Raw genomic sequence first — 52358 nt, forward strand, 5'->3', positions numbered from 1 at the left:
GAAAGATACCGACGTGACCGAGATCAAGATGCGCGTCGCTCACGCCGGTGAGGGTCAGCACCTCCTGCATCAAACACAGGATCTCGATATCGCTCTCGATACCGGCATGGCCATACAACTCCGCGCCCACCTGCAATGGATTGCGCGAGCGGGCGAATCCGTCGGGCCGCGTGTGCAACACCGTGCCGAGGTAACTCAGGCGCACCGGCGCGTTGCGTTTGAGGTGATGCGCATCTATGCGCGCCACTTGCGGCGTCATGTCGGCGCGCACACCCATGAGACGGCCGGTGAGCTGATCGGTGAGCTTGAAGGTTTGCAGATCGAGGTCGCGGCTCATGCCGCTGAGCAGCGACTCCAGATATTCCACCAGCGGAGGGATGACCAGTTCGTAGCCCCAGCCATGAAACAGATCGAGAAGATCGCGTCGCAGCCACTCCAGACGCTCGGCCTGCGGTGGTAAGACGTCTTCGATACCCTCGGGCAGCAGCCAGTGATCTTTATCGGCCATGGGATTTTTTATCGTTGCGCAGGTTCAATCCTTAACTGCCTACAATTAATTCTTGAGTACATACAGCAACGCCACACCGAGCGCCATACTGATGAGTCCACCGACGCGCAGGGTGAGATTGTCCATCTGGCCGATCAGCGCGACGGCTCTGCGAAAATCCGCCGGACTCAGAAAGGGCAACACGCCTTCCACGACCAGGACGAGCGCGACGGCGGTGAGTAGCTCATCCCACATTGACGGCGGCCGGCTTACTGCTTGGCGGGCGCTTCGAGGCCTTTGAAATAACCGAAGAACTCCGACTCGGGCTCCAACACCAGCACATCGCCCTTGTTGTTGAAAGTGGACTTGTAGGCATTCAAACTGCGGTACAGCGCATAAAAATCCGGATCGGCGCTATACGCTCCGGCATAAATCTCCGAGGCCTTGGCGTCGCCTTCACCTCGCAGGCGCTCCGCCTCGCGGAAGGCCTCCGCCTGAACCACTACGCGCTGCCGGTCGGCATCGGCGCGGATCTTTTCCGCCGCCTCCGCGCCGCGCGCCCGGAAGTCCTTGGCGACTCGCGCGCGCTCCGCCTCCATGCGCTGATACACCGAGGCGCTCACCTCTTTCGGGAGGTCCACGCGACGCAAACGCACGTCCACCACCTCGATGCCCAACTCCTTGGCCTCGTTGTTGGCGTTCACCGTCATGGTGTCCATGATCTTGGCGCGATCTCCGGAGATCACCTCTTGGATGGTGCGCTTGCCGAACTCACCGCGCAGTCCGCTTTTCACGGTCTGAAACAGGCGCAAGCCGGCGCGCGTCGGGTCGCCGCCGGTCGCGCGATAGTATCGGGCGACATCGGTGATCCGCCACTTGATGAAGGAGTCCACAATGACGTTTTTCTTTTCAATAGTCAGGTAACGTTCAGGCTCCGCATCCAGGGTCTGAATGCGGGCGTCAAACTTGCGGACATTGTTCAATATAGGGACCTTGAAATGCAGGCCGGGCTCGAAGTCGGTCCGCACGATCTCGCCCAGACGAAACAGGATGACCCGCTCCCGCTGATCCACGGTAAAGACCGAAAATGATGCGATGAACACCACCACCGCGAGTCCGGCAATCCATCCCGTGCGTAACTGGACCATCAGCGCACCTCCTGCTCGCGGGTCCGCGCCCGCATATCGCCGCTGGACGGCGAGAGGGGCGGCGCCACAGTGGTGGATTTATCAGTGCCCTCCGGGGCCGCCGGCCTCTCGGGCAGCATGAACGATTCGCCGCGTTGTTGCATCATCTTGTCGAGCGGCAGATACAAGAGATTGTTGCCCCCCTTGATATCCACCATCACCTTGCTGCTGTTGGACAACACCGACTCCATCGCTTCCAGGTAAAGACGCTTGCGGGTGATCTCGGGAGCCAGCTTGTACTGCCCCAACACCTGCGTAAAGCGGCTCGCCTCGCCCTCCGCCTGGGCGATCACCTTGGACTTGTAGGCCTCGGCCTCTTGAAGCTGACGGGCCGCGCCGCCGCGGGCGGTCGGGATCACGCCGTTGGCATAGGTCTGCGCCTCGTTAATCAGGCGTTGTTCGTCCTCGCGCGAACGGATCACATCCAGGAAGGCGTTCTGCACCTCTTCCGGGGCCTGCGCGCCCTGCACGTTGGCGCGCGTGAGTTCAAGGCCGGTGCGATAACGATCGAGCACCTCCTGAATCAATGCCTCGCTGCGCTCCTCGATATCGCGGCGCCCTTCACCCAGCACATAGTCCATCTTGCTCTTGCCGACGATCTCGCGCACCACGCTCTCGGTCACCTGCCCCAGGGTGACATCGGGGTCACGCACGCTGAACACATAGTCGCGCGCCTCCTTGACGCGGTATTGAACCGCGAGCTTGATGTCTATGATGTTTTCATCCTGGGTCAGCATCAGCGACTCGCGCAGCACATCGGTAGGCTGTTGACCGGCGCCGGCGGTGCGAAATCCGATCTCGACATTGCGGATCTGATCAATGTTGACGACCTCCACCGTTTCGATCGGATAAGGGATGTGCCAGTGCGGCCCCGGTAATGTAGTTGCTTGGTATTGACCAAAGCGCAACACAATACCGCGCTCCGGCGGATCAATGATGTATATCCCCGAGCCTAACCAGATGACGACGGCGAGCAGCGCCAGCCAGCCGAGCCCCGATGCGCCGGGCTTACCGCCGGTGTCCCCGCGTTTCCCGCCAAACAGGGCGCCGAACCGCTCACGTAATTTGCGGGCGACCTCGTCCAGATCGGGAGGACCTTCGCCACTGGGCTTGCGGGCGCTCCACGGATCTTTGCCGCCACCGGCGCCTCCCGGTTCATTCCAAGCCATCGGTTACTCCAAGCAGGGTGAAGGGGTACATTCTATGGGTCTCTGGGCACGGCCGCAACAAAATATCCACAGACAGTTAAAACTTAGAGCCTATCCATACTGTAGTTCCACTGAGTCCGTTGCGGTGAAAAGGCTTCACCGCAGAGCGCGCGGAGGACAAACAAACCCTTGCTTGAGGGCATTCCTCTGTGTCCTCTGCGGTAAATTATTTATGGATAGTTCTTAGTAGATCAAATGAGCGCTACCGGGGAGAAATCGTCGAGTCCCGCTTCACTACGCAGGCTTTCCAGACTCGCGGAGGGGATCTCGACGTCCATGACCCAATCTCCGTCCTGCTCCAGATGCTCAGCGCGCACTGCGCCCATCTTGAACAATCGGGCTCTCAGCCGTCCCGCGCTGGGAGGCAGACGCAGACGCTGCCGCAGCGGGCCTTGAGGCGGCGTCTCGCTATCCTGGCGCTTCGCGGCAGCCTCCGCCAGGGCCTGCTGCAAGAGTTCCAGACCTGCGCCCGTGACCGCGGAGAGCCACACCCGCTTGATGCGGCCCTGCTCATCGCGCTCCAGCCGTGGCAGCCGCTCCCGGCATCCTGCCTCCCGCGACACTGGCAGAACCCTTCGCTGGCGCTCTTCCCTGTGCGGCGCGGTGTCGGGCAACAGATCAATCTTGTTATAAATCTCCAACTGCGGCACGTCTTCCGCGCCGATTTCTTTGAGTACGCTGTTCACCTGCTCGGCGCAGATCTGGTGGTCGTCGGCGTGGGCGTCTATCACGTGCAGCAGCAGATCGGCGTCGCGCGTCTCTTGCAAGGTGGAGTGAAACGCGGCGACCAGATCATGCGGCAGGTTGCGGATGAAGCCGACGGTGTCGGTGACGATAAGCGGTTGGCCGTTGTCCAGCCCCAGACGGCGCACGGTGGGATCGAGCGTAGCGAACAACAGGTTGGCCGCATAGACGCCGGCGCCGGTGAGGCGATTAAACAATGTGGACTTGCCGGTGTTGGTGTACCCGACCAGCGATGCGGTAAACAGGCCGGCCTTGCGCCGCGCGCGCCTGCCTGTTTCGCGCTGGCTGCGCACCTTCACGAGGCGCTTGTTGAGCTGTTTGATGCGCGCGCCGATCAGACGGCGGTCGGTTTCGAGCTGGGTCTCACCGGGCCCGCGCAGACCTATACCGCCCTTTTGCCGCTCCAAGTGGGTCCAGCCCCGTACCAGGCGGGTGGCGAGATGCCGCAACTGCGCCAGCTCGACCTGCAGTTTACCCTCGTAGCTACTGGCGCGCTGCGCGAAGATGTCCAGAATCAGGCCGGTGCGATCCACGACCCGGCATTGCAACAACTTCTCGAGATTACGTTCCTGGGCGGGCGACAAGGTGTGATTGAACAGCACGACCTCGGCCTGTTCGCGTTCTACGCAAGCACGGATTTCTTCGGCCTTGCCGCTGCCTGCAAAATATTTGGGATCGGGGCTGCTGCGTGTACCGGTGATGGTGGCGACCGGGCGGCCGGCGGCGGCCAGAGCGAGTTCGCGCAATTCCGCCAGTTCTTCACTACCGTTGCAAACGGGATGCCGGGAGCGACTGCCGTTCAGGTTCAGGTGAACCAGGACTACACGTTCCCCGCGCTTGGGGCGCTCAAACAATCATCTACCCCCGCGCCGGATTACAGGAAGGCAGCTAAGCGAGTGAATTGGCATCCCCGGTTAAGCGTTCCCCGGCGCAGACTCAACGTCTTCTTCCATGCCCGGCAGCTTGATGTTGCGGGCGGGGACCACGGTGGAAATGGCGTGCTTATAGACCATTTGACTGACCGTGTTTTTCAGCAATACCACGAATTGGTCAAAGGATTCGATCTGGCCCTGGAGCTTGATGCCGTTTACCAAATAGATGGAGACGGGGATACCCTCCCGGCGCAGTGTATTAAGAAATGGATCCTGGAGCGATTTCCCTTTGGTCATATCAGTTCTCCTTTTTTTCTCGTTATTAGGGGTGCTCGTGTCCACGGACACGGCCTCGCCAACAGTCTTCGCGGTTGTTTTACTCATTTCCTATGGCCTCCGCACAGTAATTACTCAGCTTTTCGAATACCCTTTCATCCAAGCTGTCAAACCACACCGCGTCGGGTTCAGCACGCAGCCACGTCAACTGGCGTTTGGCGAGTTGGCGTGTCGTTATAATAGCTCTTTTGGTCATTTCCTCGCAATTCATTTTACCCCCCAGATAATCCCACACCTGGAGGTATCCTACTGCCCTCAAGGCGGGTGCCTCGGGCGTCAAATCGCCCCGCTGGCGCAGGGCCTCAACCTCTTCAATCAGCCCCCGTTGCAGCATGTCATGAAACCGTCGGGAGATAGATTCATGTAGCATCCGGCGATCGCCAGGCGCCACCGCCAGCTTGATGACTCGATGTGTCAAAGGTTCGGCAGTGGTTCGGGCGTAAAGTTCCGTGCGGGTGCTGCCGGTCAACTCATAGACCTCCAGAGCTCGCTGGATGCGCTGGGGGTCGTGAGGGTGAATCCGCGCAGCCGCCTCAGGGTCAATCTCGGCCAGCCTCGCGTGGAGCACACCCCAGCCTTTAGCCTCGGCCTCGGCCGCCAGCCTTTGCCGCACCTCGGCATCGGCGGAGGGTAACTTAGACAGGCCACGTTGCAGGGCCCGAAAATACAGCATCGTCCCGCCGACCAGCAGCGGGATGCGCCCCTTAAGGGTAATCGCCTCCATCTCGGCGAGCGCGTCCTCACGAAACAGCGCCGCGGAGTAGGGATCGGCAGGGTCGCGGATGTCTATAAGACGGTGCGGCGCCCTGCTCAGCAACTCAGCGCCGGGCTTGGCGGTGCCGATGTCCATGCCGCGATACACCATCGTTGAGTCCACGCTGATGATGTCGCAGGGCAGGTGCTCGGCAAGCGCGATCGCAAGATCGGTCTTGCCGCTCGCAGTGGGGCCCATCAAGAAAATGGCGGGAGGCATAGGGGTGAGGGGTGAGGGTGAGTGAGGGGTGAGGGTTTTTACGCCTCACGCCTCACAGTTTTCTACCGTCCTCTCATAAACAATTTATCCAGCTCATCCAAACTCAGTTGTATCCATGTCGGACGGCCGTGATTGCACTGCCCGCTGCGCGGCGTCGTCTCCATATCGCGCAACAAGGCGTTCATTTCACCAAGCCCAAGGCGGCGGTGGGCGCGGACCGAGGTATGACAGGCTAGCGTGCCGAGCAGGCCGTTGATATGCTCGCGGATACGGGTACTCGTGCCGTGGGTGATGAGGTCGGAGAGCACATCGCGCAGTAGGCTAGCCACATCCGCATCTTGCAACAACGTGGGCGCCCGGCGCACAACCAGGGTCTCCGGGCCGGCCCGGCCGATCTCGAAGCCCAGTTCCTCGAACAAATCCGCATTTTCCTCGGCGATATCTGCCTCGCGCGTGCTGACATTCACAGCGACAGGCAGTAATAGCGGTTGAGAAATAATCCCCTCCCCCTCCAGCGCCGCCTTCATGCGCTCGTAGGTAATCCGCTCGTGCGCGGCGTGCATGTCCACCAATACGAGGCCGTGGGCGTTCTCCGCCAGGATATAAATCCCTTGCAACTGGGCCAGGGCATAGCCGAGAGGCGGCGGCGCCGTGGCGGGCGCCGGCTCATCCCGCAGCTCGACCCCATGCAGAGCCTGATAGGCGACGATCTGTTCGCGTACCTGTGCGGCAGAGGGTACATGGGGGGCGGCCAGCGGCATCGGCCGCTGCGACGGGGTGAATATTTCCGACACCGCGCCCCGTGGTTCCGGGGTGTTGGGTAAACTTTGGGTAATCGGATGTTGTGCTGGACTTACCTCTGCCAAACTCTTGTGCAGAGAGCGGAACAGGAAATCATGCACCAGCCTCCCCTCGCGAAAACGTACCTCATGCTTGGTCGGATGCACGTTGACATCCACCTGCGCAGGGGGCAACTCCAGATAAAGGACGTAGGCCGGGTGACGGCCGTGATACAGCACGTCCTGGTAGGCCTGCCGGATCGCATGGCTGACCAGCTTGTCGCGCACCATGCGGCCATTGACGTAAAAGAATTGCAGATCGGCCTGACCCCTGGAGAAGGTCGGCAGCCCGACCCAACCCCACAGCCGCAATCCCACCGCGGCGGACTCCACCGGCAGCGCCTGCTCCATAAAGGCCGTGCCGTACAGCGCCGCGACCCGCTGGGCATGCTCGCCGGGTTCGAGCGGACGCAAGCTGTGCACCACGCGCTGGTTGTGGCGGAGGGTGAAGCCCACCTCAAAACGGCTCAAGGCAATGCGCTTGACCAGATCTTCGATATGGCCGAATTCGGTCTGCTCGGTGCGCAGGAAATTGCGGCGCGCGGGCACGTTGAAAAACAGATCGCGCACCTCGACCGTCGTCCCGACGGGGTGAGCAGTAGGTTCGGGCAGACTCGACGCATCCCCCTCGCCCGCCACCCGCCAGCCGTGGCTGTCGGCCGCGGTACGTGAACTAAGCTCAAGACGCGACACCGAGCCGATGCTGGGCAAGGCCTCGCCGCGAAAGCCCAGGCTCAGCACCTGCTCGAGATCTTCCAGACTGCGGATCTTGCTGGTGGCGTGACGGCGCAACGCCAGCGGCAGGTCGTCCTTGTGGATACCCCTCCCGTCGTCCCGCACCCGCACCCGGCGCACCCCGCCCTGCTCGACGTCTATCTCGATAGTCCGCGCACCCGCATCCAGGCTGTTTTCCAGCAATTCCTTGACTACCGCGGCGGGCCGCTCAACTACCTCACCCGCAGCGATTTGGTTGACTAATTGCGGTGGGAGTAATTGGATACGCATCGGGAAAAGACATTTCTCACGCCAAGCCGCTAAGACGCTATGGTAAAACAAAAAATCGTTTTGCGCCTTAGCGTGCGAATGAAGCGGAGAAGATCACCCCGGATGGCGCAGAAAAATATTCCTCTGCGTCCTCTGCGGTAAAAGACTTATGGAGCCTCTGATTAAGTCAGAGGTTCCAGCGGTGCAGGGACGCACCGCCATTTTTTCAAACACGGAAGTGTTTGAAAAATGGAGAAAAGCAAAAACCATGTTTTTTGCTTTTCGTGCTCTGAGAAGTCCAGGATGGACTTATTCAGAGCTTCCTTATAGATCGGCTGTAACAGCGGATGGAACACGTAGCACCTTACCAGCAGGTAAAGGCCGGCTCGGCAGGCCGGAATTCGCATTACGCAACTGGATCGCACTCACCTGGTGCTGCTTGGCGATGCTGGACCAAGTCTCGCCGTTCCGCACGATGTGCTCGCGGGCAGAGTCCTCTTTCTGGGCGACGCGCGTTCCCGGCGCCGAATGCTTGACAACATAGCCGCGCACGCCATTCAGGATGGCCTCGGCCAAAGCCTGCTGATAGCGGCCATTGCGCAGCTTTTTCTCCTCCTTGGGATTGGAGATATAGGCGGTCTCGACTAATATGGAAGGGATATCGGGCGACTTCAGCACCACGAATCCGGCCTGCTCCACGCCGCGTCGATGCACCCGCCCGACCTGGCGCAAGCCGTCCAGAATGTGCTGAGCGACCTTCATGCTGGCCTCGCTGGTCGCAGTCTGCGAGAGATCCAGCAGCACCGAGGCCAGCAGATCGTCCTTGTCATCGAGACTCACCCCGCCGACCAGATCCGCCGCATTCTCGCGCTCGGCGAGCCAACGCGCCGCCTCATTCGTCGCGCCGCGTTCGGACAGCGTATACACCGATGAGCCGTGCGCATCGGAATCCTCGGCGGCATCGGCATGGATGGAGATAAACAGATCGGCCTTGTGCTCACGCGCCTTGGCGATGCGCTTGCGCAGGCTGACATAGTAGTCGCCGCCGCGGGTCATCACCGGCCGCATGCCCGGCTCCTTGCGGATCAGGGTCTCCAGTCGTCGCGCGATGGACAGCACGATGTTTTTTTCCATCGTCCCGTCGGGGCCCGTGGCGCCGGGGTCGTCACCGCCGTGCCCGGCGTCTATGGCGATCACGAAATCACGTGCCGGAGACGGCTTTGAAGCGGCGGCGCGCTTATGGGCCGGCGCGGAGGGTGGGGGAAGCACGGCCGCCGGCTTGCTCACTTCCGCCACGGTCTCTTGGTTTTCGCCGGGGAAGAAATCAATCACCAGACGGTGGCCATAACGCTCATTGGGACCCAGCACAAAGTCCTTGACCCGGACATGATTTTTGAGGGCGATGACGATGCGCACCGTATCGTCCAGCGTCATACTGCGGATATCGGTGAACAGGCTTTTCTTGGCGTCAACGGCGGGCAATAAACTCAGCAGCGCGGCATTGCGCACGTCCACCTCGATGCGATCGGGGAAGGTATTAAGCTGGTGCTGGACGGGGGCGCTGACATCAAATACCAAGCGGGTGTTATCGGGCGCCGGCCAGACCCGCACCTTGTTGATCTCGACAGGCCCTTCGACAGGGCTCGGGGCAGGCGCGGCAAGACACAGACTCGACCAGGCCAGCAGAATCAACGTACAGAAGTATCTCAACAAGGCGACCTCCTGAGATAAGGCTGGCTTATTGTGCCGGTATTCTTTTATTTTTTGCAAGAAATTTCTTTATCTATCATTAAAATAGCATACTAACCTCAGTTTAAATTGACACAATTTATATAACTCAATGATTGATCATGGTATTCATCGCATCAAGCCGGATGCGGCGTTGTTCTCTCCGATGCTCGATGATTATCCACAGGTCAGGGGATGGCAGTAGGGAACCGCCCCGCTCCGGCCATTCGATCAGGCACAAGGCATCGGGACGCAAATAATCGCGCGCGCCAATGTTCTCCAACTCATGGGGATCGGTGAGGCGGTACAAATCGAAGTGATAAATACGCCGCCCGGAAAGATCATAAGGTTCGATCAAGGTGTAGGTAGGACTTTTAACCTTGCCTTGGTATCCCAAAGCCCGCAGCCAGCCGCGCACCAGCGTGGTCTTGCCCGCGCCGAGTTCACCCTGTAGATAGACAATACCGCTGGGATATTGCGCCGCGAGGCGCGCGCCGAGCGCCTCCATCTCTTCCGCACTGTTGATAGTCAGTTCCATCAGTCAAAATTCAACAAGGGCCGCAGCCAGGACAGCAAATCGCTTGCGATCAAACCGCGCTCGCCCTGCTCCGCCGCCTGGTCGCCCGCCGCGGCATGCAGACAGACGCCACGCCGGGCGGCGTCCTCACGACCCAGCCCCTGTGCTATAAGACCGGCGATAACACCCGTCAACACATCGCCCATGCCGGCGCTTGCCATGCCTGGGTTCCCGGCGCTGCATACTTCCACACGCTGCTCTGCGACGATCATCGTACCGGCGCCTTTGAGCACCACTACCCCGCCGTAGCGTTTTTGTAATTCAGTCGCCGCGGTGAAGCGGTCGCTTTGAATTTCCGCCGTGTTGGTTTTTAACAGCCGCGCCGCCTCGCCCGGATGGGGCGTGAGTATCCAGTTGTCGCGCCGTAACGGTTCCAATGCCAATAAATTCAGGGCGTCGGCATCCACCACCAACGGTAGTCCCGTATCGAGCACCCGCGCCAACAGTTGTGAGGCCCATTCGGATTGGCCCAGCCCAGGCCCGATGGCGATCACATCGGCGCGCTCTAATAGAGGCGCGAGCTGCTCCGGCCGTTCAACGCCATAACACAACAGTTCAGGTCGCTGTGCGCTGATGACCGCCGCATGATCAGCGCGGGTAGCGAGATACACCAAGCCCGCGCCCACCCGCAGTGCGGCTTCACCGCACAGGCGTAGCGCCCCGGCCATGCCGTGATCGCCGCCGATCACCAGCAGCCGGCCGTAATCGCCCTTATGCGAGTTGCGTTGCCGCGCTGCCAGGCGAGGCAGATCTTTTAACTCGACACGGGTGGCCGCGGCAGTCACACGATTGAAGACCTCGCCCGGCACACCGAGATCATCAAATTGAATCGCACCGCAATGATCGGGGCCGTCGGCGGTATACATGCCTTGCTTGAGACCAATGAAAGTGACGGTGAGCGCCGCCCGCACCGCCGCGCCCTGCATGCAACCGGTATCAGCGTCCAGGCCGGAGGGAATATCCACGGCGAGCACCGGCTTATCCGCCGAGTTGATGGCTTCTATCGCTTCGCGCCACGCACTGCTTACCTCGTCTTTAAGCCCGGTACCCAGCAAGGCATCAATGATCAGATCGGCATCGCTCAAGGCGCGGACATCGAAGGGAAGGGCCACGACTGACGTACAGGGAAGAACTAATGTCGCGGGAGGCAGGACGCCGGGAGCGACCGGCGTTGCGTCGAGCAAGCGCCGCGCTCGCAGGGCATCGCCCTGCAAACGCTGCGGATCACCCACCTGCAGGACGCCAACATCAAGGCCGGCCTCGGCGGCCAGGCGGGCGACGACGTAGCCATCCCCCCCGTTGTTGCCGAGACCACAGACCGCCACGATGCGGCGCACCTCGGGCCAGTGTTGCCGCAACGCCCGGAAGGCGGCCTCACCTGCATGCTCCATAAGTGTGCTGCCGGGAATGCCATACTCCTCGATGGCGATGCGATCGAGTTCGCGCACCTGTGCGGCGCGATAAAGCGTATTAGGGAGTGCGGTCATTAGACCACGATGTTAGTGCGAGGGAACTGGTCTTACAAGTACGAAGAATTCGCGCCCACGAGCAGGGCCGGTAAATTCAGCCAACTATCTAAGCCGTTTTTTGCGCGGTGAGGATCAAATATTTTTCGTACAACTGCTCTTTGGTCTCGACGATGTCGGGGTTGAGCGGGATGCAGTCCACCGGGCAGACCTCGACGCACTGCGGCGTGTCGAAGTGGCCGACGCACTCGGTGCAGAGCTTGGGATCAATGACATAGATTTCGGGGCCTTGCGAGATCGCGCCGTTCGGGCACTCCGGCTCGCACACGTCGCAATTGATACATTCATCGGTAATCATCAAGGCCATGAACGCCGAGCCTCTGTCCTAGAAGTTCACGCTCTCGCCGCAACCGCAGGCGGACTTTTCATTGGGGTTGTTGAACTTGAACACCTCGTTCATCCCCTCTTTGGCATAATCGAGTTGGGAGCCGTCTAAAAAGAGCAGGTTGGCACGGTCGACCACGACCTTGGCGCCGTTAGACTCGAATACACTATCGCCCTCGCCAATCTCTTGGGCGATGTCGAAGGTATAGGCCTGACCTGCGCAGCCGGCTTTACGCAGCCCCAGACGCAGGCCGACGCCGCCCTGCTTGGCAAGCAATTTCTGCACACGCTGTGCAGCCTTTTCGGTGAGTGTGATGGCCATGCTGGTCTCCTGCTTGTTACGATCATAAAAATACTATACCTGATTAAAATAGTCAACTATTAACCCTTTTCTGTACGGGCTCATGCTGAGATTGATAAACTTCATATTTCATCGAGGAGGCCGAATGAATTCGGCCCTACATAGACCAAAAATGCGCGCATCCCAGCTACTCCTCTCCACCACCAAGGAAACTCCCGCCGACGCCGAGGTTATCAGCCATCAGTTGATGCTCCGCGCCGGCATGATTCGCAAACTCGCGGCCGGTATTTATACCTGGCTGCCGCTCGGCTTGCGCGTGCTGCGCAAGGTGGAGGGCATCGTGCGCGAGGAGATGAATCGCATCGGCGCGCAAGAGGTGCTGATGCCCGCCGTGCAGCCGGCCGAACTGTGGCAGGAATCCGGGCGTTGGGGACTCTACGGCGCGGAATTGTTGCGCCTGAAGGACCGACATCAACGTGACTTCTGCTTCGGCCCTACGCACGAAGAGGTTATCACCGACATGGTGCGCCGCGAGATTCGCAGTTACAAACAATTGCCGGCCACGTTTTACCAAATCCAAACCAAATTCCGCGATGAACCACGGCCGCGCTTCGGCGTGATGCGCGCGCGCGAATTCCTGATGAAGGACGCCTACTCCTTTCACATAGATCAGGCCTCGCTGCAAGAAACGTACGAGACCATGCACACAACCTATATGCGCATCTTCACTCGCTTGGGGTTGGATTTCCGCGCCGTGTATGCCGATCCCGGCGCGATCGGCGGGAGCGGCTCGCAGGAATTTCACGTACTCGCCGCCTCGGGCGAAGACGCCATCGCCTTTTCCGATACGAGCGACTACGCGGCCAACGTCGAACTGGCCGAGGCGGTGACGCCCGCTGGCAAGCGTCCCGAACCAAAACTACCGATGCGAACCGTGGACACGCCCGGCCGGCACAGCATTGAAGAGGTGAGCGGGTTTCTGAAGGTTGCGCCGCAGCAGTGCGTAAAAACACTGTTGGTGCAAGGCGCCAAGAAAGATGAAGTCATCGCCCTGGTGCTGCGCGGCGATCACGAACTGAATATGGTTAAGGCGGGCAAACTCACCGAGGTTGCAAGCCCCGTCACCTTTGCGAGTAATGAACAGGTGCGCGGAGTGGCCGGCTGCGAGCCGGGTTCGCTGGGTCCGCTGGGATTAAAAATTCCTGTCATTGTGGATCGAGCTGCGGCGCACCTTGTGGACTTTGTGTGTGGCGCGAATCAAGACGGCAAACATCTCGCCGGCGTAAATTGGGGGCGCGATCTACCCGAACCTCTAGTAGCCGACCTGCGTAATGTTGTGGAAGGTGATCCTAGTCCGGATGGGAAGGGAAAGCTCTCCATCGCGCGAGGCATCGAGGTCGGCCACATCTTCCAGCTCGGCGCCAAATACAGCGCAACCATGAACGCCACTGTGCTCGACCAGAACGGCCAGCCGGTGGTCATGACGATGGGTTGTTACGGCATCGGCGTGTCGCGGGTGGTGGCCGCCGCCATCGAACAGAATAACGACGATCGTGGCATCATCTGGCCGGTGGCGATTGCGCCGTTTCAAGTTGCTTTGCTGCCCATGAACATGCAGAAATCACAACGGGTGCGTGAGGCGGCGGAAAAACTTTATCAGGAATTGCAGAGCGCGGGCATCGAGGTGTTGTTTGACGACCGCCCGCTGCGCGCAGGCGTGATGTTCGCCGACATCGAACTGATCGGCATTCCACATCGTCTGGTGCTGGGCGAGCGCGGGCTGGATGCCGGGACGATTGAGTATCAAGGAAGGCGCGATACGGAGAGTCGAAACTTACCGCTGTCGGGAATAATGGATTTTATAAATACACAACATGCTTGAGAAATTTATGAAAATCACTGTCCTCATCGTTATTATGGCCGCCACTCTGTTAAGCGCTTGTGACAACCGGCCTAAGACCGAGCCGCAGCCGGCGACGATCTTCAAGGAAGAACGCCAGGCTCTCGACAAGGCCAAGGGCGTGCAGCAGACGATAGACCGTCAGGCGGAAGAACAGCGCAAGAAGATGGATGAGGCTGAGAAAGGTCAATAAAAGCGATCCGTCACCGCAGAGAACACAGAGGAAAAACTAAATCATTTTAATTCTCTGCGTCCTCTGCGGTGAATAGCATTAATTGCATGTACAACTCACCGTCTACTATTAAGACTCTTATCCACTGTGCCTGAGCACCACACCGGCCAAGGGCGGGAGGGTGATTTGTATGGACCACGGCCTGCCCATCCACGGCTGCGGCTCGGCCCACACACCCGCTTCACCCAAGTTACTCCCGCCGTAGAAGGTCGAATCTGAATTAAGAACAGTGTGGTAATAGCCCGGGTGGGGCACGCCGAGGCGATAACCGTGGCGCGGCATGGGCGTAAAGTTGAGGACTACGGCCACGGTTTCGTCCTCGCTCTTGCGCAGATAAGAGAGTACCGATTGCGCGGCGTCGTGGCAGTCTATCCACTCGAAGCCTTGAGCGTCGAAGTCGTAACGGTGCAGGGCGCCGGATTCACGATACAGCCGGTTGAGATCGCGCACCAGACTCAGCACGCCCTGATGTTCTGGATAGTCGAGCACGTACCAGTCCAGTTGGGTGGTGTGATCCCATTCAGTACCTTGCGCGAACTCGCAGCCCATGAACAGCAGTTTCTTGCCGGGTTGCGTGTACATGTAGGTGTAGAGCAGGCGCAGATTGGCGAAGCGCTGCCAGGTGTCACCCGGCATCTTGTAGAGCAGCGAGGCCTTGCCGTGCACGACTTCATCGTGCGAGAACGGCAACACAAAGTTTTCGGTATAGGCATAGAGCATACCGAAGGTGAGCCGTTCGTGATGGTAGTGGCGGTACACCGGGTCGAGCCTCATGTACTCCAGCGTGTCATGCATCCATCCCATGTTCCACTTTATGCTGAAGCCGAGGCCGCCCAGCCATACCGGCCGCGACACCATCGGCCAGGCGGTGGATTCTTCGGCAAGCATCAGCGTGCCCGGACAATATTCGTGGGTGACGGTGTTGAGCTCGCGCAAGAAGGCGATGGCCTCGAGATTTTCATTGCCGCCGTGGACATTGGGCCGCCACTCGCCGGGCTTGCGTGAATAATCGAGGTACAGCATGGAGGCGACGGCGTCCACGCGCAGGCCGTCTATATGGAATTCCTCCAGCCAGTAGAGCGCGCTGGAGACGAGAAAATTTTTCACCTCGTTGCGGCCGTAATTGAAGATCAGCGTGCCCCAATCGGGATGTTCGCCCCAACGCGGGTCTTCGTGTTCATAGAGGGCTGTGCCGTCGAAACGCGCCAGGGCATGCTGATCCCTGGGAAAGTGCGCGGGCACCCAGTCGAGCAATACGCCGATATGGTGCGTGTGACAGTAATCCACAAAATAGCGGAAGTCGTCGGGGCTGCCGTGGCGGCGGGTGGGGGCGTAGTAGCCGGTGGTCTGATAGCCCCAGGAGGCGTCATAAGGGTGTTCGGTGACCGGCATGAGTTCAATGTGCGTAAAGCCGAGTGCGCTGACGTGCGCGACGAGTTGGTGCGCGAGATCTCGATAGTTGAGAAACTGCCCGTGTTCGTCGCGCCGCCACGAGCCCAGATGAATTTCATAGATAGAGATCGGCTGATGCAGCCAGGCGCCTTCCGTGCGGTTCTGCATCCAGACCGCATCCGTCCAGCTACGCGGGGAGTCCGCCGTCACGATGGAGGCGGTCTTCGGGCGCAGCTCAAAACTCTGGGCGTAAGGATCGGTCTTGAGGTCTATGTAGCCGGCCTGGGTGCGTACTTCAAATTTGTAGAGCGTTTCAGCACCGATGCCGGGAATAAACAGTTCCCACACCCCACTGCCGCCGCGCACCCGCATGGGATAACGGCGCCCGTCCCAGTTGTTGAAGTCGCCCACCACACTGACGCGCTCGGCGTTCGGGGCCCACACGGCGAACAGCACGCCGCTGATCCCCTCCACGCTGTGGAGATGTGCGCCCATAAAGCGGTGTGCATGCCGGTGGCGCCCTTCACCGAAAAGGTGCAAATCATAGTCGGGAACTTGTGGTGGAAAACAATAGGGGTCGTACGCGCGTCGTGACTGTCCGCCCTCTTGCCAGGTCAACTCGTAATGCGGGCCGACCTTGGCGGCTTCACCACGCCATTCAAACATGCCGCTGATTGCGGCTACCGGCTGCATAGGCAATGCCTGGCTCAGTCCTTCTATAAACACGCGGGTTGCGCCCGGTATATAGGCACGGATAATCTCTTGTTGCGTACCCAGAGGATGCCGCCCAAGCAAGGAGAATGGGTCATGGTGACGGCCTTCTGACAGCCGTACCAATTCGGAGGACGGATTAGCTACGGTATTCATATTATTTCTATATTTCAAAGATAAAGGCCAGTACGTGGTTTGCATACTGGTTCGCTCTATGTGTACCATATCATTGATCATCACTCCGCGTAATCTGCGCTCAGGCTAACATAAATGGGTTCCGGCAAAGAGACGTTAAATAAAGGATCAGCCCATGGCGTCTTCCTCCCACTCCGATAACACTAACACGCGGCCCTTCGTCCGCCGCCGCGCCCGCCATACCTTGGCGATCATCCTCGCGGGGGGCCGTGGCTCGCGGCTGGGACACCTGACGCTGTGGCGCGCCAAGCCGGCTGTGCCGTTCGGAGGCAAGTTCAGAATCATAGACTTTCCCTTGTCCAACTGCATCAATTCCGGCATACGGCGCGTCTCCATCCTGACTCAATACAAGGCCCATTCGCTGATCGGCCATATTCAACGCGGCTGGAGTTTTATGCGCGGCGAATTCGGTGAATTTGTCGAGTTGTTGCCCGCCCAGCAGCGCATCGAGACCTCCTGGTACTCCGGCACCGCCGATGCGGTATTCCAGAATCTGGATATTATCCGCATGCACAAGCCGAATTATGTGCTGATCCTGGCCGGTGATCAGATCTATAAGATGAATTACGGCCGCGTGATCGCCTTTCACGCGCAAAACGGCGCCGACATGACGGTGGGCTGCATCGAGGTGCCGCTGGAGCAGGCCAAGGCCTTCGGTGTGATGACGGTGGATAAGGATTCACGCGTCATTGACTTTAAGGAAAAGCCCGCAGAGCCCCAACCTATCCCGGGGCGGGAGGATGTGGCGCTCGCCTCGATGTGCATCTATGTCTTTAATGCCGAATTTCTCTATGAGCAGCTCATCAAGGACGCCGACACCGCGCACTCCTCGCACGATTTCGGCAAGGACATTATCCCGTCACTGATCAACAAATACCGTGTGCTCGCCTTCCCGTTTCGCGATCACGAGGCCGGCAAGAGCGCCTATTGGCGCGACGTGGGGACAGTGGACGCTTTCTGGGAGGCCAACCTGGAACTGATCGGCGTCACGCCGGAGCTTAATCTCTATGACGAAGACTGGCCGATCTGGACCTATCAGGCGCAATTGCCGCCCGCCAAGTTTGTGTTCGATGACGAGGACCGGCGCGGCATGGCGGTGGATTCCATGATCTCGGGAGGCTGCATTGTGTCGGGCGCGGTTGTGCGTCACTCGCTGTTATTCTCCAACGTGGTGGTGAATTCGTATTCCTCGATCACGGATTCGGTGGTGTTGCCCGATGTCACCATCGGCAATCACTGCCGCCTGCACAAGGTGGTGGTGGACAAAGGCTGCGTTATACCCGACGGAACGGTGATCGGCATGGATCACATGGAAGACGCCAAGCGCTTTCATGTCACGCCGGGCGGGGTGGTGCTGGTGACTCCAGAGATGCTGGGTCAAACCCTGCATCATGTCCGCTGACCCGCCCTTCACCTCCCCTTTAACAAGGGAGGGATCGCGTCTGAAGGTCGTGCTGTGCTGGCACATGCACCAGCCGCAGTACCAGGATCTGGCCAGCGGACAGTACCAGTTGCCGTGGTCATATCTGCACGCGATCAAGGACTATGTGGATATGGCCTATCACCTGGAGACCATCCCGGGCGCGCGGGCGGTGGTCAATTTCGCGCCTATTCTGTTCGAGCAGATCAGCGATTACACGGCGCAGATCGAGGCCTATCTCACCCGCAACGAACCGCTGCGCGACCCGTTGCTGGCGGCCCTGGTAAGCAGCGATGGTCCAACGGACCCGCACCAATACGCCGCGCTGGTAAAGGCCTGTCTGCGCATCAACAAAGAGCGCTTCATCAACCGGTTTCCGCCGTATCACCGGCTGGCCAACATCGCCGACACGCTGGCCGAAAACTCTGACACGATTATTTATCTTAGCCAGCAATATCTGGCCGACATCGTGACCTGGTACCACCTCGCCTGGGTGGGTGAGAGCGCGCAGCGCGAAGACCCGCGGATCGCCTGGCTCATCCAGAAGGGGACGGGGTATACGCTGCAAGACCGTCACAAGCTGTTGGCGGTGATCGGAGAATTGCTGGGCAGCGTGATCGGGCGTTACCGCAGATTGGCGGAGGCCGGCCGGATTGAGCTTTCTATGACGCCCTACGCACACCCGATCCTGCCGCTTTTGATAGATCTGGAAAGCGCGCTGGAGGCGATGCCGAACGCACCTATGCCGCAGCATACCTCCTATCCGGGCGGTCTCGAGCGCGCACGCTGGCATATCCGCGAAGGGCGGGCCGTGTTCCGCCGCCACTTCGGTTTTGACGCTCAAGGGTGCTGGCCGGCGGAGGGCGGTATCAGCGCGGCGGCGTTGAGGTTACTGGCCGATGAAGGTTACCTGTGGGCGGCAAGCGGTGAGACGGTGCTCGGCAACAGTCTGGCCGGAACCAGGGAGTTCGAAAGGCAAAACGGCAAGCAGTGGCTGTACCGGCCTTACCTCGCTCCCGGCACCCTGCTGTCATGCTTCTTCCGCGACGACGGCCTCTCCGACCTGATCGGCTTTACTTACGCCACCTGGCACAGTGATGACGCCGTCAATAACCTTATTTATCACCTCGTCAACATCGCCGACGCCTGCAAGGATCAGCCCGACAGCGTCGTCTCCATCATCATGGATGGAGAAAACGCGTGGGAATATTATCCCGCGAACGGCTATTATTTTCTCAGCGCCCTCTATAAAAAATTGGCCGAGCACCCCCAGTTGGAACTCACCACCTTTTCCTCCTATCTGGAACAGCGGCGCCCGGCCGCCACGCCCCCTCGCCTCACCAAGCTGGTCGCGGGGAGCTGGGTGTACGGCACCTTCTCCACGTGGATCGGTTCGGCCGATAAAAATCACGGCTGGGAGATGCTGGGCGAGGCCAAGCGCGCCTTTGACCGGGCCGTCGCAGACGGCCGCTTGAGCGGCGAGCAATTGGCCGCCGCCGAACGTCAACTGGGCCTCTGTGAGGGCTCGGACTGGTTCTGGTGGTTCGGCGACTACAATCCCGCCGCCGCGGTCAGCGATTTCGAACGTTTGTTCCGCCTGCACCTCTCCAACCTCTACCGTATGCTGGACCTGACCCCGCCGTCTAAACTGGCCGCTGCCGTAAGCCGCGGCGCCGGGGAACCCGCGCTGGGAGGCGTGATGCGGAAAGCACAACAGTAACCGCGATGCCGCCTGCGAACCCGCTTATCGAACGCCGCGCCGGGGTCATCCTCCACCCCACTTCGCTGCCCTCCCGCCTGGGCAAAGGCGACCTCGGCCCCGAGGCCTATCGCTTCGTGGAATTCCTGGCGGCCAGCGGCCTGCGGGTCTGGCAGGTGCTCCCGCTCTCACCCACCCACCCGGACGGTTCGCCCTACCACAGCCCCTCCATCAACGCCGGCAACCCGCTGTTGATCAGTCTCGATCTGCTCGTCGAGCAAGGCTGGCTGAGCGCGCAAGACCGGTCCAGCTTGGCGAAGCCGGCTCAAGATTACAGCACGCTGCGTCACACCTTGCTAAAACATGCCTATCAAGGCTTTTTACACAAGTCCTCCAAGGCCGAGCACGATGCGTTAAACGAGTTCGTGGCGCAACAGGCCCGTTGGCTCGAGGATTACGCCCTGTATCAGGCCCTTAAACAGGCCCACGACGAAGCCGGCTGGATACATTGGCCCACGCCGCTGCGTGATCGAGAACCCGCGGCCCTGCAACAGGCCGCGCTCGATTTGCAGGAAGCCATCGCCCAGGTTTGTTTCGAGCAGTTTGTCTTCTTTCAACAATGGTCGGGCTTAAAGGCCTACGCCAATAACTCCGGCGTGCAGATGTTCGGTGACATGCCGATCTTTGTGGCCCACGACAGCGCCGACGTCTGGGCCAATCGGGATTCTTTCCAGCTCGACGCCGCAGGTCACCCTCTCACCGTAGCGGGAGTGCCGCCGGATTATTTCAGCCCGCAGGGACAACGCTGGGGACACCCTCACTATCACTGGGAGCGCATGCAGCAGGACGGTTTTCGTTATTGGATGGAGCGCGTAGAGACCCAGCTACAGATATATGACCTGCTCCGCATAGATCACTTCCGCGGCTTCGAGGCCCATTGGGAAATCCCTGCGGGCGACGCCACGGCCATCAACGGCCGCTGGGTGAAAGTCCCCGGAGATGCCTTGTTCGCCGCGCTGCAGCAGCGTTTCGGCCCGCTCCCTTTGGTGGCCGAGGACCTCGGTGTCATCACCACCGAAGTCGTCGCCCTGCGCAAAAAATACGGCCTGCCGGGAATGAAAGTTTTACAGTTCGCCTTTGACGGCACGCCGCACAATCCTTATCTTCCCCATCAACACGAACACAATTGCGTGGTGTACACCGGCACCCATGACAACGACACCACGTTTGGCTGGTTCAACAGCCTCTCTCACGACGCCAAAAATTACGTGGACGATTATCTGGGCTCGCCGGGCGAACCGATGCCCTGGCCGCTCATACGCGCCGCGCTGGAATCCGTCGCCAACCTGGCGATGTTACCGATGCAGGACATCTTAAGTCTCGGCAGCGAACACCGCATGAACACGCCGGGCACCATCACAAACAACTGGAAGTGGCAGTTTAGCTGGGAGCACGTCACGCCGGACGTCCCCGAGCGGCTGCAACATCTCACCCGGCTTTACGGTCGGAGTTAGCAAGCTGTTGAAAAACAGCCTGCTAACTGGATTCCCGGCACCTGTTTGTGTATGATTTGTTTATGCCGATGCTAACCCTTCCATTGAGTGAAATGAGCCTTGCCGAGAAACTGCAAGCGATGGAGGCTCTATGGGATGACCTGAGCCGCAACCCTGACACCCTGGAGTCGCCCGCCTGGCACGAAGAGGTGTTGCGCGAACGGCAGCAGCGGATTGCTTCCGGTGAAGCAGTTTTTTTGGACTGGGAGCACGCCAAGACGGATATTCGCCGCCGCACCTCGTGAAGATCGAGATTCTCTCCGGCGCGGATGAAGATCTTCTCGATGGCTACCGATTCTATGAGCAACAAGCCACGGGGCTCGGCGGTTATTTCCTTGACTCACTCTACTCCGATATAGATTCCTTACTCGTATTTGCCGGTGTTCACCGGGTAGTTTATGGGCTGTACCGTTGTCTTTCTAAACGCTTTCCCTTTGCTGTTTACTACAGCATTGATTCACAAATTATTCGGATTCATGCGGTACTTGATTGTCGCAGTAAGCCGTCCAGGATCAAGAAACGTCTCAAATGACGTCTGATCAATCGGTATTGAACCGCCAAGACGCCAAGAATTTTTCCTTACAATTCGAGCTTTTTCTGGTGACCTTGGCGGTTGACGATATATTTTTCAGAATTTCCCCTAAAGCGATCCGACAAAAAATGAGGAACACCTCCAACATGCCGAATACCGGTCAAATTCGTCACAGCGCATTTGTCCCTGCATGGTGGTTATCCAACGGACATCTGCAAACCCTTTGGGCGAGCGTCATTCGCCGCATCCCCAAACCGGTGACGCGGCGTGAGCGGCTGGAATTGCAGGATGGCGATTTTATAGACCTGGACTGGACACCCGGCGGCTCCGGACCGCTCGTGATTGTGCTGCACGGCCTGCAAGGCTCGCTCAATTCGCTCTATACACGCGGAATCATGACCGCCCTACAGAAACGCGGCATGCGTGCGGTATTCATGCACTTTCGCGGTTGCAGCGGCGTGTCCAATCGCCTGCCCCGCTTCTATCATGCGGGCGATACCGGTGATTTAAACGCCCTGGTCAACATCCTGCGCGAGCGCGAACCCGGCACGCCGCTTGCCGCCATCGGTTACTCTTTAGGCGGCAATGTGCTGTTAAAGTGGCTGGGCGAACAGGGAGTCAATGCGCCGCTGCAAGCCGCCGTCGCGGTCAGTGCGCCCTTTGATCTCAGCGACTCGGCATGGCGCCTGGAGCGCGGCTTTTCGCAGGTTTATCAACATCACCTGCTGCGCTCCCTGCGCTTCTCTGTCGAAAAAAAATTTAGACACATGCCAGCACCCATCGCGCTGGATAACCTTGAAAACTTACGCACGTTTACAGAGTATGACGACGCCGTCACCGCGCCTCTGCATGGGTTTGCCGGCGCGGACGACTATTACCGGCAATCGAGCTGCCGCCGGTACCTCAAGCATATCCGCATCCCGACTTTGATTCTGCACGCCGCCGATGATCCGTTCATGACGCCCGCAGCCATCCCGCAACAGGACCAGCTTTCCCCTTCCGTCATCCTGGAACTCTCGGCCCGTGGCGGCCATGTCGGTTTCATTAGCGGCGACTCACCGTGGAAGTCCTGTTACTGGCTGGAGCAGCGCATACCGGGCTTTATTTTATCCTCCCTGGCTGCGTCCATCCCGGATAGAAAAGAGTGGGATGACGACACGGAGTGGTTGCCCGATCAGGCGGATGCAGCGCCTATCTCCTCGGAAACCGGTCATGACCCTGGACTACATCCAATTAAGTAAACAACTGGTCTCACTGATCGTGGTGCTGGCGCCGATTGACGTCATGCCGTTGTATCTTTCACTCACCCGCGACATGACGGCTCAACAGCGCAACAGGATACTGCGCCGCATGATTATCACGGTCATCGTGACACTGCTGTTTTTCCAGTACAGCGGTTTATACTTATTCAGCGTGATCGGCATCAGCCTGCCGAGCTTCCAGGTAGCCGGCGGGCTAATTCTGGCCTCGATGGCCTGGTCCATGCTGCACGCCACCCACTCACGCATCCAGACCACTCCGGAGGGGCAGGAATACGTGCATCGCGAGGACATCTCCATCGTCCCGCTCGGCATCCCCATGCTCGCGGGGCCGGGGACGATTACCACCGTCATCCTGTATGCCCAGCAGCAACAAGGGAACCTCAGCGGCCACATTCAGCTCAGCTCTACTATTTTGGTCACCGCGCTTGTGCTGTATATTCTGTTTCGGTTGGCGGGGCCGTTATTTGATAAACTGGGGCCCACAGGCGCGCGCGTGGCGACCCGCATCATGGGTATGCTGCTGCTGGCGCTCGCCGCGGAGTTTGTACTGAAAGGGATTAGTGCAACGTTTGCCGGTTAGAAGGTCTAACCTCTGTCTGAATTCTGAGATCTTAGCGGAGATATGCATTATCTCTTGACAGAAGATTCATTTCTTGGCTTCATTAGGGGTAAGGCACAACGGGTTGCCGCCCTCATAAAGACGGACCAACCAAAATGCACCTGCTAACCAAAAAAGAGGGGGCGCCCACTTGAATATAGACGCTGTTCGTAAGGCCTATCGCCGTTACGCGGGCCTTTATGATTTTGGCTTCGGCCAGGTAATGCACCCGGGCCGCGAGGCGGTCATCCATAGCATGAACTGCCGGCCGGGCGACCGTATCCTGGAGGTCGGGGTCGGTACCGGCCTGTCGCTCCCCCTTTATCCGCGCGATGTGGAGGTGATAGGCATTGATATTTCGCCGGAGATGTTACAGAAGGCGCACGATCGCAAAGAACGGTTCGGCCTGAATCATGTAACCTCGTTGGCGGTGATGGATGCCGAGCAGATGAGCTATCCGGCCAACAGTTTTGACAAGGTCGTCGCCATGTATGTGGCCTCCGTCGTGCCTCATCCCATCAAACTGGTCAACGAAATGCGGCGCGTCTGCAAACCGGAGGGAAGGCTGTACATCGTCAATCATTTCCAACATACCAACCCGTTCATCTCACGCTTCGAGCGTCTGATTGCACCCTTTTCCGGACTGCTGGGATTCCGGCCTGACTTTTCGCTGGAGACCTTTGTGCTGGACACCCAACTCGACATCATCGAACATCACTCTGTGAATTTGTTTGGCTATTGGAGTCTGCTCGAGGCGCGTAACAATAAAGACATCTTGGACGACGGCATGCCGGCTCAGGCTACGGCCTGATCGCCAGTAGGTTGTTGGAAAAGCCCTTCCGTGGGCTTTTCCAACCCGGCCGCTCCTGCGCATCCGTGCGCGCGCGGCATTGGGGCGTCCTGCCCGGCACAAAGCGAAAAATGTGCTTTTCGCCTTGCTTCATTTTTCAAACACATACGGCGTGTTTGAAAAATGGCGACCCATCCATGGGCCGCACGCAGGCTGTTTTCAACAGCCTGCTAATACAGCTTTTCTACCTTAATCAACACCCTGCTCTGCTCGCTGCTGAGACCGCGAGTGGAGTAGACGATACCCCCTTCGGCCGAACTCTGTCTCTGTACCGCGCCACCGAGGTCCAGCCACTCGCCGAGCTTTCCGCTGACGGTGGTGTGTGACGCTTGAATGTCAATCTTGCCACCGCCTTCCTGGCTTAGAACGGCGCGGTGCGGCGCGATTTCTACTGTCACTTCATCGCCATGAATACGCGGCAACACACTAAATCCGGTAGTGAGATCTTTATAACTGATGCTGTTGTATACAATCGGCTGCGGGGTAAGAATAAAACCGGGCTCGGCGACCGGTACCGATTCGCCGATTTCGATGAAGGCAGCAGTCCCCTCCAACACTTGCAATTGCTGCGTATTTCGATCGTCTCGCAGCGCGTCGGTGCGGGTGATGCGCACCTCCGCTCCCGCTTGCTCGCGCGGGTCATCTCTACCCACGGTCGTCACAACCTCGCCGCTGCGGATATGGCCGGACACTTCGGCTGCGCTGGTCTCACGGCTTCTGTGCACGTCTTGCTTGACGGTAATCATCAGGCGATGCGGGGCGACGTCGAGGGCGGCTAGCGCCTGCTTGATTTGTTCAAGATTTCCGGGCGTAGTGCGCACGACCAGTTGATTATTCATGCCGCTGATCGCACCTTCCTTGTCGAGCAACGGCTTCAGCAGATTCACCGCCTGTTCAGAGGTCAGATGCTTTAAGGCGATGACCTCCAGCTTCGATTCTTCCGAATACGCGGGCGAACCCAGAGCGCACAGCACCACTGCGGCGCAATACAGCACGGCGATTTTGCGGGAAAAAGTCAGGCCCATAAGCTAGTCCGAAATACGGCGATAGGGTATCCTATATGACCTTGCCAGCCGTGACCAGTTCCTTCCTTACTCTTCAAGATGAGCCACCACCCGACTCCGCCCAGCATAGGGTCCAATCTGAAGCACTTTTCCGCGTTCGGCTTCGGCCTGGGCGCCCTGCCCTATGCGCCGGGCACCTTCGGGACACTGCTCGGCGTGCTGATCTATTTGGCGGCGCAGGGTCTGCCGCTCTGGTTCTATGTAGTCCACACCGCGCTCTTTTTTGGACTCGGCGTGTGGCTATGTCACGGCACGGCGCGAGACCTGGGCGTACACGATCATCCCGGTATCGTGTGGGATGAGGTGGTAGGTTACCTCATCACCATGACCGCCGCGCCCAAGGGTTGGGGCTGGATGATACTTGGCTTTGCACTGTTCAGGCTGTTCGACATCTGGAAACCCTGGCCGATCGCCCTCATTGACCGCCGTATCAGGGGCGGCCTCGGCATCATGCTCGACGATGCGCTCGCCGCGCTCTATGCCGGAATACTTCTGCAGGCCGCGGCCTGGGTATGGCGATAAGAGGTTCTGCACTTATGGACGTTGAAAAATTTGAAAAGCTCCGTGCGATGGAGTACTTTACCGATGAGATGTTCAATCGCATTTTTGCATTCCAGCAAAAGCTGCATCCCGCCTGGGATGCCACTCTGCCCTTTGATGAACGCATCAAGGGCCTGCCGCTGCATTATCTGGTATTCAGCAACCCCGACCGCGACCCGAAAGTGTCCGGTCCCACGGTGGCGCCTTATTACCCGCTGCGCGGAGAGATCCGCACCATTGCCTACTACATACGCCAGGTGGCGGAAAATCCCGTCATCTGCGACCTGCACGCGGGGAACGGATTCATCGGCAGCTTGCTTGCGCGCGAGGGCTTCAGGATCATCGGTCTGCGTGACCCTCAAGCGAAACCTAATCAGATCGCCGATTTCTATGACGCATCGTGCTATGAAATGCGCACCATGGCCTTGCAGGAAGTCACCTTCCCCTTCGACGTGGCCTTCTCATCGTGGATGCCTTCGGGCGTCAACATGACGCCGGAGATCATCAAGCACGAGCCCAAGCTCATCGTCTACGTGCACACCGATCACGTCGACAAGTCCACCGGCGTTCCGCAGACCGGCACGTCCGAGGCCTTTACCAATTTGCCCGCGCGCTACCGGCTCATTGAGGAGTGGTCTCTCGAGCGACCCGAGAATATGTTTCACAGCATATGGCCGGATCTCAGTCCCAGTATCGAAGAAATCCGGCACGTCAAGATTTACGCCGATGAACCCTATCACGATCTGAAGCACTGGACGAGCATGGAGGCGGGACAGGGCTACGACTGGGAAGGCGATCTCGAGATGATACTGCTGGCGCTGGAGGCCAAGTCCGAGTTAGTGACGCGCGGTTATCGGGTTTAGGAAAAAAGCAGAGTCAAATCCACTGCCTTGATATTTTTGGTGAGATCGCCCACTGAGATAAAATCCACCCCTGTTTCCGCGATAAGGCGGATATTTTCCAAAGTGACGCCGCCCGAAGCTTCTAATTTTGCGCGCCCGTGATTCTCGGCCACCGCCCGGCGTAAATCATCCAGAGTGAAATTATCCAGCAGTATGCGTTTTGCGCCCGCCTCTAACGCCTCGCGCAGTTCCTCGAGCGTTCTCACTTCGATCTCGACCAAAGCACCGTTAGCGAGATCCTGAGCGGCGCGCAGCGCCGCTGTGATTGAGCCCGCAGCACGGATGTGATTTTCCTTAATCAGGACGCCGTCGTATAACCCCATACGGTGGTTATAGCAACCCCCGCATCGCACGGCGTATTTCTGGGCATAGCGCAGGCCCGGCAAGGTCTTGCGGGTATCCAGCACCTTCACCCCGGTGCCTCGGACTGCATCCGCATAGCGGCGCGCAACGGTCGCGATACCGGACAACGTTTGCAGAAAATTCAGCGCGGTACGTTCGCCGGTGAGCAAGGCGCGGGCAGGGCCACGCAGCGTGCATACTGTTTGACCGGCTGTCGTATATTCACCATCGCGCACTCGCCAGTTGATCTCCACGGGGCGGCTCAGTTCATGAAATACCGCATCGAACCAGGCCGTACCGCACAATATAGCTGCTTCGCGGCTGATGACCCGCGCCTCGGCTACCGCACTCTCTGGAATCAGCGCCGCAGTGAGATCACCGCTGCCGATGTCCTCAGCAAGAGCACGGTGCACAGCAGGGTTTATTTCCTTCTCTACCGGAGTGTTAACTGGCTGTTGAAAAACAGCCTGCGTGCGGTGCATGGATGCACCGCCATTTTTCAAGCGCGGTGTAGGTGCTTGAAAAATGGAGCCAAGCAAAAATCGCACTTTTTGTTTGGCGAGTTGAAAAAGCCCATGGATGGGCTTTTTCAACATCCTGTCAGACACGCTGCTGCGCCGTCAAATGGCTTTCCTGATCCTTTACCGGCTTCATTTAGAGGGAGGGGAATGGAGATGGCATAGCCCTGCGCATGATCCACCCCGAGTCTCCTTAGCGTCCCGAGTATGGCCTCGCTCTCAGCACGCTGGGCAACGGTTTGGATCACCATGACATGTGCGATTTGGTTGACGGCTTCAACCACCGCCTGAGCAACGCGGTCATCGGCGATATCCTTCACAATCGAGCCGCTGATCTTAAGGAAATCCAGCGGCAGATTTTTCAGAGAGGCGAAAGTGGAAAAGGTCCCGGCAAAGTTATCCAAGGTAGTGCAGCAGCCCAACTCTTTGAGCTTGTTTAGGAAATGGGTTGCGTGGGTAAGATTGGCCAAAGCCACCGTCTCGGTAACTTCGAAGCCCAGCACATGAGCCGGGACATCGTATTCAGCGAGCTGCTCGCCGATAAAATCCAGGGTGAAGTTGTCAGTCAACGAGGCCGCGGAAAGGTTGATCGAGTAGATGGGGGCATTTATTCCTTTGTCTTTAAGATGCATGCCGGCCAATAAGGAAATGACGTGGCGCACCACCCAGCGGTCTAGCGCCGGCATCAGATTGTAACGTTCGGCAACGGGCATGAATACTTCAGGCAGGATAAGCTCTCCATTTTTATCCGCCATGCGCAGCAGAATCTCATAGAGAGGGCGATCCCCGCCATGAGGGATGAGCACGCCGATAGATTGATAATACAGCCGGAACCCGTCCTCATTGAGAGATTGAGTGATGCAGGATACCCACTCCAGCTCACTGCGCCGATGCGCGAGCCCGATGTCCTCTGCCTGGTAAAGATAGACACGATTGCGCCCTTGTCTCTTCGCCTGGTAGCAGGCTGTGTCGGCGGCGTTCAGCACGGTGGCGAGATTTTCCTCGCCCCCCCGGACCTCGACGAGGCCAATACTAACCCCTACGGTGTGGGTCTTGCCCTCGCACACAAACCTGAAATCCTGAACGGCCCTTAACAGCTCCTCGGCGACACGCCATGCCTGATCCACCGGGCAATGCTCCAGCAGAATGCCAAACTCATCCCCACCCAGCCTGGCAAGCGTGTCTCTTTGCCGCATCCTTGCCTGCAACATGGCGCTCAGTTGAACCAGCAGTTGATCTCCAGCGGTATGCCCGCAATCGTCATTGACCGACTTGAACTGATCCAGGTCTAGATAACACAGTGCATGATCGGAGCCGTCTTCACGAGAGCCCGCCAAGACCCGTTCCATACGCCGCTCGAACTCCCGGCGGTTGACGAGACCGGTGAGCGGGTCATGAGTGGCTTGGTAGGACAGTTGTTGAGCCAGATTGCGCTCCTGGGTCACATCGCGAAATACCATAACGGCGCCTGCAATCTTTCCTTCCTTATCGTGAATGGCGGATGCCCGCTCGGCGATGCCCATTTCAGCACCATCGCGGCGAATGAGTATGCTGTGGTTGACCAGAGCCGTGTCATGCCCCCCGCGCAGGCAGCGCATCACCGGGCTTTCCATCGGCTCCCGCGCGGCCTCGCTGACGACATTGAAGACCTGCTCCAGGCGCTGTCCGCGCGCCTCCGTGTTAGTCCACCCGGTGAACTGCTCGGCAACTGGATTAAGATAACTGATAACGCCGCTGGCATCGGTGGTGATAACGGCGTCGCCGATAGACTCAAGCGTGACCAGCGCACGCTCCTTCTCCTCAAACAGCGCAAGCTCTGCCCGTCTGCGTTCCTCGAGCTCCTTGGCCAGATTGGCGTTGGCCGACTCCAGCAGGGCAGTGCGCTTTTCCAGCAGGGCGGTACGATTGGCCACCAACTCTTGGAGACGGTGACGGTGTTGCCGGAGTTCTTCCTCCACCTGCTTGCTCTCGGTGATGTCCACAAGGACACCTTGCAGAAACAGGGGTTGGCCCGCTTCGTCACGCACGATATTGGCCTCATCGCGGAGCCACAATAGGGATCCATTGCGTGCAAACATCCGATACTCGCAGTTCAGCGGATTGCCGCTGGTACGGCTCAGCGAGAACTGCTCCATAACGCGCGCGAGGTCATCCGGGTGAATCTGCTTGAGACGGATTTGCGGGTCGGCGAGCCATTCCTCTTTGGAGAAACCCAGAGCCTTAATCTGCGGGCTGATATAGAGTGCGGCGCCGGCTTCGTCCAGCGCCGCAATATAGGCAATCGCCGGAATCTGCTCGACCAGGGTTCGATATTTGGCCTCAGCCTGACTCAGCTTCTCCTCAGCCTGCCGCTTCTCCACCACCATGCGTCGCTCGCGCAGCACCCGCTCAATGACGGTGGGAATCAGTTCGAGGTACAGCCTGTCTATATCCTTGACCAAATAATCCCGCGCGCCTCGCTTCATCGCCTCCACGGCGATCAGCGCATTGTCGGCGCCGGTAAGCATCAAAACGGGGATCGGTATCTCACCCGTGTCATCGCGCAATTCCGCCAGGAATTCCAGACCATCGAGGTCCGGCAGGCGGTAATCGAGTAAAATACAGTCCGGGTGTTCGGCATGAGCGAGTTGCAGACCTTCCCTGCCCGTCGCGGCCTCGGAAAGTACGAAGTCGTACTCCGGATGCTGCGCGAGGGCCCTGCGGCAGGCCTTGCGGTCGACGATGTCATCGTCCACAACCAACACCCGGATCTGCGTCTTAGTCATATAAAATTCCCTATACGGTGTCAGTCAATAACCGCGTGCGGCATCTTCATGGCGGCATTTCGCTGATGGTCCAATACGTGTTGATGGAGCGCATGACCTCGACGAACTGCCGGTAGTCCACCGGTTTCGCCATGTAACCCGCAACCCCAAGATTAAAACTGTTTACCTTGTCCTGCTGTTCCTCCGATGTGGTGAGCATCACGACGGGAAGGCGCTTTAACTCACTATCGTTCTTAACTACTTGCAGGAATTCAATGCCGTTCATGATGGGCATGTTGAGGTCAAGCAGGATGATGCACGGCTGTGCATTACGGGTATCCCGCAGATAGGCCAGCGCCTCCTCGCCGTTTTCCCTCTCCACCAGCGGGTTTGTCACGTGCAGCTCTTTTAAGGCTCGCCTTACCGTCATGACATCCACCTGGTCGTCTTCCACCAAGAGGATGGGTTTATTGGTTATCCTCATTGAGTTCCCCTCTTATTTGCCTACCGCCACCCTGGGCAGGGTGAGGAAAAAGCGGCTCCCTGTGCCGAGCTTAGACTCGACCCATATCCTGCCACCGTACATCTCGACTATCTTCTTGACCAGCGCAAGCCCGACGCCGGTGCTTTCCACCCTATCACGCGGCGTCAGGGTTTGGAATAACTGGAAGATCTTTTCAAAATGCCGTTCTTCAATCCCGGGGCCGTTATCGCTCACGCTAAATTTCCAGTTGCCCTGCTCGGCCACACAGTCAATGGTGATTACCCCCTGATCCTTGTCCATGTATTGGATGGCGTTGCTCAAGAGGTTTTGAAAAACCTGCTGGATACGGGTCTTTTCCATGACCACGGTCGGTAAGCTATGTTCGATGGTGATGGTGATGTGCTCCGGCGGTGAGAGCAGATCAATCACTTCATGCACCAGGGCGTTGAGGTCTACTGTGACACGCGTTTCTTTGACTCGGCCGACCCTGGAGTATTGCAGTATGCCATCTATGAGGTTTCCCATGCGGTGCACCCTGCTCATGAGCAACCCCATGTGTTCCTTTCCTTCACTATCAAATTTGTCTGCGTAATCCGTTGACAGCCAGTCCGCCAGCGAACCGATGGCCCGCAGCGGGGCCTTTAGATCATGAGAAACCACATAGGCGAAATTCTTTAATTCCTCGTTGGCGCTCTCTAGTTCCTGGACAAGTTGGGCCTGGCGCTCTTGCGCCTGCTTGCGCTCGGTGATATCGCGTAAAATACCCGTGAACATGCGCCGCTCACCAAAGCGCATCTCGCCCACCGCGAGATCCATCGGAAAGGTCGCCCCGTCCTTGCGCAAACCGACCACCTCTCTTCCCATCCCAATGATGCGTTTTTCACCCGTTTTCAGATACCTGGCAATGTAGCCATCGTGTTCTTCATGGTAGGGAGTGGGCATGAGCATGGAGACGTTTTTCCCCATCACCTCGGCCTCCGTATAACCGAACATACGTTCGGCCACCGGATTGAAGCGGTCAATAATGCCGTGCTCATTGATCACGATGATACCATCCGCTGCGGTATTAACAATGGCGTGCATGCGCGCCTCGCTTTCGCGCAACTGCACCGCCTGCTCAGCCAGCGCCCGCTCCGCCTGCTTACGGCGGCTGATATCATGGATAGAGGCCATGACCAGCAGACCACGTTCGGTTTGCAGTGGACTCAGGCTCACCTCGACCGGGAACTCGGCACCGTCCTTGCGTCTCCCGTAAAGCTCAAACTCAAGCCCCATCGGGCGCATATTGGGATGAGATGAATAAGCCATGCGGTGCACCTTATGCATCTCATGGAAACGTTCCGGGATCAAGGCTTCAATGGTTCTGCCGAGCAATTCTTCGCGCGCGTATCCGAACAGCCTTTCCACCGGCGGATTGAGCAGGACTATCCTGCCCTCTTGGTCAACAACGACCATCGCATCCGTTGCGGATTCCAGTAACCACCGGAAACTCTTGCCTTCTAGTACGTGCTCAAACATGTGTAATAGTAAATCGTAATTATAATTTGGAGTGATTTTTATGTTTCCATAGTTCGCCGAGTGGTCATTAACAACCATCCATAACCTAGCACGGCCGCCGCCAGCGAGGCGCATAAAATTCCCAATTTTGCCATCAACAGATACTCTGCGTGCTCCGCAAAGGCCAGTTCGGCGATGAACAAGGACATGGTAAATCCGATGCCCGCCAGCAGGCTTACGCCGGCGATGTGGCGGAATTCCGTGTGTTCCGGCAGTTGTCCGATATTCAACTTAAGAGCCAGCCAGCAACTGCCCGTGATGCCAAGAAATTTGCCGAATACCAAACCGGACATTACACCCAGGGTCACAGGATGATACAAAGCCGTTCCGGCTGTTTCAAACGCAATGGGTATACCGGCATTGACCAATGCAAAGACCGGAATCACCAATAACGCCACCGGCAGATGATAGAGGTGTTCCAGGCGTTGCAGCGGCGTGTCCACCAATTCGATGTCGCGCTCCAGGGTTTGTAAAATAATCCGCTGCGCATCATTGGTGCGGATGTCCCTATCGGGGCGTTGATTTGCGTCGAAGCGATCCATAAGCTCGCGGATATGGCGGCTGAAACGCGCGGTGTCATATTTAAAGCGCGCGGGAACGGTGAAGGCCCCCAGCACACCGGCGATGGTGGCGTGCACGCCCGATTTCAGCAGCATCAGCCAGAGTAAAAAGGCGATGATAAAGTACGGCACGGGGTGGCGGATTCCGCCCAGGTTGAACACGATCAGAAGCAGAAACAGCGCGAGCGCCGCAACCAGATAAAGGCCGGCGATCTGTTCCGTATAAAACAGCGCGATGATCAACACCGCGCCCAAATCATCCGCAATCGCCAGCGCCACCAGAAACATCACCAGCGAGCGGGGAATACGGCGGCCGAGCAGCACCAGCGCCCCGACCGCAAAGGCGATGTCGGTGGCCATGGGAATCCCCCAGCCGCGCGAAGCAAAGCCTTCAGGATTAACCCCGTAATACAGCAACGCGGGGGCGATCATCCCGCCCAGCGCCGCCACGATGGGTAACGCGGCTTTCCGGGGACTGGAAAGTTCTCCGACCAGGATGGCGCGCTTAATCTCGAGTCCCACCACGAAAAAAAACAGCGCCATCAGGCCTTCATTGACCCAGTGATGGACGCTTTTTTCCAAAACGAAATCACCGGCCGTTATGGCGATCGGCATAGTGATGATCCGTTGATAAATGTCCGCCAGGGGAGAATTTGCGATCATCAAGGCGATGACCAGACAGACCATCAGGATGACACTGGCGGTGGTCTGGTTCTTGATGAACTCTTCGAAGGGAGAGATGATTTTTCTGAACGAGCGCTCCCAAGGGGCGAGATACACGCCCGGTTTGGTTTCGTCCGCCGGGGGCGCTTCTGTTTTCTCGATTTGTGGTTTGTCGTGCATTTGGGTGCCTCTAAAAATAGTGGATTTTGTCTTTAGGCAAGACGGAATTCTGCGAGAAAGCGGAGTGTACACGCCAGTACATGAGCATTTCGAGCAGAATTCCAACGCCGCATAAAGACAAAAGACGCATTTTTAGAGGCGCCCATTTCTATGTCGCCGCGCGCGTCAACCGGTCACGCACGGCAAGCCATGCCTCGTCCTGCGGAGGCTCTTCGATGAGCAGCATGTCCAATCGTCGTGCATCGGCCTTACGCAAAGTGTCGTAAAGTTCATGAGCGTAATCCTTTGGGTCATCAGGAAGCAGATAATAATACAGACCCGGCCCTTCGAAGGGGCTCAGGACAGGCTTAGGCGCGCCCTCCTGGCGCGTGAGCACTCCGACCCGTTGACCTTGAGTGACCAGCGCAGAGGCGCGCTCATATAATTCCGCGGCGGGGACCTTGTGTAGCGGTGTGCGCGGCGCGTAATGCGAGGCCAGCATGCCCGGTGCGCGCAGGGTAATTTTCTCCGCCGTCCCCATCTCGATCTCCTCGCCCAACGCCTCGGCAAGCATGCTTCGTGATACGACTCCCGGCCGCAAGATGAGCGGGTGCACATCCAGCAGGCTCACGATAGTGGACTCCAGTCCGACCTGGCAAGGCCCGCCGTCCAGTATCATATCCACCTCGTTACCCAGTTCTTCCCGAACATGTTCGGCGCGCGTGGGGCTGACATGACCGAAGCGGTTGGCGGATGGCGCGGCGACGGCGCCGCCGAACTTTTCGAGCAGCGCCAGCGCCACGGGATGTCCCGGCACGCGCAGGCCCACGCTGTCTTGTCCGCCGGTCACGTTGTCCGGCACGATCGCTGCACGTTTTAAAATCAGGGTGAGAGGCCCCGGCCAGAATTTTTCGGCAAGCCGGTACGCCGCGCGAGGGATGTCGCATGCCCAGTCTTTAAGATAGGAGACATCCGGCAGATGCACGATGAGAGGATGATCGGGCGGACGCCGTTTGATGGCGAAGACGCGCGCGACCGCCTGGGGATTCAACGCATCCGCACCGAGGCCGTACACGGTCTCGGTGGGAAAGGCGACCACCCCACCGCTGCGCAATATTTCCGCGGCGCGCGCGATCGTCATCTCTCACTGCCGCTGTCATCCATCAGCGTATGCAGGGCCTGCCGGTATTTCTCAGCGGTGCGCGCCACCACCTCCGGAGGAAGCTCCGGCGCCGGAGGCTGTTTGTTCCAGCCGATGCTTTCCAAATAATCGCGCACGTATTGTTTGTCGAAACTCGGCGGATGACTGCCCGGTTTATAGCTCTCAACCGACCAGAAGCGCGACGAATCGGGCGTCAGCACTTCGTCTATCAAGGTGAGTTCGCCCTGCTCATCCAGTCCGAACTCAAACTTGGTGTCGGCGATGATGATGCCGCGGGTGCTGGCATATTTCATGGCTTCCAGATACAGGGTGAGACTCATGGCTTCCACCTCGCGGGTCAAATCCGCGCCTATCATTTCCTCCATCTTTTCGATGCTGATCGGCTCGTCGTGTGCGCCGTCATTGGCCTTGGTGGTCGGAGTAAACAGCGCCTCGGGTATCCAGGCGGACTCCACCATGCCGGGCATCATCGGCCGCCCCCCCACCGTGCCACGATCCTGATATTCCTTCCAGGCTGAGCCCGCCAGAAAGCCGCGCACCACCGCCTCGATAGGCAACGGTTTGATCTTGCGGGTCACGACAGACCGCCCAGCGACTTGTCCGCGCTCATCATCACCTTTGACCACGTCTTCCGGCACGATCTCAGTGAGATGGTTAGGCATCATATAATTCAGCATCTGGAACCAGAAGAGCGACAACGTGTTCAACACTTCACCCTTTCCCGGGATCGGCGTCGGCAGCACCACATCGAAGGCGGACAACCGGTCGGTCGTCACAATGAGAATATGTTTATCATCCACCTCATAGATGTCACGCACCTTGCCACGATGCAAAAGGGGCAGACTGCGAATATCCGATTGGAACAAGGTGATGGAGGAGGTTGGCAGGTCCACGGGGGGACTCCGGACGGGTGAATAGATTGATAATGACAACGTATTTAGAAAAACATTTACTCCGGGCGAGTCTTCCAGACGCTTAGGATAATGGATATCGTTAAAATTATGGCCACCACACCCAGCGCCGTGGCTATCGGTATCTTCACAAAATCCACAATCAACATCTTGGTGCCGATGAAGGCCAGCACCAGGGCCAGCCCGTATTTGAGGAGATGAAAGCGCCCCGCCACATCGGCCAGCAGAAAGTACAGGGCGCGCAGGCCGAGGATAGCAAAAATATTCGAGGTAAATACGATAAACGGATCATCGGTGATGGCGAAGATGGCAGGGATGCTATCCACCGCAAAGATGAGATCACTCACCTCAATCAGCACCAGCACCAGAAACATGGGTGTGGCGTAGCGTATGCCGTTTTTCAGCACAAAAAATCTTTCGCCGTGGTACTGCTCGGTGATGTTGAGGTGACCTCGCATCCAACGCAGAATGGGATTTTTTTCCAGATCAGGCTCATGCCCGGCAAAAACCAGCATCTTGATGCCTGTCACCAACAGAAATAGTCCAAAGAGATAAAGGACCCAATGAAACTTGGCGATCAGCCAGGCGCCGAGCAGTATCATCACGGCGCGCATCACAATCGCACCCAGCACCCCGTAGAGCAGCACGCGGCGCTGATATTCTGCAGGGACTGCAAAATAGCTGAACAACATCAAAAACACAAAGATGTTATCCACGGCCAGCGATTTCTCAATCAGATAGCCTGTGAAAAACTCCAACGCCTTTTGATTAGCGAACTCACGCCCCGCTGAACCGTCGAGATACCACCACAGACCGGCGTTAAAAAGGAGGGCGGTCATCACCCATACCCCGGACCAGGCCGCCGCTTCTTTAGGAGAAACTTTATGAGCCCCCTGACGGCCCAACATAAACATATCCACGGCCAGCATGACAACCACCAGCAGGATAAATCCCAACCACATCCACCAGGTTCCGATCGTCTCCGGCATCAAGCGTTTACCTTTATCTGAGCAGAAGCCTGGCTCAGTAATCGAGCCTTACTATCCATGGCTGTCTCCAAGGCTTGCTCCAGCGATTCATCGAGACAGGTAAAGTGGCCCATCTTGCGGCCTGGACGGGGCTCACTCTTGCCGTACAAATGAAGTTTTACTTGTTTGTGCTGTAATAATCTTTCCCAGTACGGCTCGCCGTCCGCCCACAGATCGCCCAGTAAATTTACCATCACCGCCGGAGAGAGTAGCCGGGTACTGCCTAACGGGAGGCCACAAAGCGTCCTGACCTGCTGCTCAAATTGACTGGTGACGCAGACGTCAAGTGTGGCGTGACCGCTGTTGTGCGGGCGCGGAGCGATTTCATTGATAATGAGCTTATCATCGGCCAACACAAAAAACTCCACCGCCAGCACGCCGCAATAGTCCAAACGCTCGGCCAGCTTGATCGCCATGTCGGCAGCCTGTTTCGCCAATGCCACGCTGATGCGCGCAGGCACGATGCTGACATCCAAAATGCCGTTTTGATGCTGATTCTCCGCAACGGGAAAGCACGCCGTCTCGCCGTCAGCGCCGCGTGCTACGATAACCGAAATCTCTTTTTCCAGGGAAACGCGCTGCTCCAGCACACAGGGTTCGTCGCCCAACATGTGAAAGGCGGTTACGACGTGCTCCAGATTCGTGACAGGCGCTTGCCCTTTGCCGTCGTAACCCAAGCGGCTGCGCTTGAGTATGGCGGGCGCTGGAATGTTGCTTAGCGCTTCATGCAGTTCTTGTTCGGTGCGAACCACCCAAAAGGGAGTGACTGGAAATCCCTGCTCTGCAAGATAAGATTTTTCAGTAATGCGGTCCTGGGCGATGGCGACGGCGCCGGCGGCGGGCCGCACCGTGGACAATGTGGCAAGCAGCTCCAGACTCCGAGCGGGTACGTTTTCAAATTCGGTGGTGATTGCGGCGCAGCGCTTGCCCAGTTCGAGCAACGCCGCCTGGTCATCATAACCGGCGCACAGGTGTGCGTCGGCAAACTGCGCGGCGGGACTGTGTGGATCGGGATCGAGCACGATGACGTGATAGCCCAGGACGCGCGCGGCATAAGCAAACATGCGGCCCAACTGTCCTCCACCGAGGACACCCAGCGTCGCACCCGGCAGGATCATGAGTGCGGCGGGAGCGTCATGGCCAACACGGTTTGCTCCTGCGTCTTGCGGAAGGCGCGCAGTTTTTCAGCCAGCACGGCGTCTTGCCTTGCCAGGATAGCCACAGCAAATAAAGCGGCATTCACTGCGCCCGCCTCACCGATGGCGAAGGTCGCCACCGGCACGCCTTTAGGCATTTGCACGATGGACAACAGTGAATCCACCCCTTGTAAATGTTTGGAGGTCACCGGCACGCCGAGCACCGGCAAGCTGGTCTTGGCAGCCAACATACCCGGCAGATGGGCGGCGCCGCCCGCCCCCGCAATCACACACGCGAGCCCGCGCATCTCCACGGATTCTGCGTATCGAAATAATAAATCGGGGGTACGATGGGCGGACACGACCTTGCTTTCATAAGGCACGCCGAACTCCTCCAGCTTGCGGGCGGCGTGCTGCATCACCTCCCAATCGCTGTCGCTGCCCATCACCAGACCTACTAACGGCTTATCCACCTTGCTTGTGCCTATTCGTTGTAAGGCATGCGGGTATGTCCATAACGGATCGCCAACACCGCGAGCGCCAACACCAGGATGGCGGCCGCCAGCGCCACAATCTCCCAGCCTGTCATGTCTTTCATGCCCATGATGATGAAACGCGCAATCGCCACCATCGCTATATAAATCGGGTAGCGCACCGGCAGCTTGCCGCTGGTGAAATAAAGTCCAACCATGGTGAGAATTTCTAAATAGATAAACAGCAACAAAATATCCTGCAGCAGCACCTGACCACGTCCCGCCATGAGCAGCGTCTCTTGCCCGATAGCGACGATGGTAGCCAGTGATATCAGCAATAGACCGAGCCATTCGACAAAATACAAAGCGCGCATGACCAGGCTATCGTGTGACTGCGGCGTGCGTTTCATAATGTACCCCTTACAGGTTTTGAGTGCTTGCTGTAAATCTCGTTCTTTATCATTGCTTGAGACGCCGATCAAGCTCTTGGATCAGCGCATCTAGCACCTTTCCCATTATTAATCCCGCATGATGATGGTAAAGATGTAAGGTACAAACGACAGGCTCATGCAGGGCGCTGCGATCTTCGACCTGAAAGTCCATCCAGGTCAGCAGCGGCGCCTCACCGAGATGCAGGGCCACCCACCTGCGCTCGTCCAAGATCATGTCCACCGGCTGTCTGGGTATCTCCAAACGCAGGGGGCAAGCCAGTCTCCGCAACGCAAGCCGGACCCGGTTATAATGGGCCGCCTCGATACGCTTCGGCAGTGAGCGCAACGGAGTAATGCCGCCAAAATGAATGTCCTGCATAGTACCCTCCCTGTATGGAGACGAGCACCCACTAAGTTGCCCAGTTTACTTGGAAAATATTGCCTTAGCCAGCCTGCGGCAAGCACCTCAAGAAAGGTAAACCAACCCGCGTGAAGACTGCGACCCCTGATCTGTGGCCCCACACCGTTCAGGAGGCCATTGCCATCCAGAACACCTTGCGCGACAAGGTCATTACGCAAGACCAGCTAGGCGAGGTGCACCACGTCGGCGGGGTGGATGTCGGCTTCGAGAGAGACAATACTGTGGTGCGCGCCGCGGCGGTAGTGTTGAATTTTCCTGGATTGGAGCTTGTGGACTCCGCGCTCGCCCGAGCGCCCGTCACTTTTCCTTATGTGCCGGGGCTGCTCTCCTTCCGTGAGCTGCCCGCCGTGCTGGAGGCTCTGAAACTTTTGAAAATAACCCCGGATCTGATCTTGTGTGACGGGCAGGGTATCGCGCACCCGCGCCGCATCGGCATCGCCAGCCATCTGGGCGTACTCACCGATATACCCACCATAGGCGTTGCGAAATCCTTATTGATCGGCACGCATGAACAATTACCATCAGAACGCGGCGCCTGGCAACCACTCAGGGACCGGGGCGAGATCATCGGCGCGGCGCTGCGCACGCGCGCCAACGTCGCCCCTGTCTATGTCTCCCCCGGCCATCGGGTGAGCCTCCCCACCGCCATTCATTATGTGCTGGCCTGCACGACCAAATACCGCCTGCCGGAAACCACGCGTCACGCGCACCGCCTGGCCTCGGTTTTGAAGTGATAATTCGGGTAGAATTGGCCACCCCGCAGATAACAAAGCCAATATGAGCCCGTTCAACATCCCCCTCGAATTCATCTTCTTCGGACTCACCCTGCTAGGAGTAGCCATCTTACACCGCCGCAGCTTCGAGGTAGCGGCGTGTGGACTTGCCGTGATCATAGCCTACAAAGTATTCGTGCACGACCTGGATCTGTTGTCGCATCTGGCGCATGAGTGGCGGCTGCTGCTCAACCTGTTCGGCCTGCTGATCGGCTTTGCCATGCTTGCGCGGCACTTTGAAGATTCCGGCGTACCGGAACTGCTGCCGCGCTGGCTGCCGGATGACTGGAAGGGCGGTTTCGTGTTGCTGGTGCTGATTGCACTGCTCTCTACCTTTCTTGATAACATCGCCGCTGCGGTGATCGGCGGTGTGGTGGCGAAAAAGGTATTTAATGGCCGCGTGACGGTGGGCTACCTCGCCGCCATCGTCGCGGCAGCCAACGCGGGCGGTGCGGGCTCGGTGATCGGCGATACCACCACTACGATGATGTGGATCGCCGGTGTGCCGGCGCTGCATGTGGCCGATGCCTTCATCGCCGCCATCGTCGCGCTGATCTTCTCCGGCGTGATTGCGAGCCGCGCCCAGCATCGCGTGCAGCCCATACGCAAAAATCCTCCGCGCGGCGCCCATGTGCACCCTGAGGAGATCGGCGTATTCGGTGTGCTGGTGCTGGCGCGGCTCGCCATTGTAGTGCTCATTGTCAGCGGGCTCATCACCACCAATGTGCTGCTGGATTTTCCGGCCATCGGCGCCTGGCTTGCCATTCTGGCAGGCGGGTTTTTTCACCCTATCCCTTGGGGCGAAGCGCGCAAGGCGCTCAAAGGGTCGTCGTTTCTGGTCGCGTTGGTGCTCGCCGCCTCGCTGATGCCGGTCAAGACTTTGCCAGAGCCTTCATGGCAGACGGCCTTCGGCCTGGGCTGGATCAGCGCGGTATTCGACAACATCCCACTCACCGCGCTCGCCTTGCAGCAGGGTGGCTACGACTGGGGGCTGCTGGCCTTCGCCGTGGGCTACGGCGGCTCGATGATCTGGTTCGGCTCTTCGGCGGGCGTGGCGATCAGCAATATTTTTCCCGATGCAAAAAACACCCTGCGCTGGATCAAGGAGGGCTGGCATGTTCCGGTGGCCTATGTGCTGGGATTTTTTGTCATGCTATGGCTTTTGGGATGGAAGCCTGATTGATCCCTATGTGGAACGTAGGGCATGGAAGCAGCGGAGCTACACCGCTTGCCACTTGAGCGCTCGAACAACCCCTTTTTCGAACTCCACAATCACGTAGACCGAAAGCGCAATCAGCATAATCCGCAACCAGGCCTCGATTCCCAGGGGCGCGGAGTGAAACAGGGTCTGCATGAACGGCGCGTAGACATAGAGCAGTTGCAATAACACCACCAGAAATATCGTCAACGCAATATACGGATTGGTCGCTCCCGGCGTCCTGCCTCCCGTGCCGTACACGGATGTACCAATGTCGCGGGAGGCAGGACGCCGGGAGCGACCGACATTAGTACTTCCGTGTACGTCACCGGAAAACGCCCGCTGCGGCCAGGCGGCGTCAAGCAGGCGGCGGCTGTTCAGTAAATACACGGCCTGGAACATGACCAGGGTGGTGGCCGCCGCGGTGCGCGCCGCTTCCAGGCTGGCGCCCTGCGCCTGTTCCCACAGGAACATGCCCAGCGTTCCGGCGGTAATGAGGGCGGTGACCAGCACCGTGCGCCACAAAAAATAACGGGAAAAGACCGGTGCGCGCGGATCACGCGGCGGACGCCGCAGCACATCCGCCTCGGCGGGTTCAAACGCCAACGCCAGCGCCAGCGTCACCGCCGTCACCATGTTCACCCACAATATCTGCACCGGCAGGATGGGCAAGGTCAGCCCCAAGGCGATGGCGGTGACCAGGGTGAACGCCTGGCCGCCGTTGGTGGGCATGATAAAGAGCAGTGCCTTGCGCAGGTTGTCATAGACCGTGCGGCCCTCCTCAATTGCGCTGACGATGGAGGCGAAGTTGTCATCCGCAAGCACCATCTCCGCCGCCTCCTTGGCGACCTCGGTTCCGCTCACTCCCATGGCCACGCCTACGTCGGCGCGCTTCAGGGCCGGCGCGTCATTCACGCCGTCGCCGGTCATGGCAACGACCTCGCCGCGGCTTTGCAACGCCTCTACCAGACGCAGCTTGTGCTCCGGGCTGACGCGCGCGTACACATCTATCATAGCCACAGCCTGTGCGAGCGCCGCTTCACTCATCGTTTCAATCTCGGCGCCGGTGAGGACGCGCTTGCCGTCGCCGATACCGATCTGTCCGGCGATAGCGAGCGCGGTGGCGGCGTGATCGCCGGTGATCATCTGCACGCGGATGCCCGCCGCGTGACAGTCCGCGACCGCGCGTATTGCCTCCTCGCGCGGCGGATCCACCATGCCGCACAGGCCGAGCAGTGTGAGACCGCCGGCGACATCGCTGAAGCGCAACTCGCGTTGCCCCGCCTGTGACGTACACGGAAGTACTAATGTCGCGGGAGGCAGGACGCCGGGAGCGACCGCCGGTTTGCAGGCCAGCGCCAATACGCGCTGACCCTGCCCTGCCATGGCGCGTAATTGTTCATGCCAATATTCGATGTGCAACGGCTGCTGCGCGCCATTGATGCGTTCCTGGCTGCACATCTCCAATATGCGTTCCGGCGCGCCCTTGACATAGATCATTCCGTGCCCGGCATGATCGTGATTGAGCGTCGCCATAAAACGATGCTCGGATTCGAACGGGATCACATCGGTGCGCGGCCAGCGCTCGGATTCCAGCATGGATTCAAAACCGGCCTTGCGCGCCGCCACCACCAGCGCCGCCTCCGTGGGATCGCCGGTGATGCGCCATTGCCCATCGCGCAGGTCGAGCGAGGCATCGTTGCACAACAACCCCGCGCGCAGCAGCTCCGCGACAGCGGGATATTCCGCGACGTTGACGTGCCTGCCCTCGACCAAAAACTCGCCGTGCGGTTCATAGCCCACGCCGCTGACATGAAACGTCGCCGCGTGCGTAGCCACGGTCTGCACCGTCATCTCGTTACGCGTCAGGGTGCCCGTCTTGTCGGAGCAGACACAGGTCACACTGCCCAGCGTCTCCACCGCGGGCAACACGCGGATGATCGCGTTGCGCCGCGCCATGCGCTGCACGCCGATGGCGAGCGTAATGGTCATGATGGCGGGCAGGCCCTCGGGGATGGCGGCGACCGCCAGGCTGATAGCGGCCATGAACATGTCCACGGCGCTGTAATCCCGCACCCGCACACCGATGAAGAAGGTGATCACGGCTATCGCCACAATGGCCACACTCAACCCTTTGCTGAACTTGGCGATACGCCGCAACAACGGCGTCTCGATACGCTCCACCTCCGCCAGCAGCTCGGAAATGCGCCCGATCTCGGTGCCATCGCCAGTCGCCACCACCACGCCGCTGCCCTGGCCGTAGCGCACCAGCGTCCCGGCGTAGGCCATGCAGGTGCGGTCACCCAGAGGCGCGTGCAACGCCACCGGTTCAATGTCTTTTTCCGCCGGGAGCGACTCGCCGGTGAGCGAGGCCTCCTCGATGCGCAGATTTTTCACCTGTAACAGGCGCATGTCCGCCGGCACCCGGTCGCCGGATTGCAACAGCACCACGTCGCCGGGCACCAGTTGTTCGGCGGGAATCAGCACCTGCCGCTGATCGCGCAACACCACGGCCTTGAGCGACAACAGGCGCCGTATCGCCGCCAGCGCCTGCTCCGCCTTGCCCTCTTGAATGAAACCGATCAGCGCGTTGATCACCACCACGCCGAGAATAACGCCGGTGTCCACCCAGTGCTGCAACAGGGCGGTAATCCCGGCGGCGCCCAACAACAAATAGATGAGCAGATTGTGAAACTGCTGGAGCAGACGTTGCAGCGGTGAACGGCCGCGGCGCAGGGTGAGTTGATTGGGACCGTAACGCTTGAATCTCGCCCCTGCTTCGACTGAAGAAAGTCCAGCCTCGCTCGACTCGAAGTGTTGGAGCGCCTCGCGGTAACTGATGTCATGAAAGAGGGTTTGTTGAGACTTTTCCATGTCCTAGACTATCCCTAACCCCGGCTTTTGTTTATCTGAACACCATCGTTCGGCTGCCGTGCGCCAGCACGCGATCCTCCACATGATAGCGCACGCCGCGCGACAACACCGTCTTCTCGACATCCTTGCCGAGACGGATGAGATCTTCCACTGTCTCAGTGTGATCCACACGGATTACATCCTGCTCGATGATGGGTCCTGCATCCAGTTCCTGGGTCACGTAGTGGCATGTGGCGCCGATTTGTTTGACGCCGCGCTCGAAAGCCTGATGATAGGGCCGCGCGCCGACAAACGCCGGCAGCAGGCCGTGATGAATATTGATGACGCGGCTGGGATAGGCTACACAGAAGAAATCGGGTAATACCTGCATATAGCGCGCCAGCACAATCGCATCCGCTTGATGTTGTTCGCAGAGCCGCAAAATCTCCTGATGCGCGACAAGTTTGTTCTCCGGGACAATCGGGACATGTCTATAAGGAATCTCGTGCCATTCGACGATACTCCTCGTATCATCGTGATTGGAAATCACACATGGAATATCGAATTCAAATTCCCGGCTGCGCCAACGATAGAGTAGATCTGAGAGACAATGCTCCTGCTTGCTCACTAGGATCACCACACGTTTTTTGACCGCAGAATCGGCGATCTGCCACTGCATGTTGAATTCATCAGCCAGTTTTGCGAAGCGCGTCCGTAACTCTTCTAAGCCGAAGGGTAAAGTTTGAGCAAGAACCTCCACGCGCATAAAGAAATGGCGAGTCTGAGTCTCGGTGTGACTGGCGCTTTCGCCGATGCTGCCGCCGTGCGAGGCAATAAATGCACTTACCGCGGCGATGATACCGGGGCGGTCTGGGCACGACAAGGTGAGTACGTAGTGGCGAGACATGGCTAGAGCGACTTACCCTTGTTCCAAGCTTTCAAAGCAATCGGTCACGCAGTTATAGTGCAGTAGCTCGCCGCGGTCAATGTCGAAATACCAGCCGTGCAGGTGCAGCGTGCCCTGCGCCACGCGTTCGCGCACCCAGGGAAAGGTCGAAAGATTATGCAGTGAAACTTGTATAGCGGCCTGCTCACAGGCGCGCTGCCGAACCAGGGACGGCGCGTGCGCCAGTGTAGTGTTTATCTTTTGACGCGCGTCCTCGGCGATGGCCATCCACGGAATGATGAAGTCGCCCTGCGGGGCCTTGATACCTTGCAGCAGCGATTGTATGCCACCGCACTGTGAGTGGCCGAGGATCACGATGTGCTTGACCTCCAGTGTGCGCACTGCAAACTCCAGCGCGGCGCTGGTGCCGTGGTAGCCGCCGCCCATCTCGCAGGGGGGCACCAAGTTGGCGACGTTGCGCACCACGAACAGATCGCCCGGGTCGGAGTCGGTGATGATGGCGGGATCTACGCGCGAGTCGCAGCAGGCCACCACCATGACATTGGGGGATTGTCCTTGACGCGAGAGCTGATCGAACAGCTCGGGATGCTTTTCGAAATATTTGGTACGAAAGCGCGCAAAGCCTGCAGTTAGTTTTTTGATCTCTTCCATGCGCGTCTTGTCGTTATTTGTTTAGAGAAGTTAAAAAAGAGTACTTGCTTCCTCTCCCTCATCCGGCCCTTCGGGCCACCTTCTCCCGCAAGCGGGAGAAGGAGAGTTGGTGCGACCTTTAGCCGCAGATCCACGGGGGGATCTTAAACCTTTTCCTCCGTGTCGGGTACGCCTTCGCTGAACACGCGGCTCGCCAGGATATCTTCCGGCTCAATGGTGACCAAGTCTTTCTTGGTGAGCTTAGCGCCGGGCTTGGCAAACAGGCGATTCGCCTGGCGCAAACGTGCGCGGTCGAGCGCGTTGCGTGCACTGCGAGCGTTGGCGAAGTAAGGCATCTTCATGCGCTTTACGATGTAATCCGCGAACGCCTGCTCGGCCTCCGGGCTGAAACGGTACTGCTGAGCTTCCAGCATCAGCTTAGCTATGGACAGCAATTCATCGGCGCCGTAATCCGGGAAGTCAATGTGGTGGGCGATGCGCGAGGACATGCCGGGATTGCTTTGGAAAAACTTGTCCATGCGATCCTTGTAACCAGCCAGGATCACCACCAGGTCGTCGCGCTGGTTTTCCATCACCTGCAACAGAATTTCGATGGACTCGGCGCCGTAGTCGCGCTCGTTTTCCGGTTTGTACAGGTAATAGGCTTCATCTATGAACAGCACACCTCCCATAGCTTTTTTTAATACTTCCTTGGTCTTGGGCGCCGTGTGACCTATGTACTGGCCGACCAGGTCGTCGCGCGTCACCGACACCACTTCGGCGCGGCGGATGTAACCCAGGCGGTGCAGGATTTCCGCCATGCGTAGCGCGACCGTGGTCTTGCCGGTGCCGGGGTTGCCGGTGAAGCACATGTGCAGACTCGGCGCGCCGGAAGTAAGCCCCAAACCTTTGCGCAGACGATCTACTAACAAGAGTGCGGCGATCTCGCGGATGCGCGTCTTGACGGGTTTCAGACCAATTAATTCACGGTCGAGCTTGTCCAGCACCTCCTGGACGTGCGAGTCACGGAACGCGGCCTCCAGGTCCACCGGGGTGGCGTCAGACACGCTGTGCAGGGCGTTCACTTCAGGTTTGGGATCTTGCTCGGCGTTGGGCTCGCTCATGGCTTACCTCCAAAAAAATCCCTCCCCCTTTGAAGGGGGAGGGTTAGGGTGGGGGTGGTGAAACTTAAACATTGCACCCTCCCCCTCACCCCTCCCGTGAAGGGAGGGGATAATGAAATAGAAAACGGGGCGGCGTTGCGCCGCCCCTTTATAACAGAATTACTTACCGTACCGCTCACCCTCAGGTTTGTCGGTAGCGTAAGAGTGGATGGTGTAACGAATGTTACGTCCTTCCGTTTCTTGACGCACCAAGCCAAAACCCGGTTCATTCTTGGGCCGATTAACAATATACGACATGGTCGGACTTTCCACACCGCGTGTGGAGTCAAAAGCCGTTACGCGGATATAGTGATTCGGGAAGGTCTTACGGCAGTTGTTGATCTCCATCAAAATTCCGGCGGGATCTTTAAGGTCGAACATCGGATTGCCATACATTTCCCAATAGGTATTGCGCGGGTGAGGATCGTCGGTGTATTCAACGCCTATCGCCCAGTTGTTGTTCAACGCGTACTTGATCTGCGCGGTGATTTGCGCGTCGGTCAGGTCGGGCAGGAACGAAAACTGTCCCTGCGTAACCTTATTGCCCGGATTGGTCATCATAATCGTTTCTCCTTGATATCAATTAAGCACTGGCCGTGGTGGTCGGCACAAAGTCAGGGGTATCGGTGGAATCGTAGTTGAAGGTGATGTCTTTCCATGTATCCAGCGCGGCTTTGAGCGGGCCACACCACTTGGCGGCATCTTGCAGAATCTGCGGGCCTTCATTCCAGATATCGCGACCTTCGTTACGTGCCATAACCATGGCTTCGAGTGCTACACGGTTAGCCACCGCTCCTGCCTGAATCCCTTGTGGGTGACCGATCGTACCGCCGCCGAATTGCAGCACCACGTCGTCACCCAGATAAGTCAGCAACTGGTGCATCTGACCGGCGTGAATACCGCCGGACGCGACCGGCATAACCTTGTTCAGCGAAGCCCAGTCCTGTTCGAAGAACAAGCCTTTTTCCAGGTTCAACGGGGTGTGCGTGTCGAGCAGCGTGTCATAGTAGCCACGGATCATGAGCGGATCGCCTTCCAGCTTGCCCACAACCGTACCGGCATGGATGTGATCCACGCCCGCCATGCGCATCCACTTGCAAATCACGCGGAAGTTCATGCCATGATTCTTCTGGCGCGAGTAGGTCGAGTTACCGGCGCGGTGCAGGTGCAGAATCATGTCGTTCTGGCGGGCCCAAAGCGCCATGGACTGGATCGCGGTGTAACCGATCACCAGGTCAATCATGATGATGACCGAACCCAGTTGCTTGGCGAATTCCGCACGCCTGTACATTTCTTCCATGGTGCCGGCGGTGACGTTGAGGTAGTGGCCTTTAACCTCACCCGTGGCAGCAGACGCCTTGTTGACCGCATCCATGCAATACAGGAAACGGTCGCGCCAGTGCATGAAGGGCTGCGAGTTGATGTTCTCGTCGTCTTTCATGAAATCCAGACCGCCCTTCAGCCCTTCATACACCACGCGGCCATAGTTGCGGCCAGACAGACCGAGCTTCGGCTTGGTGGTGGCGCCCAGCAGCGGACGGCCAAACTTGTCCAGACGCTCGCGCTCAACCACGACACCGGTAGCGGGACCTTGGAAGGTCTTCAGGTAGGCAACCGGGATGCGCATGTCTTCCAGGCGCAGTGCTTTCACCGCCTTGAAGCCGAACACGTTACCGATAATGGAAGCGGTCAGGTTAGCGATGGAGCCGGGCTCGAACAGATCGAGGTCATAGGCGATGTAGGCGAAGTATTGCGCCTCGTTCTTGGTGCCAGGGCCGGTATTCGGCACCAGCTCAGAGCGATAAGCCTTGGCGCGATAGAGCTCGCACGCGGTCAGGCGGTCAGTCCATACCACAGTCCACGTAGCGGTGGAGGATTCGCCTGCAACGGCGGCGGCGGCCTCCTCGTGATCCACCCCGGGCTGCGGGGTGATGCGGAACATCGCCAATAGGTCGGTATCTTTGATCTTGTAATCAGGCTCCCAGTAGCCCATGTTTTTGTAAGGTAAGACGCCTGCTTTGTAGCGGTCCTTACCCTCTTTCATTGTTCCACCAGCTTCTGCTTTTGCCATAACAGCCTCCTAAAATAAGGGTGAAAAGACACCTCGCACCTGTATTAGAGCGAGGCCGATGCTATAACTGAAATGTACTTTACACAGCCAAAATCATAAATAACATTCAGTATTTTTGATTCTTAGTATAAGATGTAGCTTATATACGGAGTCTGTCTCATGATTAACACCAGTTTGCGGCAACTGCGCATCTTCGACGCTGTGGTGCGCCATTTAAGCTACACGCGCGCGGCCAGGGAGCTGCATCTGACACAGCCCGCGGTATCCATGCAAATCAAGCAGTTGGAAGAAAACACCGGCATCGCCTTGTTTGAGCAGGTGGGGAAGAAGATTTACCTCACCGAAGCGGGCAAAGAACTGCACCATTACAGCAGTGGCGTCGCCCATCAATTGGCCGAGGCCGAAACGGTGCTGGAGGAGTTGAAGGGGATCAAGCGCGGAAAACTGACCATCTCGGTGGTAAGCACCGCCAAATATTTTGCGCCTTACCTGCTGGCCCTGTTCAGCAAACGCTACCCGCAGGTGACGGTGAATCTGGAGGTTACCAATCGTGAGTCCCTGCTCGCGCATCTCGCCGCCAACGACCGGGACATGGTGATTATGGGCGTGCCGCCGCCGCAGCAGGATTTTGTCGCCGAGCCATTTATGGAAAATCCACTGGTGGTGATCGCGCCTTATAATCACCCGCTTACCCAGCAGCGCGCCATTCCGCTGGAGCGACTGCAACAGGAGACCTTTCTGATCCGCGAGCCCGGCTCCGGCACACGCATCGCCATGGAGCGCTTTTTCTCCGAACACAAGGTACAGATGATTACCGGCATGGAGATGAACAGCAACGAAGCGATTAAGCAGGGCGTCCAGGCGGGCTTGGGTCTGGGCATCGTCTCGGTGCACACCGTGGCGCTGGAGATGGAGGTACAGCGCCTGGCAGTATTGGATGTCGTGCACATGCCGGTCATCCGCCACTGGTACATCGTACACCGCAAGGACAAACGCCTGTCGCCGGTCGCACAAGCATTCAAGTCATTCGTCCTCAAGGAGGCTCGGCAGTTGTTGGAGTTACAGCTCAATCATGACCCGGCGCGGCTTGCGCAGCGCAAGGCAAGGCCTCGGCTTAAGGCGGTGAAAATCTAGCAGGCTGCCGGAAAGCAGTCTGCGTGCAGCGCAATGGCAAGCTGCGACGCACAGGGAAGAGCGGTAGCGAAGGGTTCTGCTAGTGTCGGTCGCTCCCGGCGTCCTGCCTACGGCGACATTGGTGCATCCATGTACGGCACGGGAGGCAGGACGCCGGGAGCGACCGAAGTAACAAGCGTGGTGCGAAAAGCGCCGCAAGGGCCGCCATTTTTCAAGCGACGCATCAATCCGGCCAGATGCGCTCCGGGTGGAGATTACGCAACGGATCATCCGGGCTGGACTGAGCCTGACCCGACTGCCGCGCACGGGGGGGCGCGACCTGTAGCTTGCCAGGCTTGGCTGCTCGGGGATGTACTGGTGTCATGGGTGGCAGGTCGCCGGGAGCGACAACTTCTTCCTGCGCAACATGTTCCGTCTTGGCGGCGCGCACCGCCCCGGCCAATTTGCTCGATAAATCTTTTTTACCCGCGGGTGTCTTGCTCATACAACATTACCTCCTCGATGACTGCTTCCAGTTCCTGCGCCGCCGCCTGCGCGCGTTTGCCAAAGTTGAAAACGCTCGCGCCCTCCAGCGCGCAACTGCGATATACGGCGCGCCGTTTAACGGTCTGCGTAAATGCAGGCAGGCCGAGTTCCGCCAAAGCCGTATGCATGGAACGCGCCATGGCATTGCGCGGCTCGACTTGATTTAACAGCACGCGCGCGCGCAACGCGCTGTTTTCGCGCCGCGCGAGATCAATCAGCTCGGCCATACGCACGCTGCCCCATAAATCAGCGGGCGAAGGCAGCACCGGGATAATCGCCAAATCCGCCAGCAGCAAGATATCCCGCAGGCCCTCATAAGCCCCCGAGGGAGGGCAGTCCACAATAATAAATTCATGGGCATCGCGCAAAGCGGGCAACACACGCCCCACGGCCGCCGGTGCGGCCACCGTCATCACCGGCAACCCGCGCGCGGCGTCCGCCATGCGCGCCCATTGCATGGCCGAGCCTTGCGGGTCGGCATCCACCAATAAACAGGTGCCGCGCTGCGCAAATCCGGCCGCCAGATTCAGCGCCAGCGTGGTTTTGCCTACCCCGCCCTTTTGGTTAATGACGGCATAGATTTTTCCCGCCGTCATTGCTGCGCACCGCGCGCCGGATCGGTGAGATCGTCAATGCGCGCGGCGAACTCGAAATCCTTGTGCTCCAGTTGCTCGCCGTTGCGAGCGTGAACGGTCACATTGACGTAATTGACGCCGAAGCTGGTGTCCGGATAATAACCCTGCTCCTCCGACAGCCCGGCCATGGCGTCCAAAAAACTGCGTGTTTCATTGTAGCCGCTGAATTGAAAGCGTCGGCTGAGCAAGGGTGGACGCTCACGCCATTGCCACTCCGGCGGCGCCTCAGCGGGCCGTTCATTACGCATGGTCGCGCTCCGCGTGCTGAGTCCGTATCCACTCATCAAGTTCATGGATATGCTCCACCTCGTCGTCCAGTATTTTGACGAACAGGGCGCGGCAACGCTCATCGCGCGCGCGCGCGCAGTAGCGCGCCGCCTCCTCATACAGGCGCACGGCTTCGACCTCCAGCAGCCGGTCGTGACGCAACAGCCCGGGCAAGTCGTCGGCCAGGCGCGTGGGCGTGAGCGCGGCGGAGGCGGGCGCGACTCCGCGTACCAGCAGCTCTTCCATGAGCAACGAAGCATGGCTCAGTTCCGCAGCGACATCCTCGCGCAAGCGCTCGCTCGCCTGCGTCATGCCCCACAGCGCGGTCAGCTTCGCCTGCGCCAGGTACTGCTGCACCGCCACCAGCTCGTGCGTTAACGCGCGGTTTAGGTAACTGATGATGCGCAAATCCGCTGTCATGGGTGCCATCTTGGGCTTGGGCCGAATGAATTCGGCCCTACAGCCGCGCCTTAGCTACGCGCCTGCGTGATGTCGCCATCGCGACCGCCGCCACTTTTACCGTCCGGCTTGTTGGGCAGGATCTGCTCCACCTCGCCGTGCACGCGCGCGATGATGTGCGCCGCCACCAGGCCGTCACCCACGCGCTCGCACGCATCCGCGCCAGCACGCACCGCCGCGTTCACCGCGCCGGTCTCGCCACGCACCAGCACCGTGAC

At 58.6% G+C, this 52358-nt stretch carries 53 protein-coding genes (1 of these 53 only partly in view); 15 read left to right on the forward strand and 38 right to left on the reverse strand.

What is annotated here, in order from left to right:
* From HY028_10780 to HY028_10840, 13 genes are all read right to left on the reverse strand, one after another.
* Positions 1-508, reverse strand: partial view of an ATP phosphoribosyltransferase regulatory subunit gene (locus HY028_10780; protein ID MBI3345318.1) — the start only. The gene continues 692 nt to the left of window position 1, outside the view; only the first 508 of its 1200 coding nucleotides appear in the window; the start codon lies at positions 506-508; its stop codon lies off the left edge, out of view.
* Between the two features lie 45 nt (positions 509-553).
* Complete coding sequence (locus tag HY028_10785; GenBank protein MBI3345319.1) at positions 554-742, reverse strand: DUF2065 domain-containing protein; 189 nt, start codon at positions 740-742, stop codon at positions 554-556.
* Between the two features lie 14 nt (positions 743-756).
* Positions 757-1635 carry a protease modulator HflC gene (gene hflC / locus HY028_10790; GenBank protein ID MBI3345320.1) on the reverse strand — a complete coding sequence of 293 codons (879 nt, stop codon included), beginning with the start codon at positions 1633-1635 and terminating at the stop codon, positions 757-759.
* Positions 1635-2843: an FtsH protease activity modulator HflK gene (gene hflK / locus HY028_10795; protein MBI3345321.1), complete on the reverse strand. Its 1209-nt coding sequence runs from the start codon at positions 2841-2843 to the stop codon at positions 1635-1637. Before hflK ends, hflC begins: the two co-directional genes overlap by 1 nt.
* 230 nt (positions 2844-3073) lie before the next feature.
* Positions 3074-4480: a GTPase HflX gene (gene hflX / locus HY028_10800; protein MBI3345322.1), complete on the reverse strand. Its 1407-nt coding sequence runs from the start codon at positions 4478-4480 to the stop codon at positions 3074-3076.
* A gap of 60 nt (positions 4481-4540) precedes the next feature.
* Entirely contained in the window at positions 4541-4795 is a 255-nt protein-coding gene (hfq, locus tag HY028_10805) for an RNA chaperone Hfq (GenBank protein MBI3345323.1), read from the reverse strand.
* Between the two features lie 79 nt (positions 4796-4874).
* Complete coding sequence (miaA, locus tag HY028_10810; protein ID MBI3345324.1) at positions 4875-5807, reverse strand: tRNA (adenosine(37)-N6)-dimethylallyltransferase MiaA; 933 nt, start codon at positions 5805-5807, stop codon at positions 4875-4877.
* Between the two features lie 62 nt (positions 5808-5869).
* The gene (gene mutL / locus HY028_10815; GenBank protein ID MBI3345325.1) at positions 5870-7651 is read right to left on the reverse strand and encodes a DNA mismatch repair endonuclease MutL; all 1782 of its coding nucleotides are present in this window, start codon (positions 7649-7651) and stop codon (positions 5870-5872) included.
* A gap of 303 nt (positions 7652-7954) precedes the next feature.
* The gene (locus HY028_10820) at positions 7955-9313 is read right to left on the reverse strand and encodes an N-acetylmuramoyl-L-alanine amidase (GenBank protein MBI3345326.1); all 1359 of its coding nucleotides are present in this window, start codon (positions 9311-9313) and stop codon (positions 7955-7957) included.
* Positions 9314-9467: 154 nt separating this feature from the next.
* The gene (gene tsaE, locus HY028_10825) at positions 9468-9866 is read right to left on the reverse strand and encodes a tRNA (adenosine(37)-N6)-threonylcarbamoyltransferase complex ATPase subunit type 1 TsaE (protein ID MBI3345327.1); all 399 of its coding nucleotides are present in this window, start codon (positions 9864-9866) and stop codon (positions 9468-9470) included.
* Between the two features lie 29 nt (positions 9867-9895).
* Positions 9896-11422 carry an NAD(P)H-hydrate dehydratase gene (locus HY028_10830; GenBank protein MBI3345328.1) on the reverse strand — a complete coding sequence of 509 codons (1527 nt, stop codon included), beginning with the start codon at positions 11420-11422 and terminating at the stop codon, positions 9896-9898.
* Between the two features lie 88 nt (positions 11423-11510).
* The gene (locus HY028_10835) at positions 11511-11768 is read right to left on the reverse strand and encodes a YfhL family 4Fe-4S dicluster ferredoxin (protein ID MBI3345329.1); all 258 of its coding nucleotides are present in this window, start codon (positions 11766-11768) and stop codon (positions 11511-11513) included.
* Between the two features lie 18 nt (positions 11769-11786).
* On the reverse strand, positions 11787-12107 hold the full coding sequence (locus HY028_10840; protein MBI3345330.1) for an iron-sulfur cluster assembly accessory protein: 321 nt from the start codon (positions 12105-12107) through the stop codon (positions 11787-11789).
* A gap of 151 nt (positions 12108-12258) precedes the next feature.
* On the opposite strand from HY028_10840, the gene HY028_10845 reads away from it, so the two are divergent.
* Complete coding sequence (locus tag HY028_10845) at positions 12259-13968, forward strand: proline--tRNA ligase (GenBank protein ID MBI3345331.1); 1710 nt, start codon at positions 12259-12261, stop codon at positions 13966-13968.
* Between the two features lie 7 nt (positions 13969-13975).
* The gene (locus HY028_10850; protein MBI3345332.1) at positions 13976-14179 is read left to right on the forward strand and encodes a hypothetical protein; all 204 of its coding nucleotides are present in this window, start codon (positions 13976-13978) and stop codon (positions 14177-14179) included.
* 117 nt (positions 14180-14296) lie between these two features.
* Here the strand turns inward: HY028_10850 and glgB are convergent, their stop codons facing one another.
* On the reverse strand, positions 14297-16477 hold the full coding sequence (gene glgB / locus HY028_10855; GenBank protein ID MBI3345333.1) for a 1,4-alpha-glucan branching protein GlgB: 2181 nt from the start codon (positions 16475-16477) through the stop codon (positions 14297-14299).
* A gap of 154 nt (positions 16478-16631) precedes the next feature.
* On the opposite strand from glgB, the gene glgC reads away from it, so the two are divergent.
* From glgC to HY028_10895, 8 genes are all read left to right on the forward strand, one after another.
* Entirely contained in the window at positions 16632-17918 is a 1287-nt protein-coding gene (gene glgC, locus HY028_10860; protein MBI3345334.1) for a glucose-1-phosphate adenylyltransferase, read from the forward strand.
* Entirely contained in the window at positions 17908-19656 is a 1749-nt protein-coding gene (locus HY028_10865) for a glycoside hydrolase (protein ID MBI3345335.1), read from the forward strand. Before glgC ends, HY028_10865 begins: the two co-directional genes overlap by 11 nt.
* Before the next feature lie 5 nt (positions 19657-19661).
* Positions 19662-21149: a 4-alpha-glucanotransferase gene (gene malQ / locus HY028_10870; GenBank protein ID MBI3345336.1), complete on the forward strand. Its 1488-nt coding sequence runs from the start codon at positions 19662-19664 to the stop codon at positions 21147-21149.
* A 92-nt stretch (positions 21150-21241) separates the two neighbouring features.
* Positions 21242-21433: an addiction module protein gene (locus HY028_10875; GenBank protein ID MBI3345337.1), complete on the forward strand. Its 192-nt coding sequence runs from the start codon at positions 21242-21244 to the stop codon at positions 21431-21433.
* Complete coding sequence (locus HY028_10880; protein MBI3345338.1) at positions 21430-21720, forward strand: type II toxin-antitoxin system RelE/ParE family toxin; 291 nt, start codon at positions 21430-21432, stop codon at positions 21718-21720. The genes HY028_10875 and HY028_10880 overlap by 4 nt, the downstream gene beginning before the upstream one ends.
* A gap of 146 nt (positions 21721-21866) precedes the next feature.
* Entirely contained in the window at positions 21867-22961 is a 1095-nt protein-coding gene (locus tag HY028_10885; GenBank protein ID MBI3345339.1) for a hydrolase, read from the forward strand.
* Positions 22933-23562, forward strand: a complete 630-nt coding sequence (locus tag HY028_10890; GenBank protein ID MBI3345340.1) for a MarC family protein — start codon at positions 22933-22935, stop codon at positions 23560-23562. Before HY028_10885 ends, HY028_10890 begins: the two co-directional genes overlap by 29 nt.
* A 169-nt stretch (positions 23563-23731) precedes the next feature.
* The gene (locus HY028_10895) at positions 23732-24391 is read left to right on the forward strand and encodes a methyltransferase domain-containing protein (protein MBI3345341.1); all 660 of its coding nucleotides are present in this window, start codon (positions 23732-23734) and stop codon (positions 24389-24391) included.
* A 209-nt stretch (positions 24392-24600) separates the two neighbouring features.
* On the opposite strand, the gene HY028_10900 is transcribed toward HY028_10895, so the two are convergent.
* The gene (locus HY028_10900; protein MBI3345342.1) at positions 24601-25455 is read right to left on the reverse strand and encodes a hypothetical protein; all 855 of its coding nucleotides are present in this window, start codon (positions 25453-25455) and stop codon (positions 24601-24603) included.
* Positions 25456-25533: 78 nt separating this feature from the next.
* On the opposite strand from HY028_10900, the gene HY028_10905 reads away from it, so the two are divergent.
* Positions 25534-26016: a phosphatidylglycerophosphatase A gene (locus HY028_10905; GenBank protein MBI3345343.1), complete on the forward strand. Its 483-nt coding sequence runs from the start codon at positions 25534-25536 to the stop codon at positions 26014-26016.
* A gap of 14 nt (positions 26017-26030) precedes the next feature.
* Positions 26031-26897 (forward strand): hypothetical protein, encoded by an 867-nt coding sequence (locus tag HY028_10910; protein ID MBI3345344.1) that lies wholly within the window; start codon positions 26031-26033, stop codon positions 26895-26897.
* Here HY028_10910 and HY028_10915 read toward each other — a convergent pair.
* The 12 genes from HY028_10915 to HY028_10970 all read right to left on the reverse strand — a co-directional run bounded on the left by HY028_10915 (position 26894) and on the right by HY028_10970 (position 39483).
* The gene (locus HY028_10915) at positions 26894-27760 is read right to left on the reverse strand and encodes a carboxylating nicotinate-nucleotide diphosphorylase (protein ID MBI3345345.1); all 867 of its coding nucleotides are present in this window, start codon (positions 27758-27760) and stop codon (positions 26894-26896) included. The two genes, HY028_10910 and HY028_10915, sit on opposite strands and share 4 nt — an antisense overlap.
* 107 nt (positions 27761-27867) lie before the next feature.
* A complete protein-coding gene (locus tag HY028_10920) occupies positions 27868-30561 on the reverse strand; it encodes an EAL domain-containing protein (protein MBI3345346.1) in 2694 nt (897 codons plus the stop codon).
* 46 nt (positions 30562-30607) lie between these two features.
* The gene (locus tag HY028_10925) at positions 30608-31024 is read right to left on the reverse strand and encodes a response regulator (protein MBI3345347.1); all 417 of its coding nucleotides are present in this window, start codon (positions 31022-31024) and stop codon (positions 30608-30610) included.
* 12 nt (positions 31025-31036) lie between these two features.
* Complete coding sequence (locus HY028_10930) at positions 31037-32542, reverse strand: PAS domain S-box protein (protein MBI3345348.1); 1506 nt, start codon at positions 32540-32542, stop codon at positions 31037-31039.
* Positions 32543-32580: 38 nt separating this feature from the next.
* On the reverse strand, positions 32581-33984 hold the full coding sequence (nhaA, locus tag HY028_10935; GenBank protein ID MBI3345349.1) for a Na+/H+ antiporter NhaA: 1404 nt from the start codon (positions 33982-33984) through the stop codon (positions 32581-32583).
* 148 nt (positions 33985-34132) lie between these two features.
* Positions 34133-35104: a threonylcarbamoyl-AMP synthase gene (locus HY028_10940; GenBank protein MBI3345350.1), complete on the reverse strand. Its 972-nt coding sequence runs from the start codon at positions 35102-35104 to the stop codon at positions 34133-34135.
* Positions 35101-36012 (reverse strand): phosphoribosylaminoimidazolesuccinocarboxamide synthase, encoded by a 912-nt coding sequence (locus HY028_10945; protein MBI3345351.1) that lies wholly within the window; start codon positions 36010-36012, stop codon positions 35101-35103. Before HY028_10945 ends, HY028_10940 begins: the two co-directional genes overlap by 4 nt.
* A 62-nt stretch (positions 36013-36074) precedes the next feature.
* Entirely contained in the window at positions 36075-37025 is a 951-nt protein-coding gene (locus tag HY028_10950) for a TerC family protein (protein ID MBI3345352.1), read from the reverse strand.
* The gene (locus tag HY028_10955) at positions 37025-38182 is read right to left on the reverse strand and encodes a 5-(carboxyamino)imidazole ribonucleotide synthase (protein ID MBI3345353.1); all 1158 of its coding nucleotides are present in this window, start codon (positions 38180-38182) and stop codon (positions 37025-37027) included. The genes HY028_10950 and HY028_10955 overlap by 1 nt, the downstream gene beginning before the upstream one ends.
* Positions 38179-38646: a 5-(carboxyamino)imidazole ribonucleotide mutase gene (gene purE, locus HY028_10960; protein ID MBI3345354.1), complete on the reverse strand. Its 468-nt coding sequence runs from the start codon at positions 38644-38646 to the stop codon at positions 38179-38181. Before purE ends, HY028_10955 begins: the two co-directional genes overlap by 4 nt.
* Before the next feature lie 38 nt (positions 38647-38684).
* Positions 38685-39083 carry a phosphate-starvation-inducible PsiE family protein gene (locus HY028_10965; GenBank protein ID MBI3345355.1) on the reverse strand — a complete coding sequence of 133 codons (399 nt, stop codon included), beginning with the start codon at positions 39081-39083 and terminating at the stop codon, positions 38685-38687.
* Positions 39084-39132: 49 nt separating this feature from the next.
* Positions 39133-39483 (reverse strand): hypothetical protein, encoded by a 351-nt coding sequence (locus HY028_10970; GenBank protein MBI3345356.1) that lies wholly within the window; start codon positions 39481-39483, stop codon positions 39133-39135.
* A gap of 110 nt (positions 39484-39593) precedes the next feature.
* On the opposite strand from HY028_10970, the gene nfi reads away from it, so the two are divergent.
* On the forward strand, positions 39594-40259 hold the full coding sequence (gene nfi, locus HY028_10975; GenBank protein ID MBI3345357.1) for a deoxyribonuclease V: 666 nt from the start codon (positions 39594-39596) through the stop codon (positions 40257-40259).
* 43 nt (positions 40260-40302) lie between these two features.
* The gene (locus tag HY028_10980; GenBank protein ID MBI3345358.1) at positions 40303-41481 is read left to right on the forward strand and encodes a citrate transporter; all 1179 of its coding nucleotides are present in this window, start codon (positions 40303-40305) and stop codon (positions 41479-41481) included.
* Positions 41482-41517: 36 nt separating this feature from the next.
* Here the strand turns inward: HY028_10980 and HY028_10985 are convergent, their stop codons facing one another.
* The 6 genes from HY028_10985 to HY028_11010 all read right to left on the reverse strand — a co-directional run bounded on the left by HY028_10985 (position 41518) and on the right by HY028_11010 (position 49120).
* Positions 41518-44370 carry a cation-transporting P-type ATPase gene (locus HY028_10985; protein MBI3345359.1) on the reverse strand — a complete coding sequence of 951 codons (2853 nt, stop codon included), beginning with the start codon at positions 44368-44370 and terminating at the stop codon, positions 41518-41520.
* A 31-nt stretch (positions 44371-44401) separates the two neighbouring features.
* Positions 44402-45256, reverse strand: a complete 855-nt coding sequence (purU, locus tag HY028_10990; GenBank protein MBI3345360.1) for a formyltetrahydrofolate deformylase — start codon at positions 45254-45256, stop codon at positions 44402-44404.
* 12 nt (positions 45257-45268) lie between these two features.
* The gene (locus tag HY028_10995) at positions 45269-45907 is read right to left on the reverse strand and encodes a carbonic anhydrase (protein ID MBI3345361.1); all 639 of its coding nucleotides are present in this window, start codon (positions 45905-45907) and stop codon (positions 45269-45271) included.
* Positions 45908-46050: 143 nt separating this feature from the next.
* On the reverse strand, positions 46051-47010 hold the full coding sequence (cbbX, locus tag HY028_11000) for a CbbX protein (GenBank protein MBI3345362.1): 960 nt from the start codon (positions 47008-47010) through the stop codon (positions 46051-46053).
* A 159-nt stretch (positions 47011-47169) separates the two neighbouring features.
* Positions 47170-47610 carry a ribulose bisphosphate carboxylase small subunit gene (locus HY028_11005; GenBank protein ID MBI3345363.1) on the reverse strand — a complete coding sequence of 147 codons (441 nt, stop codon included), beginning with the start codon at positions 47608-47610 and terminating at the stop codon, positions 47170-47172.
* Between the two features lie 22 nt (positions 47611-47632).
* Positions 47633-49120, reverse strand: a complete 1488-nt coding sequence (locus HY028_11010; GenBank protein MBI3345364.1) for a ribulose-bisphosphate carboxylase large subunit — start codon at positions 49118-49120, stop codon at positions 47633-47635.
* 159 nt (positions 49121-49279) lie between these two features.
* Between HY028_11010 and HY028_11015 the strand changes: the two genes are divergently transcribed.
* A complete protein-coding gene (locus HY028_11015) occupies positions 49280-50254 on the forward strand; it encodes a LysR family transcriptional regulator (GenBank protein MBI3345365.1) in 975 nt (324 codons plus the stop codon).
* Positions 50255-50477: 223 nt separating this feature from the next.
* Here the strand turns inward: HY028_11015 and HY028_11020 are convergent, their stop codons facing one another.
* The 5 genes from HY028_11020 to HY028_11040 form a co-directional block, all read right to left on the reverse strand.
* On the reverse strand, positions 50478-50738 hold the full coding sequence (locus HY028_11020) for a hypothetical protein (GenBank protein MBI3345366.1): 261 nt from the start codon (positions 50736-50738) through the stop codon (positions 50478-50480).
* Positions 50716-51375: a ParA family protein gene (locus tag HY028_11025; GenBank protein ID MBI3345367.1), complete on the reverse strand. Its 660-nt coding sequence runs from the start codon at positions 51373-51375 to the stop codon at positions 50716-50718. The genes HY028_11020 and HY028_11025 overlap by 23 nt, the downstream gene beginning before the upstream one ends.
* A complete protein-coding gene (locus tag HY028_11030) occupies positions 51372-51662 on the reverse strand; it encodes a 4a-hydroxytetrahydrobiopterin dehydratase (protein MBI3345368.1) in 291 nt (96 codons plus the stop codon). Before HY028_11030 ends, HY028_11025 begins: the two co-directional genes overlap by 4 nt.
* Positions 51655-52101: a bacterioferritin gene (locus tag HY028_11035; GenBank protein ID MBI3345369.1), complete on the reverse strand. Its 447-nt coding sequence runs from the start codon at positions 52099-52101 to the stop codon at positions 51655-51657. The genes HY028_11030 and HY028_11035 overlap by 8 nt, the downstream gene beginning before the upstream one ends.
* A gap of 50 nt (positions 52102-52151) precedes the next feature.
* On the reverse strand, positions 52152-52358 hold a 207-nt coding region (locus HY028_11040; GenBank protein MBI3345370.1), incomplete at its 5' end, for a BMC domain-containing protein.

The sequence above is a fragment of the Gammaproteobacteria bacterium genome (assembly GCA_016195665.1).
Lineage (GTDB): Bacteria > Pseudomonadota > Gammaproteobacteria > SURF-13 > SURF-13 > JACPZD01.

Excerpts from the sequence above, each read along its gene's own strand:
- HY028_10785 (MBI3345319.1), bottom strand. The coding sequence starts at position 742 with ATGTGGGATGAGCTACTCACCGCCGTCGCGCTCGTCCTGGTCGTGGAA.
- hflC (MBI3345320.1), bottom strand. The coding sequence starts at position 1,635 with ATGGTCCAGTTACGCACGGGATGGATTGCCGGACTCGCGGTGGTGGTG.
- hflK (MBI3345321.1), bottom strand. The coding sequence starts at position 2,843 with ATGGCTTGGAATGAACCGGGAGGCGCCGGTGGCGGCAAAGATCCGTGG.
- hfq (MBI3345323.1), bottom strand. The coding sequence starts at position 4,795 with ATGACCAAAGGGAAATCGCTCCAGGATCCATTTCTTAATACACTGCGC.
- miaA (MBI3345324.1), bottom strand. The coding sequence starts at position 5,807 with ATGCCTCCCGCCATTTTCTTGATGGGCCCCACTGCGAGCGGCAAGACC.
- mutL (MBI3345325.1), bottom strand. The coding sequence starts at position 7,651 with ATGCGTATCCAATTACTCCCACCGCAATTAGTCAACCAAATCGCTGCG.
- tsaE (MBI3345327.1), bottom strand. The coding sequence starts at position 9,866 with ATGGAGGCGCTCGGCGCGCGCCTCGCGGCGCAATATCCCAGCGGTATT.
- HY028_10830 (MBI3345328.1), bottom strand. The coding sequence starts at position 11,422 with ATGACCGCACTCCCTAATACGCTTTATCGCGCCGCACAGGTGCGCGAA.
- HY028_10835 (MBI3345329.1), bottom strand. The coding sequence starts at position 11,768 with ATGGCCTTGATGATTACCGATGAATGTATCAATTGCGACGTGTGCGAG.
- HY028_10840 (MBI3345330.1), bottom strand. The coding sequence starts at position 12,107 with ATGGCCATCACACTCACCGAAAAGGCTGCACAGCGTGTGCAGAAATTG.
- HY028_10845 (MBI3345331.1), top strand. The coding sequence starts at position 12,259 with ATGCGCGCATCCCAGCTACTCCTCTCCACCACCAAGGAAACTCCCGCC.
- HY028_10850 (MBI3345332.1), top strand. The coding sequence starts at position 13,976 with ATGAAAATCACTGTCCTCATCGTTATTATGGCCGCCACTCTGTTAAGC.
- glgB (MBI3345333.1), bottom strand. The coding sequence starts at position 16,477 with ATGAATACCGTAGCTAATCCGTCCTCCGAATTGGTACGGCTGTCAGAA.
- glgC (MBI3345334.1), top strand. The coding sequence starts at position 16,632 with ATGGCGTCTTCCTCCCACTCCGATAACACTAACACGCGGCCCTTCGTC.
- HY028_10865 (MBI3345335.1), top strand. The coding sequence starts at position 17,908 with ATGTCCGCTGACCCGCCCTTCACCTCCCCTTTAACAAGGGAGGGATCG.
- malQ (MBI3345336.1), top strand. The coding sequence starts at position 19,662 with ATGCCGCCTGCGAACCCGCTTATCGAACGCCGCGCCGGGGTCATCCTC.
- HY028_10875 (MBI3345337.1), top strand. The coding sequence starts at position 21,242 with ATGAGCCTTGCCGAGAAACTGCAAGCGATGGAGGCTCTATGGGATGAC.
- HY028_10885 (MBI3345339.1), top strand. The coding sequence starts at position 21,867 with ATGCCGAATACCGGTCAAATTCGTCACAGCGCATTTGTCCCTGCATGG.
- HY028_10890 (MBI3345340.1), top strand. The coding sequence starts at position 22,933 with ATGACCCTGGACTACATCCAATTAAGTAAACAACTGGTCTCACTGATC.
- HY028_10900 (MBI3345342.1), bottom strand. The coding sequence starts at position 25,455 with ATGGGCCTGACTTTTTCCCGCAAAATCGCCGTGCTGTATTGCGCCGCA.
- HY028_10905 (MBI3345343.1), top strand. The coding sequence starts at position 25,534 with ATGAGCCACCACCCGACTCCGCCCAGCATAGGGTCCAATCTGAAGCAC.
- HY028_10910 (MBI3345344.1), top strand. The coding sequence starts at position 26,031 with ATGGACGTTGAAAAATTTGAAAAGCTCCGTGCGATGGAGTACTTTACC.
- HY028_10915 (MBI3345345.1), bottom strand. The coding sequence starts at position 27,760 with ATGCACCGCACGCAGGCTGTTTTTCAACAGCCAGTTAACACTCCGGTA.
- HY028_10920 (MBI3345346.1), bottom strand. The coding sequence starts at position 30,561 with ATGACTAAGACGCAGATCCGGGTGTTGGTTGTGGACGATGACATCGTC.
- HY028_10925 (MBI3345347.1), bottom strand. The coding sequence starts at position 31,024 with ATGAGGATAACCAATAAACCCATCCTCTTGGTGGAAGACGACCAGGTG.
- HY028_10930 (MBI3345348.1), bottom strand. The coding sequence starts at position 32,542 with ATGTTTGAGCACGTACTAGAAGGCAAGAGTTTCCGGTGGTTACTGGAA.
- nhaA (MBI3345349.1), bottom strand. The coding sequence starts at position 33,984 with ATGCACGACAAACCACAAATCGAGAAAACAGAAGCGCCCCCGGCGGAC.
- HY028_10940 (MBI3345350.1), bottom strand. The coding sequence starts at position 35,104 with ATGACGATCGCGCGCGCCGCGGAAATATTGCGCAGCGGTGGGGTGGTC.
- HY028_10950 (MBI3345352.1), bottom strand. The coding sequence starts at position 37,025 with ATGCCGGAGACGATCGGAACCTGGTGGATGTGGTTGGGATTTATCCTG.
- HY028_10955 (MBI3345353.1), bottom strand. The coding sequence starts at position 38,182 with ATGATCCTGCCGGGTGCGACGCTGGGTGTCCTCGGTGGAGGACAGTTG.
- purE (MBI3345354.1), bottom strand. The coding sequence starts at position 38,646 with ATGGGCAGCGACAGCGATTGGGAGGTGATGCAGCACGCCGCCCGCAAG.
- HY028_10965 (MBI3345355.1), bottom strand. The coding sequence starts at position 39,083 with ATGAAACGCACGCCGCAGTCACACGATAGCCTGGTCATGCGCGCTTTG.
- HY028_10970 (MBI3345356.1), bottom strand. The coding sequence starts at position 39,483 with ATGCAGGACATTCATTTTGGCGGCATTACTCCGTTGCGCTCACTGCCG.
- HY028_10980 (MBI3345358.1), top strand. The coding sequence starts at position 40,303 with ATGAGCCCGTTCAACATCCCCCTCGAATTCATCTTCTTCGGACTCACC.
- HY028_10985 (MBI3345359.1), bottom strand. The coding sequence starts at position 44,370 with ATGGAAAAGTCTCAACAAACCCTCTTTCATGACATCAGTTACCGCGAG.
- purU (MBI3345360.1), bottom strand. The coding sequence starts at position 45,256 with ATGTCTCGCCACTACGTACTCACCTTGTCGTGCCCAGACCGCCCCGGT.
- HY028_10995 (MBI3345361.1), bottom strand. The coding sequence starts at position 45,907 with ATGGAAGAGATCAAAAAACTAACTGCAGGCTTTGCGCGCTTTCGTACC.
- cbbX (MBI3345362.1), bottom strand. The coding sequence starts at position 47,010 with ATGAGCGAGCCCAACGCCGAGCAAGATCCCAAACCTGAAGTGAACGCC.
- HY028_11005 (MBI3345363.1), bottom strand. The coding sequence starts at position 47,610 with ATGATGACCAATCCGGGCAATAAGGTTACGCAGGGACAGTTTTCGTTC.
- HY028_11010 (MBI3345364.1), bottom strand. The coding sequence starts at position 49,120 with ATGGCAAAAGCAGAAGCTGGTGGAACAATGAAAGAGGGTAAGGACCGC.
- HY028_11015 (MBI3345365.1), top strand. The coding sequence starts at position 49,280 with ATGATTAACACCAGTTTGCGGCAACTGCGCATCTTCGACGCTGTGGTG.
- HY028_11020 (MBI3345366.1), bottom strand. The coding sequence starts at position 50,738 with ATGAGCAAGACACCCGCGGGTAAAAAAGATTTATCGAGCAAATTGGCC.
- HY028_11025 (MBI3345367.1), bottom strand. The coding sequence starts at position 51,375 with ATGACGGCGGGAAAAATCTATGCCGTCATTAACCAAAAGGGCGGGGTA.
- HY028_11030 (MBI3345368.1), bottom strand. The coding sequence starts at position 51,662 with ATGCGTAATGAACGGCCCGCTGAGGCGCCGCCGGAGTGGCAATGGCGT.
- HY028_11035 (MBI3345369.1), bottom strand. The coding sequence starts at position 52,101 with ATGACAGCGGATTTGCGCATCATCAGTTACCTAAACCGCGCGTTAACG.